The sequence below is a fragment of the Nocardia sp. NPDC060259 genome, assembly GCF_042728775.1.
Taxonomy (GTDB): domain Bacteria; phylum Actinomycetota; class Actinomycetes; order Mycobacteriales; family Mycobacteriaceae; genus Nocardia.
The window spans coordinates 1-56278 of record NZ_JBHXAY010000024.1 but is presented as its reverse complement, the minus strand read 5'-3'; the positions used below and the strand labels follow the sequence as shown (position 1 = coordinate 56278).

Sequence of the window (56278 nt, the reverse complement as noted above, 5' to 3'; positions counted from 1 at the left end):
CTTGATTGTCGTCACCTGTCGATCTCCTACCGAAGTTGGTTATGTTATCTTCGACGGTAAACATTTCCTGAATATTTCAGTCAGTGCCGGAAGTGTAAATCTCGCATCGAGATCGAGAAGTGGAAATGAACGACCGGATTCAGATCGATGACCCGACGCCCGCCGGGATCGCCGGGGCCATCGCCCGCCTGATCACCAGCGGAGAGCTGCGTCCGGGTGATCGGCTGCCGACGGTGCGGGAGCTGTCAAGCCGTCTGGGCGTGAGTCCGGCGACCGTCAGCCACGGCTGGCGGGCACTGGCCCAGGCCGGGCTCGTCGTTTCCCGGGGGCGCAGCGGCACCTTCGTCGCCGAGGGCGGACACCGCCCACGGCCCACCTCCCGCACCGACGGTATGACCAAGGGCGCCACCTCGGCGCGGCTCGACCTCTCGCTGGGCACCCCCGACCCGCTGCTGCTCCCCGAGATCGGCACGATCCTGTCCCGGCTGGCCACCGGTGCCGAGACCACCGACTACCACCAGGCGCCGGTGGTACCGGAGCTCGGCCGGCTACTGCAGGCCGACTGGCCGACCAAGTCCGGAGCGCTCACCGTGGTCGACGGGGCCATGGACGCCGTCGCCCGCAGTCTGCAGGCGGTCGTCCGCTTCGGCGACCGGGTGATCGTGGAGGACCCCACCTTCCCGTACATCCTCGACTACCTCGACTCCATCGGCGCCGAGACCGTCCCGGTCGGCATGGACGAACAGGGGCTGCTACCCACCGAATTCGCCCGCGCACTGGCTACCGGGGCCACCGCGGCAGTCCTGCAACCGCGTGCGCAGAACCCGACCGGCGCGTCGATGAGCGCCGACCGCGCCGCGGAACTGGCCGACATCCTGCGTCGCGGCGAACACCGGTGCATGGTCATCGAGGACGACCACTCAGGTCCGGTGGTGCCCGCTCCCGATGTCAGTCTCGGGCGCTGGCTGCCCGACCAGGTGCTGCACGTGCGCAGCTACTCCAAATCGCACGGGCCGGATCTGCGGATCGCGGCACTGTCGGGCCCGGCGGAGGTCATCGACCGGATCGTCGCCACCCGGGTACTCGGCCCCGGCTGGACACCGCGCATCCTGCAGCGACTCCTGCACGAGATGCTGCGCGACGAGACCGTCACCCGCACCGTCGAATTCGCTCGCGACCAGTACCAGGCCCGGCGCCGGGCCCTGGTCACCGCGCTCGGCGCCCACGGTGTGCGGGTCGCGGACGGCCAGGGCCTCAACGCGTGGCTACCCGTCGCCGACGAGCGCAGCGCCCTGGTCCACCTGGCGGCCAACGGCATTCGGGTCGCACCGGGCGGACCGTTCTTCGCCGCCGATCGCGGACACCCCGAGGCGGTGCGTGTCACCATCGCACCGCTGACCGACGCCGTCGACGAGGTGGCCGCCGTCCTCGCCATGGCCGCGCGCCCCCGCCAGGCCGAGTACTTCTCGCTCGGCGACAGCACACACTGAGCGCGAACGACGGAAGCCCGCCACCGAATCCGGTGACGGGCTTCCTTACCGGCCGAAACCGGGAACTACCGACTTACTTGCGCAGGGAGGCCGGGACCTCGAAGCGCGAGCCGAACTTCTTCGCCAGCTCGTCGGCGCGGGCCACGAAGGCCTCCTGGCCACCGGGGTAGCCCACGATGAACTGGTGCGAGCCGCCCGACCAGGCCGGGAAGCCGATGCCGAAGATCGAGCCGATGTTCGCGTCGGCGGTGCTGGTGAGCACGCCTTCGTCGAAGCACTTCTGGGTCTCGATGGCCTCGGCGAACATCATGCGGTCCTTGAGGTCCTGGAAGGTGACACCCTCCGGGAGCTCACGCTGCGAGTTGTAGATCGAGCGCAGCTCGTCCCACAGGCCCGTGGCCTTGCCGTCGACGTAGTCGTAGAAGCCAGCGCCACCCAGCTTGCCGGTGCGGCCCTGCTCGTCGACCATCTTGTTGATGACCTCGGCGGTCTTCGCGGACGCGGCGTTGAGCTCGCCACCGGCAGCAAGGATGGCCTCGGAGGTCTCCTTGTAGATCTTCTGCATGGTGGTGAAGTTCAGCTCGTCCGACAGCTTCAGCGGCGCGGCCGGGTAGCCGGCCTGCAGGCCCGCCTGCTCGATGGTGGCCGGGTCGACACCCTCGGCGACCATGGAGATGGCCTCGTTGATGAAGGTGCCGATCACGCGCGAGGTGAAGAAGCCACGGCTGTCGTTGACGACGATCGGGGTCTTCTTGATGGCGAGGGTGTAGTCGTACACCCGGGCCAGCGCCTCGTCGGAGGTGTTCTTGCCCTTGATGATCTCCACCAGCGGCATCTTGTCCACGGGGGAGAAGAAGTGGATACCGATGAAGTCCTCGGAGCGCTTGACGCCCTCCGAGAGCAGGGTGATCGGCAGGGTCGAGGTGTTCGAGCCGAGCAGGGCATCGGCGTCGACGATGTCCTCGATCTCCTGGAAGACCTTGTTCTTGAGCTCGGGGTTCTCGAACACGGCCTCGATCACGAAGTCGACGCCCTTGAAGTCGGCGGCGTCCGCGGTCGGGGTGATGCGAGCCAGCAGCGCGTCGGACTTCTCCTGGGTGGTCTTGCCACGCGAGAGCGCCTTGGCCTCGATGGCCTCCGCGTAGCCCTTGCCCTTGACGGCGGCCTCGATCTTGACGTCCTTGAGGACGACCTCGTAGCCGGCCTTGGCCGAGACGTAGGCGATGCCGGCGCCCATCATGCCGGCGCCGATGACACCGATCTTCTTGATCTCACGCTTGGGCACATCCGCGACGGACGGACGCGAGCCGCCACCGTTGATGTGGTTCAGGTCGAAGAAGAACGCCTGGATCATGTTCTTCGCGACCGGGCCGGTCAGCAGGTGCGTGAAGTAGCGACCCTCGATGGTCAGCGCGTTGTCGATGTCGACCTGCGCGCCCTCGACCGCCGCGGCCATGATGGCGCGCGGGGCGGGCATGTTGGTGCCCTTGATCTGCTTGCGCAGGTTGGCCGGGAACGCGGGCAGGTTCGCCGCGAAGGCCGGGGTGGACGGGGTGCCGCCGGGGATCCGGTAGCCCTTCTTGTCCCACGGCTGCGCAGCCTCGGGGTTGGCCGCGATCCACGCCTTGGCGGCGGGCAGCAGCTCCTCGACGGAGGAAACGACCTCGTCGATCAGGCCGATTTCCTTGGCCTTGGTGACGCGGTGACGCTGGCCCTGCAGCAGCACCTGCATCAGCGCGTTCTGCAGGCCGATCATGCGCACGACGCGGGTCACGCCGCCGCCACCGGGCAGCAGGCCGAGGGAGACCTCGGGCAGGCCGATGGCCGAACCCTTGACGTCGGCCGCGACGCGGTAGTGGGTCGCCAGCGCGATCTCCAGGCCACCGCCGAGGGCGGCGCCGTTGATGGCGGCGACGACCGGCTTGCCGAGCTGCTCCAGGCGGCGCAGCGGGGCCTTGACGCCGTCGAGCATCGCCACGACCTCGGCCGCGTTGTCCGGGCCGACCTGCATCATGTTCTTCAGGTCGCCGCCGGCGAAGAAGGTCTTCTTGCCGGAGGTGATGACGACACCGGTGATGTCGTCCTTCTCCGCCTCGAGGCGGTCGACGGTCGCGGCCATCGAGGTGATGTACGCGTCGTTCATGGTGTTGGCGCCCTGGCTGGGGTCGTCGATGGTGAGGACGACCACGCCGTCGGCGTCCTTCTCCCAGCCGATGATGTTGTCAGTCATAGTTTTTCGTTCTCTCCTATGAGAAGTTTCGGCCGGGAATCAGACGCGCTCGATGATGGTGGCGACGCCCATGCCGCCGCCGATGCACAGGGTGATCAGGCCGTAGCGCGCGTTGCGACGCTCCAGCTCGTCGAGCACCGTGCCGGTGATCATCGCGCCGGTGGCACCCAGCGGGTGGCCCATCGCGATCGCGCCGCCGTTGACGTTCAGCTTCTCGTCCGGGACGTTGAGGTCCTTCTGGAACTTCAGCACCACGGAGGCGAACGCCTCGTTGATCTCGACGAGGTCCATGTCCTCGATCGTCAGGCCGGCCTTGGCCAGTGCCTTCTTCGCGGCCGGGGTCGGGCCGGTCAGCATGATGGTGGAGTCGGCGCCGGAGGTGGCGGTCGCGACGACGCGGGCGCGCGGGGTCAGACCCGAGGCCTTGCCTGCCTCCTCGTTGCCGATCAGCAGCAGGGCGGCGCCGTCGACGATGCCCGAGCTGTTGCCACCGTGGTGGACGTGGTTGATCTTCTCGATGTAGGTGAACTTCTGCAGCGCGACGGCGTCGAAGCCACCCATCTCACCGATGCCGGCGAAGGAGGGGTTCAGCTTGCCCAGGTCGGCGGCGGTGGTGCCGGGACGCATGTGCTCGTCGTTGTCGAGCACGACGAGGCCGTTCTGGTCCTTGACCGGAACGATCGACTTGGCGAAGTAGCCGCCGGTGGTCGCCGCGGCGGCCAGCTCCTGCGAGCGCACGGCGTAGGCGTCGACGTCATCGCGGGAGAAGCCCTCGATGGTGGCGATCAGGTCGGCCGAGATGCCCTGCGGCACGAAGTAGCCGTCGTAGTTGGTGGCCGGGTCCAGCGCCCAGGGGCCGCCGTCGGAGCCCATCGGCACGCGCGACATCGACTCGACGCCACCGGCGATGACGAGGTCGTCGAAGCCGGAGCGAACCTTCTGCGCAGCCAGGTTCACAGCCTCGAGGCCGGAGGCACAGAAGCGGTTGAGCTGGAAGCCACCGACGGTGTCGGGCAGACCCGCGATGGTGACCGCGGTGCGGGCGATGTCCATGCCCTGGTCACCGACGGGGGTGACGACACCGAGGATGAGGTCCGAGATCTGGTCCTCGTCGAGGTTGGGGAAGCGGCCACGCAGCTCCTGGATCAGACCAACAGTCAGATCGATCGGCTTGACCGAGTGCAGCGAGCCGTTCTTCTTGCCGCGGCCGCGCGGAGTGCGGATGGCCTCGTAGATGTAGGCCTCTGTGGTCATATCGGAGTGTTTCCTTCCTTGGGGTGCGGTGGCCGCACGAACGCCACGACCATCCGTCCTGACGCCGTACAAATCCCGGCAAGCACCAGCGGAGCATAGAACCATGCCCATCCGGCGTTCCCGGCCACCCGTTCATACTACCGTGGTGTGCGAACTCCGGTTAACTTAACGTGGTCCGGCGGGTGGCTGTCAACCATCCAGACTCTTCGCTCCGAGCTCGTTGCGCAGCAACGCCAGAGCGACCTCGTCCGGGTCCTGCCGATCACCGGGCGCCACCGGCACCGCCGCGGCGGCCAGCATCTCCTGCTCCTCTTCCGGCGTCGGCGGCGCCAGCACCGCGTCACCCGGCCTGCCACCGCGCCCGGAATCACCACCGGACCGGCCCGAATCCGACCCGTACCCCTCCTCCGGACCCGGGTCGTCGGGTAGATCGGGGAAGTCGGGCGGCGGGATGTCGTCGTCGGACACCGGCTTGGCCTGCCCCGACGCACCCGCCTGATTCCCGTTGGCCTGACTCGGCCGGGAGAACTTCGGCCGCCCGGCCGGCTTGGCCTCACCCCGCGCCGGCGCGCTCGCCACCTTCGCCGCCGGACGCGGCGCGGGCGCCCCCGTCTCCCAGCGCACATCCAGCTCGCGCCCGAGCACCGCGCGCACCGCCGACCGCACCGCCTCGATATTGCGCGGATCGGACAACCGCTGCGCCAACGGCGGACTCTGATGCGCGAACACGATCACATCACCCTCGGCCCGCGACACCGCCGCCCCCGACAACAGAGCCTGCAACGTCGGCCCGAACTCCCGCACCTTCCCCTTGATCTCCGCCCACGCCCCGTCGACCAGCGCGACGAGATCTTCCACCGGGGCGGCGGGCGCCTGCGGGGTCACAGCCGCCTGCTGGGCGGCGGGTGCCTGCGGGGCTCCTGCCACCTGCGAGGCCGAAGCTACCTGGGAAGCCCCTGCCATCCCCGAAGCTGCAGCTGCCTGCGAAGCCGAAGCCGCCTGCGAAGTGGCAGCCGCTTCCGAAGCCGCCGTGGCCCCGACCGCCTGCGAGCCGGCAGCTCCCTGGGGAGCCGCGGGTGCCTGCGTGGCGGCGGGCGCCGGTCGGCCAGCGGATGGAGACGGAGCCTGCGGGGGCGAATCAACTTGCAGTGCTGGGTTTTCCGAGCCATCGGCGTACGTTTCGCCAGATGGCTGGGTGCCCAGATCGGCAACTCGCGACGCGGGCACGGCCGTGTCGCCTGTCGCCGACCCGGCGTCCGGGCTAGCCGGGGCGGCGGCATCGGCCAGCTGCTCCTGGATGTCGATCGACCGCCCGGCAGACGACCCCGTGTCACCCGCAGGACCGACTCCGACTCCGGCTTCTGCCGAAGATGCCTGAGAGACAGAGTTTTCCGACGCCACGCCGTCGACAGGCTGTGCGGCAGTCCCGCGCACGGGCTGAGCCGTCGGCGGATTCTGTTGCGCGCCCGGCGGATTCTGCTGCGTGGCAGCCGAGCTCTGCTGCCCGACAGGCGGGCCCTGCTGCTCGACAGACGAGCCCTGCTGCGAACCCGGCAGGTTCTGCTGGGCACCCGGCTGGTTCGGCTGCGCGAACGGCGCGCCCTGCTGCGAACCCAGCACGTTCTGCTGCGCGGGCGGCACGTTCTGCTGCGCAGGCGGGGTCGCCGGAGCCTGCGCAGCAGGCTCGACTGCGGCAGCGGGGGTGCCTGCCACAGCCGCAGGTTGTTGACGGGTCGGCGCGGGCGATCCCGGTCCGCCTGCGGCCGCTTCCTTTTCGGCGCGGGCAGCAGCGAGAAGTTCCGCGCCGCGGCGGCGAGTCTCCCCACCTGCGGCGGGTGCGACCGGACGCTCAGCCGGTGCGGACGCACGCTCGGCGGGCGGTGCACCGGCGGCGGGGCCGGGGCGCGCGGGAGCGGCGGGGATGGCACCGCCCGCGAATCCGCGCTCCAGGCGTTCCAGGCGCTGCAACGTCGCGGACTCGGTGTCGGAGACCGAGGGCAGGAGCATGCGGGCGCAGATGACCTCGAGCAGGAGGCGGGGGGCTGTCGCGCCGCGCATTTCGCCGAGGCCCTCGTGCAGAAGTTCGGCGTAGCGGGTGAGGGTGGCGGGGCCGAGGCGTTCGGCCTGCTCGCGCATGCGGTCAAGGACGTCGCCGGGGCCGGAGACCAGGCCGCGCTCGACGGCGTCGGGGACCGCGCGCAGCAGGATCAGGTCGCGCAGGCGCTCGAGCAGGTCGACGGCGAAGCGGCGCGGGTCGTGGCCTGCTTCCATGACGCTGTCGATCGTGCGGAACAGCGCGGCGCCGTCGTCGGCGGCCAGCGCGTCGATCGCGTCGTCGATCAATGCCACGTCGGTGACGCCGAGCAGCGAGACCGCGCGCGGGTAGGTGACACCATCGGGCCCGGCACCGGCGAGCAGCTGGTCGAGCACGCTCAGGCTGTCTCGCGGCGACCCCCCACCGGCCCGGATGACCAGCGGATACACCGCCTCCTCCACCGGCACGTGCTCCTGCTCGCAGATCTTGCCGAGCAGGCCGCGCATGGTGGCCGGCGGCAGCAGCCGGAACGGATAGTGGTGGGTGCGCGAACGAATGGTCGGGAGCACCTTGTCCGGCTCGGTGGTGGCGAAGATGAAGATCAGGTGGGCGGGCGGCTCCTCGACGATCTTGAGCAGCGCGTTGAAGCCGGCCGTGGTGACCATGTGCGCCTCGTCGACGATGAACACGCGATAGCGCGACTCGGCGGGCGCGTAGAACGCGCGATCGCGCAGCTCACGGGTGTCGTCGACGCCACCGTGGCTGGCCGCGTCGAGCTCGATGACGTCGAGATTGCCCGCACCGCCGGGGCCGAGCGCCACGCAGGAGGCGCAGACCCCGCACGGCGTCGAGGTCGGGCCCTCGACACAGTTGAGCGAGCGCGCGAGGATACGCGCGGAGGAGGTCTTACCGCAGCCGCGCGGACCGGAGAACAGATACGCATGGCTGATCCGTCCGGTATCCAGCGCCGTACTCAGCGGGTCGGTGACATGCTCCTGACCCACTACCTCAGCGAACGTCGCCGGTCGATACTTCCGGTACAGAGCCACGGCCCACAGGCTACCGCCGCCCACCGACAGGCGGATGAGCGGCCGACGCGTCGCCACGTCTCCCGGAACTCGTCGCGAAACTGTGACACAAATCACAGTTCAAGTACAGGTTTGGACAAGGCGGGCAAACCCGGTCGGCCGGGCGCAACAGCTAAGCAATCGACTGCCCGCCACGCGGCGAATCCAGCCTGGATCGGCGATCGATCCTGGTTACGACGAGAATGCGTACTCCATCCCCGATTGACCAGGACTTTCTGGATGTAACGAAACAATCAATGGTCGTGACACCAGCGCAAGCCGCTGGCTACCGTGGACCTCGGCAACTTCGGTGGCCAAACCTTCATCAGGTTGGTGGCCCCGGCCGGTCCCTCATCCCGGCCGGGGCACAACCTTCGCGCACCGTATCGCTCCCCCACCGCCGACCGGAGGAACGTTTCACCGTGCTGTCGTGTGATGACATCGCAACCGCCTGGCTCGCCCACACCGACTTCGCGGGCGACCACGCCGCTGTCGGCCTGCTGAGCAGGGCGATCAGCCCCCAGGACTTCGACATAAAGCGCGATTCGCTGCCCGTCGCCGCCGCGGCGGACCCGGCGACCGCCGCGGCCATCCTGCAACTGCTCGAACGCGGGCAGGTGCCGACGATGGCGGCGATCCGCACCCTCACCGCGCAGAACGAGATGCGCCGCGAGGCCGAGCGGATCGAACGCCTCGGCAGGCGCGCGCAGCGCAGCATCGACGAGTTCGGCCGCATCCTGGCCAGACTCGCCGCCGCGCACTGGTCCGCGCACGATATCGGCCCGACCAGGCGCGACATCCTCGCCGACGCCGAGGTCACCGAGCTCATCGCCGAGCGGGTCGGCGAGATCGCGCCGTCGGCGGTCAAGCATCTGTGGCTGATCGAGCGGGCGCAGCGCGCGGGCTGGATCGCCTCCAACGCGAGTCCCGGTTCGCTGTGCCCGGCCCGCCGCTGGCACACGACCAAGTACGGCAATCGGGTGTCGCAGAAACCGGTCAACATGATCGGGAAGCTGGTCGCGGGTTTCGTCGTCGAGCACACCGCCGAGCGAGGCAGGCCACCGAGCTGGGCCGCGCTCGCCCGTGATTTGCGCGACGACCGCGGCAGGCGGGTCTTCTTCGACGTGGCCGACGCGCACGCCCAGCGGCGCTGGCTGATCACCGCCGAATGGCTCGCCGACGGCGATGACCAGCCCGTTCCCGGTAAGCGCGGCACGAGGGCACTGGCGAAGGAGAACCGGAGCTAGAACCCGGCCGACACCAGCGCACGCGGTGAGCATTCGGTAATTTCCACGCAACGCAATCACGCGTGGAAGGAGTTACCGTGCCCGCAACGATCGATCCCGCGGCCACCGCCTGGCTACTCGCGGCTACCGCCATGGTGCTGTTGATGACGCCGGCGCTGGCCGTTTTCTACGGCGGGATGGTGCGCTCCACCGGCGTGCTGAACATGCTGATGATGAGCTTCATCGCGATCCCGCTGGTCACCGTCGTGTGGCTGGTCGCCGGGTACAGCCTGGCCTTCGGTGACGATGCGGGCGGCGGCCTCATCGGCAACCTCGAGCACGCGGGCCTGGCCGGAATCAATCCCGGCTCCGTGCGCGGCACGATCCCGGAACTGCTGTTCGTCACCTTCCAGCTGACCTTCGCGATCCTCACCGCCGCCCTGGTCTCCGGCGCGATCGCCGACCGCGCCAAGTTCGCGGGCTGGATGGTCTTCGTTCCGCTGTGGACGCTGGCGGTGTACGCGCCGATCGCGCACTGGGTGTGGGGACCCGACGGCTGGCTGTTCGATTTCGGCGCGCTCGATTACGCGGGCGGCCTGGTGGTGGAGATCGCCTCCGGCGCTTCGGCCCTGGCACTTGCCCTGGTGCTCGGCCCGCGCATCGGCTTCAACATCGACGCGATGCGCCCGCACAATCTGCCGTTCGTGCTGCTCGGCGCCGGTCTGCTGTGGTTCGGCTGGTTCGGTTTCAACGCCGGTTCGGCACTCGGCGCCACCGGCACCGCGGCCGCGGTCTTCCTCAACACCCTCGTTGCGGGCAGCCTCGGCATGCTCGGCTGGCTGATCGTCGAACAGATCCGCGACGGCAGGCCGACCACCTTCGGCGCGGCCTCCGGCGCGGTCGCCGGTCTGGTCGCGATCACCCCGTCCTGCGGCGTGGTCAACACCCTCGGTGCGGTGATCGTCGGCCTGGCCGCCGGCATCGTATGTTCGTTCGCGGTCGGCTGGAAACACAAGGCAGGCTATGACGATTCGCTCGACGTGGTCGGCGTGCACTTCGTCGGCGGCATCGTCGGCACGATCCTGATCGGCCTGCTCGCCACCGAGGTGATGACCGGCGGTGTGAACGGCCTGCTCTACGGCGGCGGCTTCACCCAGCTCGGCAAGCAGCTCGTCGCGGTCCTTGTGGTCGCGGCGTACGCGTTCGCGGTGTCGTTCGTGATCGGCAAGGGCATCGACAAGGTCATCGGCTTCCGGGTCAGCAAGGAAGACGAAACCGCGGGCATCGACTTCGCCCTGCACGCCGAGACCGCGTATGCCGAAGGCGTGCACGGCAGTTCCCCCCGCCGGTTCGGCGAGGGCTGATCCGCCTCTCCGCGTACTCAGGCCAGACTCGCGCATCCACACCAGCAACGTCGGCGGCCGACTGTCCAGCGCGGGGTGAGTCAGCCCGTGCCCGGCGAGTTACCCATGTGCTCGGGAAATATCGCGGGACTCGTCAGCTCACTTCGCTTGCGCCGGCCGTGAAGGTGTTGCATTTGGGGGTGAGATTCTGGTCGAGGCCTGCCTCGAACCACTGACCACCGTGCTCGGAGGTGCCGTGATCGCGCATGTCACCCGGCCCGTCACCGCGGCCGTAGGAATCCTTGGTGGCGACGGTGACCTGCGCGGCCGACAGCGAACCGCCGCCCTTCGACGAGGCGATGAACATGCCGTCGAAGCAGTTGGCCTGCAACTCGACTCGGCGCGAGAGCTCGAGGCCCTTGGGTGAGCGGGCGCCCGCGTCGACGCGTTCGCTGTTGGCCTTGCGCAGGATGCCCGACTGGGCCTGCACGTGGTGGCCGTACTCGTGCGCGAACACCGACAGGTACACGACCCAGTTGTCGCGGAACTGGTCGGTCTGCAGCTGGCTGATCGGCATGTAGATGGTCTTGTTCGCGGCGCAGTAGAAGGCGGCGAAGTTGCTCGTCGAGCCGGTGCACGGGGTGGTGATGCCCGCGGTGGTCGCGGTGACGCTCAGCGTCGGCGACTCGAACGGCAGATTGTTCTCGGCCAGCAGCGGTTTCCACGCCGATTCCAGGCAGCGGGCAGCCGATTCGAAGAACGCGCGCGCCTTGTCGACCTGGGTGCTCCACGGCGCGTAGTCGCAGGACGCCGGAACCAGGGTGCCGTCGGCGTCGGTGAGCAACGGGTTGTCGCTGGTCGCCGCCGGTGCGGTGCCGGGCTGCGGCTCGTAGGTGGTGCTCGGCTTCGGGCCGATCGCGCCGATCCCGACGTCGATTCCGGTGTTGACGGCGAACTTCACCAGGCCGCCGACCACCAGGAAGACGATCACGAGGAACAGCGAGGTCAGGCCGCCGCGGCGCTTACGCGGCGGCGGGGTCGGGCGGCCGGGCGGGCCGTAGGGCATCGGCGGCGGACGGTAGCCCGACGGCGGACCGTAGCCCTGCCGCGGTCCATAACCCTGTGGATAACCCTGGGGCTGTTGATAACCGGGCGGGCCGTAGCCGGGCTGTGGTCGATAGCCCGGCGGCTGGCCATAGCCAGGGGGCGGCGGAACAGGTCGTCCACCTGGGCCGACCGGGCCATAACCGTACGGTGGTTGGGTCACGTCCCCCGTACCCCCTCGTCTAGTTCGTCGCCGACAGCCGCTGACGCAGGATAGCAAGCTGTCTAGAGTAAGCAGCCATGCTGACTTTTCGGGGGGGCGCCGCAGGCGCGCTGCTGCTCGCCGCGGCGGGTGTACTCGCGGCCCTGCCGGTAGCCAACACGGAGCCCGCGCCGATCGGCGTCACGATCACCGCCGACCTCACGCTGACCGAAGCCGGTGTGCTCGAGGTCACCGAGACGGTCGGTGTGCCCGCCGACGGAAATTTCACGATGGCACTTCCCTTGCGCCTCAAGGTCGGTGACGACGTCGAACGCGTTTTCAAGGTCACCGACGTCACCGCGAGCGGCGCCGGCACCGCGACCACGGTCGACGATCAGTTCGTCGTCGAAGCGAAGCCGGGTGAATCCAAGTTCACCTACTCGGTGCACAACACCGTCTCCGACGTACCTGGCACCCAGGTGTTCCACTGGCTCGGCGTGGTCGGCGCCGATATCGCCGCGCTCGATGTCTCGGTGATCAGCCCCAGCTATCAAATGGGCATCGTCGACTGCAAACTCGGACCGGCGGGCAATGCCAAGCCGTGCGCCGATGTGCACACCGAACCCGACGGCGTGCTGTACCTGAGCCAGCGCGATCTGCGTAAGGGCGACGCGATCGATCTCACTCTGCAGCTGCCGCCCGGCACCGTGCCGGCCAACGCCGATGTGCGCGGCGGCGATTCGAACGGGTTCTTCGCCTTCACCGCGCCCGTGTTCGCCGCCTTCGGCGCGCTGCTGCTCGCCCTGGCGGGCATGATCGCCTACGTGCTGCTGGCCAGGAAGCGGGCCGCCGCGGCGCTCGCGGGCAGCGACGCGTTCGAACCCCTTGTCCAGCAGGGCGGCCGGGTCGACTTCACCTCGCCCGACGGCGTGCTGCCCGGCGAGGCGGGACTGCTGCTCGACGAGCACGTCGACCCGGTCGACATCGCCGCGACCGTCGTCGATCTCGCCGTCCGGCGCTACCTGTGGATCACGCCGGTGAACGCCCGCGGCGAGGACGACTGGCGGATCAGCCGGGTCAACGCGCCCGACGACCAGCTGCGCGACTACGAGCGCGTCGTCTACGACATGCTGCTACCCGAGGGCACCGACACCGTCGCCGTCCGCGAACTCCGCGCGCCCGGCCGCATGCAGCTCGAGCCGGTCCGCGCCGCCATGCGCGCCGACGCGGTCGCCACCGGCGCCTTCGCCGACCCCAAGCAGCGCGCGCTCCCCCGCTGGATCGGCGTCGCCCTGATCGCGCTCGGCGTGATCGCCACGGTCACCCTCGCGCTGACCTCCGGGCACGCGCTGGTCGGCGTCGCCATCGCCCTGGCCGGTGTCGCGGCGGTCCTGCTGCCCAACTACCTGCCGACCAGGACAACCCTCGGCGACACCGTCGCCGGGCGTGTCAGGGCCATGCAGCGCGGGCTGGATGCCGTTGCCCGCGAGCAGATCCCGCCGATCGATCAGGAAACGGTCTTCTCCCGCGCCCTGCCGTACACGGTGATCAGCGGCCGGGCCGACAACTGGATCCGCGCCTTCCGCGACATGGACCCGTCGGCCGACTCCCAGCCCGGCCTGTACTGGTTCGCCGGCTACGACCGCGACCGCAACCTGCACCGCTTCGCCGGCCAATTCCCGTTCTTCATCACAGCGTTGGAAGGTGCGTTCAACCCCCGCTGAGCGGACGGTTCGCGGCCCTCTCGAGGGCTCGCGAACCGCCTGCTAGATCCTGCGGATGGCCGCCAGCGGGTCCGCGTAGAGCGCGCTGAGCGAGGTGACCACCGCGGCGAATTCCTGTACCTTGCCGCCGAATCCGCTGATCCGGATGTCGGTGGGCGGCAGCTGGGTGCTCTGTGTGAACGCCCTCGCCACGTGCGGCAGCGCGGGCCGGTAGCCGGTGAAGGCCTGGCCGCCGAGCACGACCCGGTCGGGGTTGAGCATGTCGCGGACCAGGGCGACGGTCTGGCCGAGCATCGTCGCCCGCTCCGCGAGCAGCTCGCGCGCGCCCTCTGACCCGGATTCCGCTGCGCGGTAGAGGTCGGCGATGGTCGTGCCCGCGGTTCCGTTGTGCGCCGGGATGATTCCGCGGCCGACCGCACGGGCCTGCAGGGCCCGGTCGCCGACGGTCACTTCCAAGCAGCCACGTCGCCCGCAGGTGCACTGCACGTCGGAGCCGGTAGGCAGGTGCGCGATGGAACCGGGACCGTTGTTCGGGGTGTGCACCCGGCCGTCGAGAGTGACGGCGATGCCCGCGGTCTCGCGGACATAGAAGTAGAGGCTGCTGCCGTGCTGGGTGGCCGGCAGTTCGGTGTCGGGTTCCGGCCTGCGCGCGTCGAAGGTCGGCAGCAGCAGTTCCGAGGCGGCCATCGCCTCGACGTGCGGGGCCACCGAAACCGGCAGTTCCAGCACATCGCCGAGGACCTGCCCGATCGGCGCGCCCTTCCAGTCCAGCTTGGGATGGTCGACCACGCCGGTGTGCGGATCGACGCGCCCGCCGATGGCAACGCCGGCCCACAGCGGTGTGCGCCGATGCCAGCGCTGCAGGAACGCCTTGGCGCTGCGGGCGACGGTGGTGACCGCGAACTCCTGGCCGGTCTGCGGGGTCGCGATGGCGAGACCACCGAGAATGCGTCCGCGCAGGTCGGCCGCGACGATCTTGGTCGCGGCGGCGCCGACGTGGATACCCAGCGTCAGATAGGCCTCGTGGTCGATCTCGAACGGCACCCGGGGCCGCCCGACCGCGCCGGCGGCGGTCAGATCGGGACGCTCCCGCAGCAGACCCGCCGAAAGCAGCGACGCCACTTGCCGATTCACGGTGGCGATGCTCAAACCCGTGGCCCGCGCTGCGTTGTCGCGCGAGACCGGCCCGGAGGCGGCGGTCCGCAGCACGGCGGCGGCGGGGTTGTCGCTGCGGCGCAGCTCAGGGGCGACCACGGGACGCGAAACCCGGGGACGACCGGCGGCCGCCCGGCTGACGGGGCGATCGATGATGGGAGTAGACATATGAAGTTCCTTGCTGAAATCCCGTTGTCCCAACGGAATTGCCGACACGTATGGCGTGGCAGCTCGCGAGCCGGAGACGGCCCAGCTGCAGCATCAGGAACGACAAAGTTCACGCGTCAACGGCAACCGCAGACCCAGCGCGGCGGTCACGTAGGTGACCCGCTTGGCGGTGAGATGGTTGCCGGACATAACAATCAAGTTAACACCGAATCCGGACCCATCCAAGCCGAACCGGCGGATTGTGCCGCGCGGCACACCATTTCCCCAGGTCAACACCCCTGTCGTGGGAGCGCAAAAGCGCCCCATCCGGCGGACCGGATGGGGCGCTCGCGCGTTGCTCGGCTACTTGGCCGGTGCGGTGAAGGGTGCGTTGATGGTGGTGAAGTACTGGATCGCCGCACCGATCGCCACCGGAGCAGTGACGAAGATCTGACCGGCCAGGGTGCCGAGGGCGCCGACGGCGATGATGCCACCGATGCAGCCGACCACGGCGGCGGGCAGGAACGGGCCGAACAGACCGATGATGGTGGCCGCGGCGACGGTGGTGCCGACGATGCCGCCTAGGACGCAGCCCACCGTGGCGCCACCGAGGCCGCCGACGAGGGTGCCGACCGCGGCGCCGAGCGAGATGGTGGAGGTCAGTCGCGACCAGGCCGCGACCTCACGGTCGTATTCTGACTTGAACGGCGCCTTGTCCTCGAACGGCAGGGCGACCGGCTTGTAGACCGCCTTGGCCGGGTCGAGCTGCGGGGTCAGGGTCGCGGTGTTGCCGGCGATCTCGGCCGCGATCGGCAACTCGAAGTCGTCGAGCCGGAACGACAGCGGAGTGGCCGCGACGGTCGTGCCGTCGGCGGCCTTCACCTTGAACGCGCCTTCCTCGACGACCAGCGAACCCGCGTCGGTGGTGATGACTGACGTGCCGTTCACTTCCTGGGCGGTGAAGCCGACGGGAGCATCGGCCTGCGGGGCCGGCGCCGCGACCGAGGTGCCCGTGGCAACACCGGTTGCCATGGTCAGGAGCGCCGCAACCACGGCGAGCTTCCTCATCTTCATAAAACTGCCAATCCCTCATCTGTCGTGGAGCTGTTCGAGAAGCAAGCTTCGAGCAAACCCACGCTGGTGACGAGGGAAAAACGCAGGCAGATCGTAACTAGGAATTCATACCGGCGGACTTCGCGGCCGCTTTCGCCTGTTTCTTGAATTCCCTTACTTCGGCGAGTGTTTCGGCATCGACCACATCGGCGACCGAGCGGCGCGACCCTTCGTCGCCATAGGATCCGGCCGCTGCGCGCCAGCCGTCGGGATGCACGTCACGCTGCTTACCGAGCAGCGCGAGGAAGATCTTCGCCTTCTGCGCGCCGAATCCGGGCAGGTCCTGCAACCGGCGCAGCACCTCTTTGCCGTCTGGATCGCCCTCGGTCCAGATGTTGGCGGGCACGCCGTCGTAGTGCTCGATCACGTACTGGGCCAGCGCCTGCGCGCGCCGCGCCATCGACCGCCCGTAGCGATGGATGGCGGGCGGCGTCGCGGCGAGTTCCTCGAATTCGGCCGGATCGGCGCCGGCGATCCGGCGCAGATCGAATCCGTCCATGCGCTCCGCGAGTTTGCGCGGACCCCGAAACGCGTGCTCCATCGGATACTGCTGATCGAGCAGCATTCCCAGCAGCAACGCGAAATCATCGGTGCTCAGGAGTTCGTCGGCCTCAGGGTCCTGCGCGAGACACAGCGTACGAGTCATACATTCATCGTGACACAATTCACCTATAGCCTCTGAGTCCATGCTCACCAGGACCGAGGTTCCCACGATGGCGGTAAGTATGACCGACTACACCCCACGCCCTGACCGCTTCGATCAAGCGGGCAAGAACCAACTGATCGACGCTCATGACCTGGAGGTCACCCAGCCCGGGATGCGCAGGCTACGGGCCTGGAGCCACCATGCGCTCGGCTTGCGGCCGGGTGAGAGTGCCCTCGACATCGGATCCGGTACCGGCTCGGAGGTGTTCGTCTTCGCCGACGCCGTCGGGCCGACCGGCACCGCTGTCGGCGTCGAACCCGATCCGAACCTGATCGCCTCGGCCGAGCGCAGGGCCGAGGAACATGGCTCGGCCGCGACCTTCGCCACCGGTGACGCCTACGGCCTGCCGTTCGGCAACGACACCTTCGACGCGGTGCTCTGCGAACGGGTGTTCCAGCATCTGACCGCGCCTGCGCGCGCCGCGGCCGAGATCGCCAGGGTGCTGCGGCCAGGTGGCCGCGCGGTGGTGGTCGACAGCGACTGGAAGACGGCGATCGTGCATCCGGGCGACCACCGGGTGGTCGGCGCCGTGATCGACACCCTGATCTCCTCGACAACGAACCCGCTGTCCGGGCGCAGGCTGGCCGGTCTGCTCAGCGATGCCGGCCTGGTCGTCGACGAGATCGGTTCGCACGCGCTGGTGCAGGACCGCAGTGTGGGCGCGGGCGCGCTGGTCAGCCGGATCGCCGAGCTGGCCGTGCTGCGCGGGACGATCACCGCCGCCGAGCGGGATCAGCTCGTCGCCGACCTGCAGGCGGGCGCCGATCGCGGGGATGTCCACATCTCGGTCACCATGTTCGGCGTGCTGGTGCACAAGCCTTCCTGAGCCGAAGCCGGGCGCGCGGGTGTGCGCGCCCGGCTCGTAGAACTCAGTGCTGGGCGAGCAGTTTTTCTGTCGCTGCGAGCAGCACACAGGTAGCCAGGCCGTCCATCGCCTTCTCCAGTTCCGGCAGCTGCGGGAAGGAGGGGGCGATGCGGATGTTCTTGTCCTCGGGGTCGTTGCCGTACGGGAACGCCGAGCCGGCGGCGGTGAGGGCGATGCCCGCGTCCTTGGCCAGCGCGATCACCCTGGCCGCCGTGCCCTCGAGCACGTCGAGGCTGATGAAGTAGCCGCCCTTGGGCTCGGTCCACGACGCGACCTTGGAGGCGCCGAGGCGATCCTCCAGAATGCGGCGGACCAGCGCGAACTTCGGCTCGAGCAGCCTGCGGTGCTTCTGCATGTGCTCGCGCACGCCCTCGGCGTCGGTGAAGAAGCGCAGGTGCCGCAGCTGGTTGAGCTTGTCGGGGCCGATGCTCTTCTTCGCCGCGTGCGACAGGTACCAGTCCAGGTTCGCCTTGGACGCGCCGAAGAAGCTCACGCCCGCACCGGCGAAGGTGATCTTGGAGGTGGAGGCGAACACCAGCGGCCGGTTCGGGTTACCCGCCGCCGCGGCCATGCCGAGGACGTCGAGCACCGGCGCCGCGGTATCGGTCAGCGGGTGCACCGCGTAGGCGTTGTCCCAGAACAGCCGGAAGTCCGGCGCGGCGGCAGGCATCGTAACCAGCTCGCGGACAACCTCTTCGGAGAAGACGGCGCCGGTCGGGTTGGCGTAGTTCGGCACCGCCCACAGGCCCTTGATCTGCGGGTCGTTTGCCAGCAGCGTCGCGATGGCCCTGGTGTCAGGGCCGTCGTTGTTCATCGGGATGGTGATCATCTCGATGCCGAGCGCCTCGGTGATCGCGAAGTGCCGGTCGTAGCCGGGGGCCGGGCACAGCCACTTGATCGTCTCCTCCGCCGCCCAGCGGCGCGGCGAATCCGGGGCGCCGTAGAGCATGGCGAAGACGATGTTGTCGTGCATGAGCTCGAGGCTGGCGTTGTTGCCCGCGATCAGCTGCTCGACCGGGATGCCGAGCAGCTCACCGAAGATGGCGCGCAGTTCGGGCAGGCCGTTGAGACCGCCGTAGTTACGGCAGTCGGTGCCGGACCCGTCGCGGAAATCGCCGTCACCGGGTAACGCCAGTAGGGACGCGGACAAGTCGAGTTGTTCCGGCGATGGCTTACCTCGGGTGAGATCCAGCGTGAGCTTCTCGGTCTCGAGCTTCGCGTAATTCGCGGTCTGGGACTCGTGCTCGGACACGAGTTCCGCGTGGCTCATCAAACCGATCTGCGTTTGCCGGGGCATCCTGGGCAGCCTTTCGAAGCAGCAAGGTGGGGGTGCACGCTGCGCGTGCCGACACCCGCAACGTTACCCGGCGGTTGCTCGGAATCGGTGGGGTATCCGGGGCCGGATGAGGCTCGCACACTGCGAAGGTGCGTAGGCCGATCGATCAGGCGGGGATCCCCAGAAAATAAAGGGGACCCCGCGCACCCGGCAGAGCCCGTTGACCCTTGCTGCCTTCCGGCCCTGGGGGAGTTCACAGGATGCGCGCCGCGCGGGATCCGTCGGCCAGTGTAGCGGTTATCGGGCCGACTAGCGATCGGGGGGATCGAACAGCAGGTCGGCGGCGCGGGCCATGACCTGAACGCGGGTGCGGCCCTCGTGGTCGGCGGCGAGGAAGTGGCCGCCGATCACCGCGCAGAAGGCGAGCAGGCTGCGGGCTTCCACTTCGTCGGGATCATCGCAGAATTCACCGATCGTCTCGCGCAGCAGCGCCATTCGACGATTGTCGACCCGGCGCAGGCGCTCGGCGACGTCGTCGTCGCGGCGGGCCCAGTCGCGGATGGCGAGATCGATCGGCAGCAGCCGGTTGCTGGAGAAGGTGAGCACGCCCGCCAGCCGCGCCTTGGTCTTCGGGTCGACCCCCGCGTGCTCGACCTGCTCGATCACCTGGTCGACGGCCTCGCTCTCCCACGCCTCGAGCATGGCGACCAGCAGCGCGTCGCGATCGGCGAAATAGCCGTAGAACCCGCCCTTGGTGACGCCGATCCGCTTGGCCAATGCCTCCACCCTGACCGCGTCGACACCCGAGGAGGCCAGGACTTGCAGGCCTTCCTCGACCCATCTCGACCGGGGAGTTCGCGCGACGCCCACGACGTGTTCCACCTCATATCGCTCGGCTTCGACCGCCACCCGAGCGGCCCGAGCCCCCAGTGTACGTATCCGTATAGTCCATGGATCCGCCCTGACCGACCCGACCCGTTTTTACACCGGGGCACCAGGACCGCTATGCTGCTCCACGGAGGATTCGCCTAGTGGCCTATGGCGCTCGCCTGGAACGCGGGTTGGGTTAACGCCCTCAGGGGTTCAAATCCCCTATCCTCCGCCACAGCAGGGCCCTGATCGGTTCGCCGGTCGGGGCCCTGTTCGTTTAATCGGTGGATCTGTCGGTGGGCTTCCGTAGAGTGAGCCCCGACAGTGCGGGAGACCCCCACCACACCCACCGCCGGTGTCGCCGCCACGGTCACAGATGTGTGCGTGCCGACACAGTGGAGTGGGTACCCAACCCCAGTGCCCGTCCGTAAACGGACGGCGTGTGCCGGTCGATGTTTACCCGACGGCGCCCCTCGAGACTTCAGAAAGACATCATTCGTAGTGAATACAGCACCTGAAACGAGCATCGGTCGCGACGCGACCGGGCCGATCCGGCTGATGCTGCGTGACCGCCATGCCGCCACCGGCCCGATCGACGGCGCCTGGTGGCCGCGCACCGATCAGCCGATGACCGAGCTGCACCAGCTGGTGCACGCGGTATCGCCGCGCATCGGCAAGCTCGCCCGCCTCGGATTCGACTGGAACGCCGTCGATTCCGCTGACGACGCCAAGGGCGAGCAGGCCTCGCGCATCATGCACGTGGTCGGCAGCAATGGCGCCGCGCTGGCGCTGCTCGTCATCCCGGCGGCGACCGAGGCGCCCGCCGCCCGCAGCCAGATGCGCTGGGCGGCAGGCAAACCGCGCATCCAGGATCCCGCGCCCGCCGAATCCGCGGCCGACGGGCCGCGCACCCTCGTCCAGACTTAGTTCATCGGTCGCTGGTGTAGGTCGGGTCGAAGTCGCGCGGCGCACCGCGGCGGCTCAGCAATCGGTCGAACCACTCACCGAGAACGACGCCCGCCGCCAGCGCGCAGCCCACACCGAACGCGCCGAGAATCTGCCCGAAACCGAGCAGCGTTTCGTCCTCGAGCAGGGCGTACAGCCCGCGATACACCTTCAGGCCCGGCAGCAGCGGCGTGATGCCGGCGACCGCGACGACCAGCGGCGGCGTCAGCGCCCGGCGCGCCATCAGACCACCGGCCAGACCGACCAGGGTGGCCGCCATACCGGAGGCGACGACCGGTCCGAACCCGATGTCCTGCGTGCCGAGGAAGGCCATGGTGCCCGCCGCACCGCTGAGCCCGGCCGCGAACAGGGCACGACGCTCGGCATAGCAGGCCAACGCGAAGGCGATCGCCGCCACCGCACCGGCGCTCAGCTTGATCGCCAGAAATTCGGTGTCCTGGCCCGCGCCGGCCGCGATCTCCGGCACCGCGATCCCCAGCATCGTCGAAATCCGCAGCGCCAGACCGATACCAGCGACGATGCCGCCGGTCATCATCACCACCTCGAGCATGCGGGCCGCCGCGGTGATCGGCGCGCCGGTGATGGCGTCCTGCACCGAACCGACCAGCTGCTGCCCACTGAGCAGCACGGTGATGCCCGCCGCGACGATCAGCGCGGCGTCGGCTCGCCAGTGATCACTGAACGCGGCCAGCGCGATGGCGGGCGCGGCGGCGATGACACCACCGATCATGTGCTGGAAGAAGATCGGCAGGCCGAGTTGATGCAGCGCCCGGTTGACCACATCGATCAGCGCGGTCGTCGCGAAGCTGATGGCGGCGAGCAGAACGCCGCCGCCGAGCAGCACCGCGATCGCGGCCGCCAGCAGCGACCAGCCCGCCGTGGACACCCATCGTGGATACGGGTGCCGCGACGAGACGATCTCGTCGAGCGCCGCGTGCGCCTGGTCGACTGGCACGACCTGGCTGCGGATCCGGCGGGTCAGGCGGTCGACCGCGGCCAGCCGGGTGAAGTCGAGCGAGCGGTACTTCACGATCCGCATATCGCTGGCAGGCGGTAGCCGGGGACCGCGGTCGGCCCAGATGCGGATCGCGTCGAAGGTGACGTCGATATCGCATTTGTCCAAGCCGTAGGTGGAGGCGATGAAGCGCACCTGCGCCGAGGTGTCCACGACACCGGTACCCGCCGACAGCACCACCTCACCCACCCGCACCGCCAGGTCGAGCACCTGCGACACCTCGGCGTCGTCGGTGAGATCGATCGGCTGCAGCGGGGTCGGCGCTGCGGTGATGTTGTCGGCGGTGGCGCGCTGCGAGGGCAGGACGAACGGCCTGCGCAACCGCCACCGCTGGCGCAGACCTGGGCGTTCGGTGATCGTGCCGCCGTCGCCTTCCGCCGCTGGGTCCGCACTCATACCATCGACGGTAACGGCGTTCGCGGCACGTTCGTCATCTCGCAACGAGTTCGTCAACGTGTCGCGTTGTCACGGCGCGGTCAGCTCAGATGTCCTCGATCAGGCCGGTGCTGTAGGCCGTGGCCGCCAGGTGCTGCAGGCAGCGCGGACCACACCCGTCGTGCTGAGTCAGCACGAAACGGGCCTGCTGGAGCGAAGAGATGGGAGAATCGGCCACGCAGTCGGCATGTGCGCCGCGCCAGTGGTCTTCGCGACCCCTGGCGGCGGCACGCGATGACGGCGGGTCTGGTGCGGATGTGTCCAGCAGGGTGTGACGGTAGGGGCCGGCGATGGAGGCGATGACTGTATGAACACCGGGACGGGGAAGGTGATCCAGGAGCGGCGGCGGTTGCTCGGGCTGTCGCAGCCCGCGCTCGCCACCGCGATCGGGGTGAGCTCGCGGCAGATCACCCGGTACGAATCCGAGGAACAGTCGCCGACGCTGCCCGTCGCGATCCGGCTGGCCGATGCGCTGCAGATCTCGCTCGCCGAATTGGCAGGCATCGTCGACAACCGGATCGACCTGGCGGGCCGGTGGTGGGCAGCCTGGCAGAAAGCGGCGAACCACGGCGACGAGGTCGAGGTAACGCCGGTGACCATCCGGCACGAGGGCGACCACCTGCTGATCGACTCGGCCGCCGAAACGCCTGCGGCGCAGGACGACCCGGCCACGCAGATGCGGGGCGAGATGCGGGTGTGGGACGGTGACGCGCTCACCGGCTGGGTTCGCGGCATGGACGTCGGGTGGCCGATCGGCACCATCTACTACTCGCTGCATCCCCAGGGCGCTCATGCCGTCGGCTCGTGGACGACGAAGTCCCGCGCGGACGGTGTCGTCCGCGGCTGGAGCGCCCTGGCCAGGGAGAAGTCCGACGCCGAGAAGCTCCTGTCGGAACTGGTCCGCACCGACGGCACGGTGGAGTCGTGGCCGGGGAGTTCGCGCTCGGACTGAAGCCGTCGCCGGATGTCGTGCACGCTCGGCCGTCCGTGGTCCGCGGGCGGCAGGAGTAGCAGGTAGCGGGTCAGCGCTCCGAATACGAACAGTCCCACAGCGATCCACAGGTAGATGTCCATCTGTCCCCTCCGAACCAGTCGGTGCTGCACGGGTGACGCGGTATGGTGGCGTCGAAGCCACCGCAGCAAAGTATGGTCGCCGTCAAGACCTTTTGGACAGCAAAAAGCGTCTACAAACGTCTACAGTTCTCTACGATGGGTCCATGTCCAGTCGGGGCGAGCAGGGGAACGGCGAGACCACCGTCGTCGGGGCACGGTTGCGACAACTCCGCGAAGAGGCCGGCCTATCCCTGGCCGCACTGGCGACCCGCGTCCCCTACTCCCGGGCGGCGCTCGGTCACTACGAAACCGGAACGCGCGCAGTGCCGTCCGAGGTGATCGACTGGTACGAACGGGTGCACGCGCAATCGGCGCCCGCCCTCCCCGCGACCCGTCGACGCGACCCACGCGCCGCCGACGCCGCCCTCGCCGACGCGATCGCCGCCGAACTCGGCGCCACCCGCCCGCTCATCGAGATCGGCAGGCCACACCAGACCGGCACCGGCTACTTCTGCCCGTTCCGCATCGACGGCCTGATCGAAGGCGAGGCAACGGGCACCGATCCCGCGACCGCACTGCATTCGGCCCTGCGCGCCATCGGCATCGAATTGCGCCGCACACGCGACTAATGTGCCGCGACGACCGCGGCCAGCGACTCGCCGAGCAGGGTCAGATAGCGATCCGGATCGGCCAGGAGCTCGGCATCGAAATGTACTGACAGCGTGATGGTTTCGCCGATGCCGTGGACCCCGTGGGTGAGGTGCATGACGGTACCGATGGCGGGGAAACCACCGGTGAACAGGACGGGAGCGCCCGCGAAGGCGAGATCGGCCGCGCCGCGGTAGACGCTGGAGACCACGGTGTTGCCGTCGAGGGCGTCCGGGACGCTGTTCAGGTCGGCGCGCGCTACGTCACGTGCGGCCAGCATCGCCGGGACCGTCTCGCCGACCCGGTCCTGTACGGCGAGCAGTGGATTCAGTGCGCGCTCGCGGCGGGTGGCGAGGTCGGCGGCGATCAGGTCAGCGCGGACGGCGAGGTCGGGTTCGCCGATGTGCAGGTCGATGGACAGGCCGCGGTAGTTGTTGCGCGCCGTGCCCGACGCCGGCACCGCCATCGGCAGGGCGGTTCCGAGACGTTCGGGCCGGTCACCGTGTTCGGCGAGGTACGCCGACAGCGCTTGCGATATGGCTGTCAGGGCAACGACTGTGACGGTTCGGCCGGGCACCCGCACAGCCGCGGCGTCGACGACCAGTAGCCGCACCCGGTGATCGAGCGCGGCTACCGGCCTCGCCGGGTTGACCCGGCACGGCGCGAACCCGATTGTGGCCGCTGGCACCTCGCCCGCGGCCGTACGCTCCGCCAATTCCCGCTGCGCCTGGTAGGCGGCGTAGCCGCGCCGGACCGTGGTGACCAGTTGCCGGGGAAAGCGCAGCACGCCAGACACTCTCGAACCGGCCGCCCATGCACAGATCTGTCCACAGTAATCCACAGGCTGTGCAGGAGTTTTCACAGGTCCGACCGGGCGATTTGCCGAGTTATCCACAGGTTCACCGGGAGAGCTGGGGACAACTTCACCGGCCGCCGCCTGCGCGAAGAGTGATCGCGCGACGGCGGCGGCGCGGGTGCCGTCGGCCAGGGCGTGCGAGAGCTGCAGCACCACGACCAGCGCGGGCCCGGCCGCGACCGGCGCATCACGCACGGCACGGAAAACATGGACGCGCCAAGGGAATTCGGTAGCGTCAAGGCCGGTGCCCAGAAGTTCGCCGAGGCGGTCGAGCAGGAAAGGCCAGCGCAGACCGTCCGGCCGATGGGTCACGAATTGCTGGGACGTGAATTCGGCGGGCTCCCACCGGGGATAGTCGAGATTGCCCGGTATCTCCCGCAGCCGGATCCGCAGATCCGGAATGGACGCGGCGCGCGCGGCGACGAAAGCGCCGAGTTCGGCTGTGGTGGCGTCGGTTTCGGCGAAGCAGTAGAGCAGAAACACATCATTGACGGTCCGCCGCGACAGCCAGAACATCGTCGCGTCACGTGGCGCCATCGTGGTCATCCGGCCACGATAGGCCACCACAGAGAAGGCCCCGAGTCCTACCGACCCGGGGCCCGTGCTGCCTTCTCGAGGCGCATGGCGCGGATCAGCCGCGCGCGAACTCTCCCGAGGTGACGTCGGCTAGGAACGCTCGCCACTCTCCCGGTCCGAAGGCCAGCACGGGACCGCGACCGCGATCCTTGGTGTCGCGGACCGCGACATCGCCGCCGGCGAGAAAGGCCACTTCCACGCAGTTCCCATCGGGTCCGCTGTAGGTGCTCTTCCGCCACACAGCGTCCGTCACATCAACCTCCACGGCACTTACTCCTTTGCATGATCGAGAACGGGATTACTCCAGGAATCGTTGCAACATTCCGATATCCGGCGCGACCGACGAGTTACTTCGTGGCACACAGGGCACTGCCACACGGCGCGCGCAACCGATCGGCACGAACCAGCGCATCGAGGCGTTTCTGCCTCCGGGGGCTGCCCCCGCGGAAGAAACACTAGCAGGTCTTCCGCAAGTTTGCGGATGAGAATTTGCTTTCTCATATGGGTTTGCCAAGCTTGCGAAGCTTCACGTTTGCGGGAGCATTGCCGGACCGTCATACCCATTCCGTATCCGGCTGACACATCAACTATTACTTCCATGTGATTAGTCCGTGATACGTCAATTTCTCAGCAGCTCCACCAGTCCCGTGCGCACCATCGGCGGCAGGCGTGGATCATGGGGGAATGATCTCCCGTGACCGCGATGCCGCAGGTCGTGCCCGTAACGACCGCCCCAGGGACCGGCTCGGCAGGCCGCTGCCACCCGGCAGTGCCGGAGTCGCCCGAATTCCGGACGACCTCGAGCTCGGGCCCCAGCAAACTCTCACCTTCGCTCAGCAACTGCTGGACGACGGTTTGGCATTCAATGCCCACGAGGTATTGGAGGCGGCGTGGAAGAACGGACCGGTAGCCGAGCGGATGCTCTGGCAGGGCCTCGCGCAGTACGCCGTCGGCATCACCCACATCCAGCGTGGAAACGCCAAGGGCGCGGGTACTCTCCTGCGCCGCGCGAGCGAGCGGCTCGGCTCCTACCCGGCGAATGCCCAGCAGCACGAGGTGGACCGTGCCGGGCTGATCGCCCACGCGGCCGAGCTGCTCGCCGCGCTCGACGCGGGGACCGCCATCCCCGAACAGGAGCTGCGACCGCGGCTGTGTCACGAGCGCGCCTGATCGGCGCAGCGGTCCCAGCCCTAGGCAGACCGGCGCACGGCCGGAGCGGAGGTGGAGGTACGCCTAAGCTTGCTTGGTGCCAACCAGCCTTTCCACCGGCGCAGGCCGGTACGCCCCGAGCCCGTCGGGTGAACTACACCTGGGCAATCTGCGCACCGCGATCCTGGCCTGGCTGTTCGCCCGCACCACCGGACGCGCGTTCCTGCTCCGCGTCGACGATCTCGACCGGGTCCGACCCGGCGCCGCCGAACGCCAGCTCGACGATCTCGCCGCCATCGGCATCGACTGGGACGGCCCCGTGGTGCGCCAGTCCGAGCGGCTGCCGATCTACGACGCGGCGATCGCCGAACTCACCGCGGCGGGACGCACCTATGAATGTTTCTGCACCAGGCGCGAAATCCAGAAGGCCGCCTCGGCGCCGCACGGGCCGATGGGTGCCTACCCTGGCACCTGCCGTCACCTCAGCGGCGCGCAACGCGCGGCCCGGCGCGCCGAAGGACGGCCCGCCGCACTGCGATTGCGCGCCGACGTCGACGATTTCGAGATCACCGATCTGCTGCACGGCCGATATCACGGCGCCGTCGACGATTTGGTGCTGCGCCGCGGCGACGGTATCCCCGCCTACAACCTGGCTGTCGTCTTCGACGATGCGGCCCAAGGCGTCGACCAGGTGGTCCGCGGCGACGACCTGCTGCCGTCGACACCGCGCCAGGCCTATCTCGCCGAGCTGCTCGGTCTGGCCGCGCCCACCTACGCGCACGTGCCGCTGGTGCTCAATCAGGAGGGCAAGCGGCTGGCCAAACGCGACGGCGCCGTGAGCCTTTCGGACCAACGCGCGCTGGGCAACACGCCCGAGGACGTGGTGGCGGCGATCGCGGATTCACTCGGCTACACCGCACGGACAACAGCAGAGCTCCGCGAAGTTTTTAACGCAAGGCGCGTACCGAAAAAACCATGGATACTCGAGTCCATCGGGTTGTTCCGACCAGAGGGATGTCCGTAACGTACGCAGCGACCGATCTACTGATCACGACGAGGACGAATTATGACCAGCGGTGGTTACGACCCCAACCAGTACCCGCAGGGCGGTCAGCCCGGCGGCTACGGCCAGGACCCTTACGGCCAGCAGCAGCCGGGTTACGGCCAGCAGCCGGGATACGGGCAGCAGCAGCCCTATGGGCAGCCCCAGCCCGGCTACAACCAGGACCCGTACGGCCAGCAGCAGCCCGCCTACCCGCAGGGCCAGTACGGCCAGCAGCCCGGCTACGGCCAGGATCCGTACGGCCAGCAGGCTTATGGCGGCACGCAGGCCGCCGACCTCGGCGTCCGGATCGGCGCGCGCATCATCGACAACCTGATCATCGGCATCCCCCTGTCGATCGTGCTCGGGCTCGTCGTCGGTGGCGGCACGGGTGGCCAGATCATCACCTCCGCGATCCTGTCGCTGGCGGTGTACGGCTACTTCGTCGGCATGGAGGTCAGCCAGGGCACGACGCTGGGCAAGAAGATGCTCGGCCTGCGCGTGGTCGCGCCCGGTGGTGCGCCGAAGCTGACCCCCGAGCAGTCCCTCAAGCGCAACCTGTTCACCGGTGCCAGCGCGATCCCCTGCATCGGTTCGCTGATCGGGCTCGGCCTGACCATCTACATCATGGTCACCATCTCGCAGGACCCGAACAAGCAGGGCTGGCACGACAAGTTCGCCGGCGGCACGCAGGTCGTCAAGGGCTGATCTTCAGCTGACGAAAACGTCAGGGGCGCTTCCGAGTACGGAAGCGCCCCTGTTCGTTTGCCGGATCAGTATGTGGACGTCGACGAATCGAAAGCGCCCGACATGCCCAAGATGAACACGAACACGAAGTAGAGAATGCCGAGCACGATCGTGATCGCGCCGATCCAGATGCCTGCCAGCGCCATGCCACGGCCTTCACCGCCGCGCTCCTTGATCTGGTTGAGCGCCATGATGCCGAGCACGATGCCGACGATCGAACCGATGCAGGTGCACAACCCGACCAGCGAGGAGACCAGCGCGCCGATCGCCAGGCCGTTGGTGCCCTGCGGCGGCGGGAATCCGCCGTACGGCTGGTATCCGCCCCCGGCCGGGTAGGCGCCCCCGTAGGCCGGCGGCTGCTGCGGCTGCGGGTACTGCGGCGCGGAGGGCTGCTGGTAGTTGGGGTACTGCGGCTGCGACGGCTGCTGCGGGTACTGCGGCGCCGAACCCGGCTGGGCGGGCTGCTGCGGATACTGCGGCGTAGACGGGTAGTTCGAAGGCTGCGACGGCTGCTGCTGCGGGTACTGCGGCACCGAACCCGGCGCGCCGGACTCCGGCGACACGCCGGAGCCGCCGTACTGCTTCCACCATTCGTCGGAATCGCCGGGATTCGTCATTGGTACAGCCTATTCCACAACCCGCGCCCGTGAGGCACCCCGACCTTGGTTGGATAGGAGCCGTGACTGATGCAAACACGCTCGACCAACCTGCCGAATCTGGGCGCCCCGCGCCGGACCACGCGGCGTTCGCCCAGGTTGCGCGGGGGTTCTACCCGGTAATTGTCGCCCTGTTCACGGCGACGCTGATCATCTCCAACATCTGCGCCACCAAGGGCGTCGAGTTCTTCGCCGACAAGTCGGTGATGCTCGGCCCGCTACAGATCCTGCCGATCGCGACCGACGGCGCCTTCTTCCTCTTCCCGCTCGCCTACATCCTCGGTGACGTGCTCAGCGAGGTGTACGGCTTCCGTGCCACCCGCCACGCCATCTACACCGGTTTCGCCGCGCTGCTGCTGACCGTCGGCGCCTTCGCGATCGCGATCCGGCTCCCCGCCGCGGGCTTCTACGAGAACCAGGAGGCGTTCCGCACGGTCATCGGCACCACGCCGCAGCTGGTGCTCGCTGGCCTGGCCGGCTACTTCGTCGGGCAGTTGCTGAACTCGGCCACCCTGGTGCTGATCAAGGAACGCACCAAGGAGAAGCACCTGTGGGCCCGGTTGCTCGGGTCCACCGTGGTCGGCGAGTTCGCCGACACGCTGATCTTCTGCTCGATCGCCGCCACCGCCATCGGTATCGACAGCTGGCAGTCGTTCGTCAACTACGTGATCGTCGGCTTCCTGTGGAAGACGCTGGTCGAGATCATCGTCATGCCGATCACCTACCGCGTGATCGCGTTCCTCAAGAAGACCGAACCGACCTACGCCCCGGCGAAGGTCGACGCATTGCACGATTGAGTTCCGCAGTGGGCGGCGGGCCGGATTCCGGTCCGCCGCTTCGCGTATCTAGGCGCCCGGGGCCTTGACCCGGCCCTTCCACTGACCAAGGAACTCGGCCTTGAATTCGTCGAAGTAGCCGCCATCGATGCTCTCGCGGATCCGGTCGACCAGCCGCACGGTGAACCGCTCGTTGTGGATCGTGCAGAGGGTGGCCGAGAGCATCTCCTTGGCCTTGAACAGGTGATGCAGGTACGCGCGGGTGTAGTGCGCGCAGGTATAGCAGTCGCAGTTCTCGTCGATGGGGGTGAAATCGCGGCGGAAGCGGCTGGTGTTGATGTTGAACCGGCCCTCGTCGACGTAGATCGCCGCATTGCGCGCCACCCGGGACGGGTTGACGCAGTCGAAGGTGTCGGCGCCGTTCTCGATGGCGACGAACATGTCCTCGGGTTCGCTGATGCCGAGCATGTGGCGCGGCTTGTGCTCGGGCAGTTCGTCACAGCACCAGCCGACGATGGCGCCGAGGTTGTGCTTCTCCAGCGCGCCGCCGATGCCGTAGCCGTCGAATTCCGTTCCGCCGGAACCGCGGATCTCCTCGAGCTCGCGACAAGCCTTGCGCCGCAGGTCCTCGTACTGCGCGCCCTGGATCACCGCGAACAGCGCCTGGTAGGGCCGGTGGCCGCGGTCACCGGTGAGCTTTTCGTGTTCATCGATGCAGCGCTGCGCCCATTCGTGCGTGCGCTGGAGCGATTTCTCCTGGTAGCCACGGGTATTCAGCAGCGTGGTCAGCTCGTCGAAGGCGAACATGATGTCGGCGCCGAGCTGATGCTGGATGCCCATCGACACCTCGGGCGTGAAGCGATGCTTCGAACCGTCCAGGTGCGAGCGGAAGGTGACGCCGTCGTCGTCGACGGTGGCAAGGCGTTCCTTGCCCTCGGCGATCACCTCGTCGGAGCGGATGTCGACGGCCTCCATGGCCAGGACCTTCTTGAATCCGACGCCGAGCGACATCACCTGGAAGCCGCCGCTGTCGGTGAAGGTGGGGCCGGACCAGTTCATGAACTTGCCGAGGCCACCGGCGTCGTCGACGATGTCGGCGCCCGGCTGCAGGTACAGGTGGTAGGCGTTGGCCAGCAGCGCCTGGGCGCCGAGGTCCTTCATCGTCTCCGGTAGCACCGCCTTCACCGACGCCTTGGTGCCGACCGGGATGAAGGCGGGCGTGGCGATCTCCCCGTGCGGGGTACCGATGACGCCGGTACGGCCGTGCCGCCCGCCGTCGAGACGGGTGCCTACGGTGAAGGAGAACTCGCTGGGATCGGCCACCCGCCCATCGTGCCAGGGCTGCCCGGCGTGGCACCGGACACCCTGTTCCTACAGCTCCGCCGCCGCGAACTGCGCGTTGTAGAGGCGGAAGTACGCGCCCCGTTCCTCGAGCAGCCGCTCGTGCGTGCCGTGTTCGACGATGCGGCCCTTCTCCATCACCACGATCAGGTCGGCGTCGCGGATGGTGGAGAGGCGGTGGGCGATCACGAAGCTGGTGCGGTCGCGGCGCAGGGCCGCGGTCGCGTGCTGGACCAGCAGTTCGGTGCGGGTGTCGACCGAGCTGGTCGCCTCGTCCAGGATCAGGATCGACGGCTTGGCCAGGAACGCGCGGGCGATGGTGATCAGCTGCTTCTCCCCCGCGCTGACTCCGCCGCCCTCCTCGTCGATCACCGTGTCGTAGCCGTGCGGCAGCGAGTGCACGAACCGGTCGACGTAGGCGGCGCGGGCCGCGGCGAGGATGTCGTGTTCGGAGGCGTTGGGATTGCCGTAGGCGATGTTCTCCCTGATCGTGCCCTTGAACAGCCAGGTGTCCTGCAGCACCATGCCGATCCGGGACCGGAGGTGGTCGCGGGTGATGGTGGTGACGTCGACGTCGTCGATCGCGATGGTGCCCGCGTCGAGTTCGTAGAAGCGCATCAGCAGGTTGACCAGCGTGGTCTTGCCCGCCCCGGTCGGGCCGACGATGGCGACCACGTGCCCTGGATCGGCGACCAGCGACAGCCGCTCGATGACCGGCACCCCGGGCTCGTAACCGAACGACACCGCCTCGAACTCGACCCGGCCGCGATCGACCGGACGCGGGTTCTCCACCAGTGGGTCGGGGCTCTGCTCCTCGGCGTCGAGGATCTCGAAGATCCGCTCGGCCGAGGCGACGCCGGACTGCAGCAGGTTGGCCATCGCGCCGATCTGGGTGAGCGGCTGGCTGAACTGGCGCGAGTACTGGATGAAGGCCTGCACCTCACCGAGCGACAGGTTGCCCGTCGCCACTCGCAGGCCGCCGACCAGCGCGATGAACACGAAGTTCACGTTCCCGAGGAACATGATGGCCGGCATGATCAGGCCGGAGATGAACTGTGCCTTGAAGCTCGCGTCGTAGAGCTTCTGGTTGCGCTCGTCGAACTCCTTGCCGACCTCGCGGCCGCGGCCGAACGCGGTGATGATCTCGTGGCCGGTGTAGGCCTCCTCGACCGAGGCGTTCACCGCGCCGGTGTATTTCCACTGGTCGACGAAGTGCGGCTTGGATCGCTTGGCGATCTGCGCGGTGACCACGATCGCTGCGGGCACGGTGAGCAGGGCGATCAGCGCGAGCAGCGGGGAGATCCAGAACATCATGATCAGGATGCCGATCACGGTGAACAGCGAGACCAGCAGCTGGCTCATCGTCTGCTGCAGGCTCTGCGAGACATTGTCGACGTCGTTGGTGACGCGGCTGAGCACGTCACCGCGCGGCGAGGTGTCGAAGTAGCGCAGCGGCAGGCGGTGCAGTTTGTTCTCCACCTCGTCGCGCAGCCGCTTCACCGTCCGGTTGATGACGATGTTGAGCAGGTAGCCCTGTAGCCAGCCGAACACCGAGGCCGCCACGTACAGCGCGAGCACGATCATCAGCACCCGGGCGACGGCGTCGAAATCGATGCCGGTACCGGGGATGACGTTTATCGCCGAGAGCATGTCGGCCCGGGTGTTCTCGCCCCGGTCGCGCAGCATCTCGATGGTCTGTTCCTTGGTGAACCGCGGATCGAGTTGCTTGCCGACGAAGCCGTCGAAGACCAGATTGGTTGCCTTGCCGAGCAGGTAGGGGCCCAGCGTGTTGAGCACCACCGAGGTGATCACCAGGCCGATGATCGTGCCGACGGCGCCGCGTTCCGGCGCGAGCCTGCGCAGCAGGCGCTTCAGCGACGGGCCGAACGATTTGGCCTTCGTGCCCGGGGCGCCGGGTACGGGTCCGCCTGGCCTCATCGAGCCTCCTCCACACTCAGCTGGGACTCGACGATCTCGCGGTACTCGGGGCACCGCTGCATCAGGTGTTCATGGGTGCCTATGCCTGCCATCGCGCCGTCCTCGAGGACGACGATCTGGTCGGCGTCGCGAATGGTCGCGATCCGCTGGGCGACGATGATCACCGACGCGTCGGCGGTCTCGGGCTTCAGCGCGGCGCGCAGCCTGGCGTCGGTGGCGACGTCGAGCGCGGAGAAGGAATCGTCGAACAGGTAGACGCGCGGCTTGCGCACCAGCGCCCGGGCGATGCACAGGCGCTGTCGCTGGCCACCGGAGACCGTGGTGCCGCCCTGGGCGACCGGCGTCTCGAGCCCCTGCGGCATCTCGCGTACGAAATCGGCCGCCTGGGCGACCTCGAGCGCGTGCCAGAGTTCGTCGTCGGTGGCGCCGGGATGGCCGTAGCGCAGGTTGCTCGCGATGGTGCCGGAGAACAGGTACGCCTTCTGCGGCACCAATCCGATCCCGCCGCGCAGGCTTTCGAGGTCGAGGTGGCGAACATCGGTGCCACCGACGTAGACCGCGCCGTCGGTGACGTCGATCAGTCGCGGGATCAGGTTGATCAGGGTGGTCTTGCCCGAGCCGGTGGAGCCGACGATCGCGGTGGTGGTGCCGGGAGCAACCTGGAAGCGGATGCCGCGCAGCACCGGCTTCTCCGCGCCGGGGAAGGCGAATTCGGCGAACCGCAGGTCGACCGTGGCCGGGTCACCGGCGAAGGGCTGCGGCAGCCGCGGCGGGCGGACCGAGGACTCGGTCTCGAGCACCGCGCCGATCCGGTCGGCCGAGACGGCGGCGCGCGGCGCCATCATGGCCAGGAACGAGGCCATCATGACGGCCATCAGGATCTGCATGATGTAGGACAGCAGCGCGGTGAGCGAGCCGATCTGCATGGTGCCGTTGTCGACATGGTGGCCGCCGAACCAGATCACCGCGACGGCGGTGAGGTTGCTGATCAGCATGACCGTCGGGAACATCAGCGCCATCAGCTTGCCCACGCGCAACGAGGCGTCGGTGAGCGCGGTGTTGGCCATCCCGAAGCGCCAGATCTCCTGCCGTTCCCGCACGAACGCCCGCACCACGCGGATACCGGTGATCTGCTCGCGCAGCACCCGGTTCACATCGTCGATGCGCGCCTGCATCTGCCGGAAGCCGGGCACCATCCGCGCCACGATCGTGCCCATCGCCAGCGCCAGCGCGGGGACCGCGATGAGCAGCAGCCAGGACAGCCCGAGGTCTTCGCGCAGCGCCATGACGATGCCGCCGATGCACATGATCGGAGCCATCACCAGAATCGTCACCGACATGACGATGAGCAGCTGCACCTGCTGGATGTCGTTGGTCGAGCGGGTGATCAGCGACGGCGCGCCGAACATGCCGACCTCCCTGGCCGAGAATGTCTCGACCCTGTGCAGCACGCCACCGCGCATGTCCCTGCCCGCGCCCATGGCCGCCTGCGCACCGAAGTACACCGACGCCGAGGACGCCACGATCTGCACACAGCTGACCGCGAGCATCCACAGGCCGGTGGTCCAGATGTAGCCGATATCACCCTGGGTGACACCGTTGTCGATCAGGTCGGCATTGAGGCTTGGCAGGTAGAGCATCGCGATGACCGAGATCAGCTGGAGGGCGATAACCCCCGCCAGCTGGGCGCGGTACGGGGCCAGATAGGTCCGCAGCAGGGTGATCAACATGATGATCGCAGGCTACCGCGTGCGGGTAATCGGTGACGCGATGTTTTCACAGGGCTGTGGATAAGTTCCCGGCCTGTGGACAACTCACGGCGCGGCGGGTGTCCGCGGCTCGCGACGCGCCCACGCGCCCGGATCCGCGACGAGTTCACCGATGAAACCGGGCAGTCGGTCGGCCGCGATATCGGCGATCGAGACGTTCTCCAGCACGGCCCTGATATTGACCCGCAGCGCGATCCACACCTGCTGCAACGGTTCGGCGGCGCCGGGATAGCGCACGTCCTCGGGACGCTGTCCGCGCACCGAGGCCAGCGGCGACTCCACGGCCCGGATGACATCGGCCACCGAGATCTCCGGCGCGGGCCTGGCGAGGCGATAGCCACCGTCGGGTCCGCGCCTGCTCAACACGAGCTCGGCACGGCGCAGCTCGGACAGGACGGTCTCGAGCACCTTCGGTGGGATCTGCGCTGCGGCGGCGATGGCCTCGGCCTTGACGACTCCGTCGGCCGCGGCGAGCTCGAGCAACGTTCGCACCGCGTAATCGACCCTGGCGGTGATATGCACGTCTCGAACTTACGCGGTCCCGCACGCGGTCAGTACGCAGGTCGCCGCGTCGAGCAGGGTCTTCTCCACCACGGTGTCGGTAACGCCTGGCGCCAGTTCGGTCGACAGCAGTGCCACGCCGAGCACCTCTATCGCGGCGGCGGCGCGCAGCAGGGACTCCGTCGTCGGGTCGGGACCGGCCAGCCACAACCGCAGTTCCCTGGTGGGTTCCATCAGGTCGGGGTAGCGATCGGCGATCGCGTTGACGATCGCGGCGGTGTCGCGCACGCAGAGCGCGCCGGCGTCGCGGTGCCGGATCATCCCGCGCAGGTAGGTGCGCAGGACCGCGCGGATGCCCTCGTCGTTGTAAGGGACGGCGTCGATGTCTTCGACGATGTCGCGCATGTGGTCGATGATCGGGTCGATGATCGCGATGAGCAGATCGAGCTTGGACGGGTAGTGGTAGTAGAGCGAGGCCTTTGTGATTCCCACCATATCGGCGACCTCGCGCAGGCTCGCCTGCTCGAATCCCTTGGCCGCGAACAGCTCTACCGCGGCGTCGCGGATCGCCTCTTTGGTGCTTCTACCTGCGGTAACGGTATCGGCGACTTCTCGGGCAGCCATCGGCCAATCCTCCCATGATTCGGTGCGACCTCTGCGGCACCCCCAAAAATTGAGGTTGCCCCTCCACTTACCGTATCGGTATTCTACCTACCGCACGGTAGGCAGAAAACGACGATGTGGAGGCGGGTCCACAGGGGACGACCCGCGAGTGCTGTCTACGAGCCTGATCCCACCCGAGTTCTTCGCGCTAGGAGCACACCCTCGTGTCCGTATACCTGTACAGATGGGGAAAGTTCGCTTTCCGCCGCAAGTGGATCGTGTTGCCGGTCTGGCTACTGCTGTTCGTCCTGCTCGGCGGCCTGGGCGCGACGCTCAGCAAGCCGATGACCAACGACTTCAGCATGCCCTCGCTGCCCTCGGCGCGTGCCAACGAGATCCTCGACAAGCACTTCCCCGGCATGTCCGAACAGTTCAAGTTCGACGCCGTCTCCGGCACCTACGTGATCGGCGCGCCGGAGGGTCAGCAGCTGACCGACCCGGCCAACCGCGCCGCGATCGACGCCTTCATCACCAAGCTCGGTGAGCTGCCGATCGTCGATCACGAGAAGCCGCTCATGAGCCCGATCGAGCTGACCGACAAGATGGGCTGCCTGAGCAACCCCGACCCGTCGCAGTGCTCGGGCGCGCCGCTCAACGTGCTCAGCTCGACCGCGCCGAACACCGTCGCGGTGCTGAACGTGCCGTTCACCATCAAGGCCGTCACCGATGTGACCGACGCCGAGCGTGACGCCGCCTACGACGTCGCCGCCGAGGCCCGCAACGCGGGCCTGACCGTCGAGCTCAGCGGTTCCGTCGCGATGAAGCAGGAGCAGCCGAGCGGCAAGTCCGAGTTGATCGGCATGGGTGTCGCGCTGATCGTGATGGTGGTCGCCTTCGGCGCCCTCGTCGCCGCGGTCGTGCCGATCGTGACCGCCATCGTCGGCCTCGGCGCCGCGACCTCGCTGATCATGCTCGGTACCTCGGTGATGGAGGTCCCAAGCTTCACCACCTTCCTGGCCTCGATGATCGGTATCGCGCTCTCGATCGACTACGCGCTGTTCATCGTCTCGCGCTACAAGCACGAACTGGCCGTGCGTGATTCGGCCGAGGAAGCCGCCGGTACCGCGCTCGGCACCGCCGGTTCGGCCGTCGTGTTCGCCGGTCTGACCGTCATCATCGCGCTCGGCGCGCTCGGCATCGTCGGCGTGCAGTTCCTGACCTTCATGGGTCTCGGTGGCGCCATCGCCGCCGGTTTCGCGGTGCTCACCGCGATCACCCTGATGCCCGCGCTGATGGGCGCCTTCGGCAAGTCGCTGTTCAAGCCGAAGCTGCCGCTGGTCGCCCAGCACGACCCCGAGGACGAGCGCTCGGTCACCAACGGCCAGCGTTTCGCCCGCCTGATCGGCAAGGCACCGTGGGTCGCGCTGATCCTGTCGGTGGTCGTGCTCGGCGCGCTCGCCGCCCCGGCGGCCGGCCTGAACCTCGGTCTGCCCGGCGAGGACTCGATGCCGAAGACCTCCACCGTCCGCAAGGCCTACGAGCTGCGCACCGACGGCTTCGGCGAGGGCAGCAACGGCGTGCTGATGGTCGTCACCGACCTGAGCGCGGTGCCCGAGGACCAGCGGGAAGCCGCGGTCGGCGCGCTGCGCGACCGGCTCGCCTCCTACGAGGGCATGGACTACGTCACCGAGCCGCAGTGGAGCGAGAACAAGCAGGGCGCCATGCTCAACGGCGTGCCGAAGTCGGGCCCGAACAACCAGGCAACCAAGGACCTGGTCGCCGAGGCGCGCGGCGCCGAAGGCGAGCTCAAGGCCCAGTACGGCATGGAGTACGGCATCACCGGCACCACCGCCATCTACGCCGATGTCGACCACGTGCTGCTCAGCAAGATCGTGCCGTACCTGGCGATCGTGGCGGGCGCGGCGTTCGTCCTGCTGATCCTGGTGTTCCGCTCGATCCTGGTTCCGCTCACCGCGGCCCTCGGGTTCCTGCTCTCCATGGGCGCCACCTTCGGTGCGACCGTGCTGATCTTCCAGCAGGGCAAGCTCGGCCTGATCGAGGATCCGCAGCCGCTGGTCAGCTTCCTGCCGATCATGTTGATCGGCTTGGTGTTCGGCCTGGCGATGGACTACCAGGTGTTCCTGGTGACCCGCATGCGCGAGGAATTCGTGCACGGTAAGTCGCCCAAGGACGCGATGGTCTCCGGCTACCACCACGGCGCCCGCGTCGTGACCTCGGCGGCGATCATCATGATCTCGGTGTTCGGCTCGTTCATCCTGGAAACCGATGTCACCGCGAAGTCCTTCGGTTTCGCGCTGGCCGCCGGTGTGGCGATCGACGCCTTCATCGTCCGCATGGTCGTCGTGCCCGCGCTGCTGGTCATCATGGGCAAGTGGTCGTGGTGGATTCCGAAGTGGCTCGACCGCATCCTGCCCGATATCGACGTCGAGGGTTCCAAGCTCGAGCAGCTGCGTAACCAGGGCGCCGAGACGGTGAAGCACCCGGTTCCGGTCGCCTGACCTGTCTCCACCACACGACCCCGCAATCCACTCCAGGATTGCGGGGTCGTCGTGCTTTTCGCCCCACCACGGCTGGCAGGTTGCTTGATATCGCGATGACCTGGCACCAGACTCGGACTAGTTCGACCCGGCTGTATCTCCCGATCCGCGCTCCGCACCGATCACCACGAGGAGAAAACCGTGTCCGTCTATCTGTACCGGTGGGGCAAGCTGGCCTTTCGCCGCAAATGGATCGTGCTACCAGTCTGGTTACTGTTCTTCCTCGTGCTCGGCGGCCTCGGCGCCCAGCTGCAGAAACCGATGACCGACGACTTCAGCATGCCCAACCTGCCGTCGGAGCGGGCCACCGAGATCCTGGACAAACACTTCCCCGGCATGTCCGAGGCCTTCGCCTTCGACGCCGTGACCGGCACCTATGTCATCGGCGCACCGGCCGGGCAGAAGCTCACCGATCCGGCCAACCGGCAGGCGCTGGACACGATGATCGCCCAGCTCGAACAGCTCGACATCGTCGATCACAGCAAGCCGATCCCGAATCCGGTCGCGATGACCGAGGAGATGGGCTGCCTCGGCGCCGAGCGCGATCCGTCGATTTGTAGCGGCGCACCGCTGAACGTGCTGAACAAGACCGAACCCGACACCGTCGCGTACGTGAGCGTCCCGTTCACCATCAAAGAATTCGCCGACATCACCGCCGCCGACCGCGAGGCCGCCTACAACGCCGGCGACACCGCCCGCGCCGCCGGGCTGACGGTCGAGATCAGCGGCACGATCGCGATGGAACAGGAGATGCCGAGCGGCAAGTCGGAGATGATCGGTATGGCGGTGGCCCTGGTGGTCATGGTCGTGGCGTTCGGCGCGATCGTCGCCGCGTTCGTACCGATCATCACCGCGATCGTCGGCCTCGGCGCGGCCACCTCGCTGATCTTCCTGTCCACCTCGGTGCTGTCGATCCCCAGTTTCACCACGTTCCTGGCCTCGATGATCGGCATCGCGCTCTCGATCGACTACGCGCTGTTCATCGTGTCCAGGTACAAACACGAACTGGCGGTGCAGGATTCGCCCGAGGAAGCCGCCGGTAGCGCGCTGGGTACGGCAGGCTCGGCGGTCGTGTTCGCCGGGTTGACCGTCATCATCGCGCTGGTCGGCCTGAGCATCGTCGGCGTGCGGTTCCTGACCTTCATGGGTCTGGGCGGCGCGGTCGCGGCGGCCTTCGCGGTGCTCACGGCGATCACACTGATGCCGGCCCTGCTCGGGGCTTTCGGCAAGCACCTGTTCACACCGAAGCTGCCGGTGATCGCCCAGCACGATCCGGAAGACGACACCATCGTCACCAACGGCACCCGCGTCGCCCGGATGATCGCCAAGTGGCCCGCGGTGACGATGGTCCTGGCGATCGTCGCTCTCGGCCTGCTGGCCGCACCCGCGATCAACCTGAATCTCGGCCTGCCCGGCGAGGACAGCCTGCCCAAGTCGACCACCGTCCGTAAGGCCTACGATCTGCGCACCGAGGGCTTCGGCGAGGGCAGCAACGGCGTCCTGCAGATCGCGGTCGATCTCAGCGACACCCCCGCCGACCAGCGCCAGGCCGCCCTCCTCGCGTTGCGCGAGAAGCTCCAGTCCTACCCCGATATGGAGCTGGTCACCGAACCACAGCTCAGCCAGGACGGAGCGGGCGCGCTGATCAACGGCATTCCGAAGGCTGGCCCCAACGCGCAGTCGACCAAGGATCTGGTGCAGTCGGCCCGTGACGCCGAACCGGCCCTGCACGACCAGTACAAGATGTCGTACGGCATCACCGGCACCACGGCCATCTACGCCGACATCGACCACGTGCTGCTCAGCAAGATCGTCCCCTACATGGCGATCGTGGCGGGCGCGGCGTTCATCCTGCTGATCCTGGTGTTCCGCTCGATCCTGGTCCCGCTCACGGCCGCGCTCGGCTTCCTGCTGTCGATGGCGGCCACCTTCGGCGCGACCGTGCTGATCTTCCAGGAGGGCGAGCTCGGCCTCATCCAGGACCCGCATCCGCTGGTCAGCTTCCTGCCGATCATGTTGATCGGCTTGGTCTTCGGCCTGGCGATGGACTACCAGGTGTTCCTGGTGACCCGCATGCGCGAGGAATACGTGCACGGCGCCGACCCCACCGACGCCGTGATCAACGGCTATCACCACGGCGCGCGCGTGGTCACCTCGGCGGCGATCATCATGATCTCGGTGTTCGGCTCGTTCCTGCTCGAGTCCGACGTCACCGCCAAGTCCATGGGCTTCGCGCTCGCGGCCGGTGTCGCCCTCGACGCGTTCGTCGTCCGCATGGTGCTCATCCCCGCACTGCTGGTGCTGCTCGGCAAATGGGCATGGTGGCTGCCGAAGTGGCTGGACAAGATCGTCCCCGACATCGACGTCGAGGGCGCTCGCCTGCGCGAACTACAGCAGCAGGAGAAGACCCCGGTACCCGCGGCTATGTGACCGGGCTACTGGCTCGGTTGGGGCACCTCGCACTCGCTGACCCGTGGGTTCAGGCCGACATAGTTGGCCGGACCCGCGGCGGCGGTGACCGCGATCGTGGCCCAGTCGGAGCATTCCTTGGGTAGGTGCGCGAAGTAATGTCGCTGGCCCGCAGCGAGCAGCCCGACGGCTACCCAGCCGAGAACGACGAGAACCATAAGCTTCCCCCCGAGCCCCATTCCGGACTTCGCGGGTGGCGGCTGTCGCCCGCGCATAAGACATCGTTCCTTCCCGGATTTCGGTACTACCAGTGTATTACGTCCGGTTAAAAAAAGAGCCCCTCACCTGGCATATCAGGTGAGGGGCTCTGTGGCGGTGGCGGAGGGATTTGAACCCTCGGACGGGGGTTACCCGTCACACGCTTTCGAGGCGTGCTCCTTAGGCCGCTCGGACACGCCACCGCCGACTACGATACCGGAGGGGGTGGCTGATCGTTAAATCGGCTGGTCAGCGCTGGGTTCGGAAGAAATCGTCGAGGAGGGCGGCGCACTCGGGTTCGAGGATGCCGCCGCGGACCTGCGGCCGGTGGTTGAGCCTGCGATCGCGCACGACGTCCCAGAGCGAGCCGACGGCGCCGGTCTTGGGTTCCCAGGCACCGAAGACGACCTTGCCGACCCTGGCCAGCACGAGCGCGCCCGCGCACATGGTGCACGGCTCCAGGGTGACGGCCAGCGTCGCGCCTTCGAGCCGCCAGCCGTCACCGTGGACGGCCGCGGCGGCGCGCAGCGCGAGGATCTCGGCGTGCGCGGTGGGATCGCCGAGGGCTTCCCTGGCGTTCGTCGCACGCGCGAGTTCACGGCCGTCGGCATCGAAGACGACGGCGCCGACCGGCACATCGCGCGGGTCGGCGCCCGCGGCGGCCGCGATCGCGGCGCGCACCATGTCTTCGTCGGACACAGCTTCGTCGGACACCGTCACCGAGGCAGTTTGTCCAGGACCGCCGCGAATTCGGTGGCGAAGCCGAGCCGCTGGGCGATCATGCCGAGCTGCTCGTCGGGGTAGAGGTCGGTCTCGGCGAGTATCACGGCGAGCACCGGTTCCGGCAGGCCGAGGTCGGCCAGGACGCCGAGGTCGCCCTCTTCCCACGGTTCGATGTCGTCGAGTTCGTCGGGGTCGATGTCGGGGATCTCGACGTTGAGCGCGTCGAGGACATCGGCGGCGATGTCGTAGTCGATCGCGGCGGTCGCGTCCGAGACGAGCAGGCGGGTGCCGCTCGGCGCGGGCCGCAACACGATGAAGAACTCGTCATCGACGTCTAGCAGCCCGAATACCGCGCCCGAGCTGCGCAATGCCTTCAATTCGGTCTCGGCGGCCGACAGATCCACGAGAGCGTCCTGGCTCAGTGGACTGCATCGCCACGTGCCTTCTTCGCGGACCACCGCCATGGCGAACCCTTCGACGTCGAAGTCGTCATCCGACGTCGCCCTGTTCGAGCCCGAGCGCTGTGCTGCCATGGACCAAACGGTAGTCTGTCCCGCCCGTAATGATGAACTCGTGTGCCAATCTGTTCCGATGACCCTCGTCCAGCGTGCCCCTGTCTGCGTCCTCGGAACCGGCTTGATCGGCGGCTCGCTGCTGCGCGCCGCGGTCGCGGCGGGGTACGAGGCGTTCGGTTACAACCGGTCGGATTCGGGTGTGGAGGCGGCGCGACGCGACGGATTCGACGTCTCCGGCGAGCTGTCCGCGGTGCTGCGCCGGGCCGCGGGCACCGACGCGCTGCTGGTGCTCGCGGTACCGATGCCCGCGGTCGACAACATCCTCACCGAGATCGCGGCCATCGCGCCGCGGTGCCCGCTGACCGATGTGGTGAGCATCAAGGGCCCGGTCGCCGACGCGGTGCGCAAGCACGGCGTCGAGGCGAACTACGTCGGCGGGCATCCGATGGCGGGGACGGCCGAATCGGGCTGGGCGGCAACCGATCCAGAGCTGTTCCGCGGCGCGGTGTGGGCGGTCGGTGTCGACGAGGGCACCCAGGTCGAGCCGTGGACGCGGGTGGTGCGGCTGGCGCTGGACTGCGGTTCGGTCGTGGTTCCGGTGGTCGCCGACGAGCACGATCAGGCGGTCGCGCGGATCTCGCATCTGCCGCATGTGCTGGCCGAAGCGCTGGCGGCGGCGGGCGCGGCCGGTGGCGCGCTGTCGCTCGGCCTGGCCGCGGGATCCTTCCGCGACGGCACGCGGGTGGCGGGGACGGCGCCCGATCTGGTGCGCGCCATCTGTGAACCGAACGCCGCCGCTCTCGGGCAGGTGCTCGACGAGACGATCGCGGCGCTGATCACCGCGCGGGACACCCTGCGGACGGACGGCAGCCTCGGCGATGTTGTCGAGGCGGGTTACCGCGGTCGCACCGCCTACGACGAGCACACGCGCTGGGAGATCACCGGCATCGTTCCCGGTGTTGGCGACTGGCTCGGCGAACTGCACCGGGCCGGTCAGCGCGGTGGGGTGCTCCGCGCATTGTGAATCTCGTTCGATGTCAGGCCCGTTCGGCGAGTCCCGGGTAGTCGAGCACGAAACCTTCCGGATCGACGGTCAGGGTGGCGCTCGAGACCGGAGACAGCACGTTGATGCCGTCGGAGGCGCTCGAGTAGGTGAGTTCGGCCTCCTGCACCAGCAGATCCGGCAGGCGCACGTAGACGACCGGGACCTGGAAGTCGCCGACCGCGTTCTGCAGGCCGAACCGGCGAATCGGCAGCGTGTTGAAGAACGGGCTCAGCACCACGTCCACATCGAGCGCGCCCGCGAACGTGGAGCGCACATGGCTGCCGCCCGCGTCGACGAGCCAGTAGTTCTCCTCGTCGCGGGAGATCGAGGCGTGCCGTTCACCCGCGGCCGTGGTGGTGCGCAACGACAACCGCCGGGTCGCGCCCGCCTCGTCGGTGACCAGGTCGTAGGACGCGCTGAACGCCGGGTGCTCGTCGCAGGCACTGCCGATCATCCGGCCCGCTGCCCTGATCCGATTGCCGTTGAGCGTCACCCGGACCGATTCCATCCGGGTGTTGTCGTGGGCGCGCCAGGTGAGTACCGCCGGCCACCGGGAGGCCGGTCTGATCTCGGTGGGGCCGTCGGCTTGGCCCGGGGCTGGGGTCGTCACCTCTCTACGGTAAGCGACACCAGCCCCGTGGCTGTACAACACGGTGGCATCAGACCAGCGAATCCCGCCAGGCAGCGTGCAGACCCGCGAAGCGGCCCTGTCCGGCGATCAACTCGGCGGGCGAACCGTCCTCCACGATCCGGCCCGCGTCGAGCACCAGCACCCGATCGGCAATGGCCACAGTCGAGAGCCGGTGCGCGATGATCACCGCGGTGCGCTCGCGCAACAGCGTTTCCAGCGCGTGCTGAACCAGCCGCTCGCCGGGGATGTCGAGACTCGACGTCGCCTCGTCGAGCACGATCACCGCGGGGTCGGCCAGGAACACCCTGGCGAACGCGACCAGCTGACGCTGGCCCGCCGAGAGCCTGCCGCCGCGAGTGCGGACATCGGTCGCGTACCCGTCGGGCAGCGACATGACGAACGCGTCGAGCCCGACCGCCCGCGCCGCCGCCGCGACCTCGGCATCGGTCGCGTCCGGCCTGCCGAGCCGGATGTTGTCGGCGATGGTGCCGGAGAACAGGTACGCCTCCTGGGTGACCATCACGACGTGCCTGCGCAACTCGGCGTCGGTCAGCCTGCGCAGGTCGACACCGTCGAGGGTGATCGTGCCGCCGCTCGGGTCGTAGAACCGGGTGAGCAGCTTGGCCAGCGTCGACTTGCCCGCGCCGGTGGCGCCGACCAGCGCCACCACCTGCCCGGCCGGGATGACCAGGTCGAACTCGGGCAGCACCGGGGAATCGGCGTGGTAGCCGAACCAGACCTCGTCCATCCGCACCAGGCCCGTCGCCCGCTCGACGGCGATCGGGTCGCCGGGTTCGGCGACCGCGGGCTCTTCTTCGAGCATGCCCGAGATCTTCTCCAGCGCCGCCGCGGCGGACTGGTAGGAGTTGAACACCTGCGCGAGTTCGTCGAGTGGGCCGTAGAACTGGTCGAGGTAGAGCAGGTAGGCGGCGAGCACGCCGATCGCGAGGTTGCCCTCCATCACCTGCCACGCGCCGACCAGCAGCACGATCACCGTGGTCACCTTGCCGATGAAGTTCGACAGGCCGACATAGTCGCCCATGCCGCGGATCGCGGTAGTGGTCGCCTTCTGATACTCGCTGTCCTCGACGCCGAGCACCTCTTGGTTGCGGTCTTCCCGGCGGAACGCCTGCACCGCGCGCATGCCGCTCATCGACTCGACGAACTGCACGACGACGCGCGCGATCGCGCCGCGCGTGCGCCGGTAGCCCGCCCGCTGGCGCCGCTGTGCCCATCGGGTCACCAGCACCAGCGGCACGAATCCGAGCAGCACGATCGAGGCCAGCGCCGGATCCAGCCAGACCAGCAGCACCGCGATGGTGACGACCGACAGAATCGCGCTGAAGGCCTGGTTGAGCGCGCCTTCGAGCAGTTCCTGCAGGGTTTCGATATCGCTGGTGAGCCGGGTGACGACCTTGCCCGAGGTGTACTTCTCGTGGAACGAAACGCTCAGCCGCTGCGTGTGCCGGAACGCGCGCACCCGCAGGTCGAACAGCACCCGCTGACTCAGCGAACCGGACGCACGCAGGAAGAAGTACGTGGTCAGGCCCGCCAGCACGGTGACGGCGAGGAACCCGGCGACGGCCGCCACCAGCGGCGTCCAATTGCCCTGCCGCCCTTGGCTGATGCCGTGGTCGACGCCGTAGGCGATGAACAGCGGCATCGACACCTTGGCCGCGTTGTCGAGCAGGATCAGCGCGAAGGTGAGCACCGCCTGCTTGCGGTAGGGCCGCACCAGGTCGAGCAGCAGCCGCCGGGATCTCCCGGCCAGCAACAGGTTTCCGGTGCCGGTGACGGTGTCGTCCTCCTTGGCGATGCCGCGCCAGTCCGACGCCCGATCGGTCTGATCGGGCGCGGTGGCGTCGATGTCGGTGTCGGTGGTCATCATTCACCTCCCATCAGTTCGCGGTAGCGGCTGTTGGTGCGCAGCAATTTCTCGTGGGTGCCCTCGGCGACGATGCGCCCGTCGGCGAGCAACGCCACGCGATCGGCCAGCGCCGCCGTCGACGGCCGGTGCGCGACCAACAACGTGGTGGCGCCGGAGAGCACCGTGCGCAGCCGATCCTGCACGCGCTCTTCGGTTTCCACGTCCAGCGCCGAGAGCGGATCGTCGAGGACCATGATCCGGCCGTGCTCGGCGGCCTCGCCGGTGAGCACCGCCCTGGCCAGGGCGAGCCGCTGACGCTGCCCACCGGACAGGCTCATGCCCTGCTCGCCGATCCTGGTGTCGAGACCCCAGGGCAGCGCGTCGACGAACTCGCTCGCCTGGGCGATGTCGAGCGCCTGGCGCACATCGGCATCGGTGGCGCGTGGATCGCCCAGTGCCACGTTCTCGCGCACGCTGGCCGAGAACAGCACCGGCTCCTCGAACGCCACCGTCACCACCCGGCGCAGGTCGGCCAGGCGCAGGGTGGCGATGTCGATGCCGTCGATGGTGATGCTGCCGTCGTCCACGTCGTAGAGCCGGGGAATCAGTTCCAGCAGCGCGGTCTTGCCGCTGCCGGTCGCACCGACCAGCGCGACCGTCTCGCCCGGCCGGATCCGCAGCGAGATGTCTTCCAGCACCGCCTTTTCCGACCGCTCCTCGCCGGTCGGGTAAGCGAACCGAACATGGTCGATCACCAGTTCACCGCGCACACTCGCGGGCAGGATCACCGGATGCGGCGGGTCGGTGATGTCGAGCGGGGTGTCCATGATCTCCCAGAACCGGTCGGCGGCGGTGCGCGCCTCGAACAGTTCCGAGAGCAGGAAGCCCGTCCAGATGATCGGCCACTGCAGGAATGTCGCCAGCGTGATGCTCGCGACCAGCGTGCCGATCGTCATCGACCCCTGCACCACCGAGTAGCCGCCGACGCCGAGCGACACCGCGATCGAGACCGTCGGCAGAGTCACCAGCGCAGCCCACAGCGTGGCGTCAAGGCGCACCTTCTCCAGCTCGGTCTTCTGCAGTTCGCGCGACAGCGCGGTGAAGCGCGAGCCGAAGAAACCGCCGCGTCCGAGCGCCTTGAGCACACGCACGCCCTGCGCCGACTCCTGGGCGATGGTCGCCAGGTCGCCGGACTGATCCTGCGAACGCCGCGAGGCCACCTCGAACCGGTTCACGAAGCGCACGCACATCAGCATCAGCGGCAGCGAGAGCACCGTGAAGATCAGTCCCACTTGCCAGTTCATGGCGAACAGGGCGATCAGGCCGGTGGGCAGAACGATGCAGTGGACGATCAGGAACGGTCCGGTGAACGCGACGAACCGCCGCAGCTCGGCCAGATCGTCGATCGCGCGCGAGAGCAGCTGACCCGACTGCCAACCGTCGTGCCGACCGATCGAGAGCGCCTGGAGCCGGCCGAAAAGCTTGGCCCGCATCCGGATTTCGAACAGTGTCGACGGCTTGGACACCAGCCATCGCCGACCCCACATGCCGAAGGAGTCCAGCGCGCCGAGAAAGAAGATCAGCGCTACCGGCGCCAGCAGACCCGCGAAGTCCCGCCGCGCGATCGGCCCGTCGATCACCCGGGCGATGACCAGCGGGATCGCGATGGCGGTACAGACCATGAGGACGGCGAGCACATTCGCCGCGATCAGCGGCACCCGGTAGGGCCGGACGTAGGGCAGAAACCGCCGCAGCGATCGCAATCTCCCGCTCGGCAACGGCGAAGGCCGCCCCGATCTGTCGGCCTCCGATTCGGTGGCCGACAGCTCCAAAGTGACAGACAAGACTCCCCCTTGATGTCCGGTGGATGGTTTGTTTCCGGAACGGACGCCCGATGATGTTCGCACCGGGGTCCGACAAGTCGGCCCGTCAAGAGTCCCACCGGACCACCACCGGGAGCCACTGATTTTCCTCGATACAATGCGCGGCAGGCGCGAGCAGCGGGGCGCTCCAACCAGTACAGGAGGGTCGTTGACGCGGATGGTCGGGCTGTTCGCCGGGATCGGCGGGCTCGAACTCGGCCTCGGCAGGAACGGCTGGTCGACCGAGTTGCTGTGCGAGATCGACCCCGGTGCGCAGGGTGTCCTCGCGGCCCACTTCCCGGAGACTCCGCTGCACGGCGACATCACCCGTCTGCGTTCCCTGCCCGCGGGCACCGAGCTGGTCGCCGCCGGTTTCCCCTGCCAGGACCTCTCCCAGGCCGGGCGGACCGCCGGCATCACCGGACGTCGTTCCGGCCTGGTCGACGAGGTGTTCCGGCTGGTCCGCCGCCGGCGTGGGCCGCGATGGTTGCTGATCGAGAACGTCCCGTTCATGCTGCAGCTCGGTCGCGGCGCGGCCATGCGGCACATCACGGGCGCGCTGGAGGAACTCGGTTATACGTGGGCCTATCGCGTAGTCGACGGCCGGGCGTTCGGGTTACCGCAGCGGCGGCAGCGGGTGCTGATGCTGGCCTCGCGCACCGAGGATCCGCGCGAGGTGCTCTTCGGCGACGACGCGGGCCCGCGCGAGTACGGCGACGCGGACCGCGATCCGTGCGGCTTCTATTGGACCGAGGGTGTGCGTGGTCTCGGCTGGGCGGTGAACGCGGTGCCGACGCTGAAGGGCGGATCGGGTCTCGGCATCGCCAGTCCGCCCGCGGTCCGGCTGCCCGCCGGCGAGATCGTCACGCCGGGCATCGTCGACGGTGAGCGTCTGCAGGGCTTCGAGGCCGAGTGGACCGCACCCGCGCTCGATGTGCCCGGTGTCCGGCAGGGGCACCGGTGGAAGCTGGTCGGCAATGCGGTCAGCGTGCGGATGGCGAACTGGGTCGGCGAGCGGTTGGCCGCGCCGTCCACGCCGTTGACGGTGGGGGAACCGCTGCGACCAGGATCACCCTGGCCGACCGCGGCCTGGGGACGCGCCGGTGTGGTGCATCGGGTGCCGTTGTCGACCTGGCCGGTGCACGAGCCGTACGAGGATCTGAAGAACTTCCTCACCGAGCCGCGTCTGCTCTCGCCGCGCGCCACCGCGGGGTTCCTGCGCCGCACCGAGATGGGCAATCTGCGTTTCCCGCCCGGCTTCCTCGACGACGTGCGCGACCATCTCGACCGCATGGGCGGTTGGGCGGCATGAACGCGCGGCGGGTTTCGGACGGGGATCGGTCGCCGTCGGTTTCCAAACCCGTCACCGATGCGGCGACCAGTGCGCGCATGTCTCGCCAGAAGCGCGCCAATACCAACCCTGAGCTGGCATTACGCCGCGAACTCCATCGCGCGGGCCTGCGCTATTTCGTCGACCGCGCGCCCATCAAAGGCCTGCGGCGGCGCGCCGACGTGGTCTTCCCCCGGCTGCACATCGCCGTCTATGTGGACGGCTGCTTCTGGCATCGGTGCCCGGAACACGCGACCGATCCGAAGAACAATGCCCAGTGGTGGGCGGAGAAACTGGCAGGCAATGTCGCACGGGACCGGGCCACCGATGCCGCGCTCATCGAGGCGGGCTGGCAGGTCGTGCGGGTGTGGGAACACGAGGATCCCCAGGTGGCGGCCGAACATATCCGTGCGCTGGTGCGCGAGCGCGCACCCGGTCGGGACCAGGGTCCGACCGGCTGACGTGCGTCAGCGACGACCCGGGTTGCTCCGCACTCGGACGCGCACCAGCGACCGTGGCGCGTTGGCCGCGGTGTAGCCGGAGACCGCCATCGCCAGGAACATGGCGAAACCGGCCAGTGCGATCACGTAGCTCATCGAAGACCTCCCGATTGGTGACGCCACCACCCTGCCCTGCGAACCTGACAACAACCTGTGCGCGCTGAGATGAAACCACGTGCGCACCGTGCGGCGCGCCCGATCCGTGCGAAAGGCCGGGTGGTCTCCGTCGGGCAGCACAATGGTCGATGTGCCCGCATCCACCCGGATACCCCGTGGCTATCCCCTGCTGATCGCCATCGCGATCGCGGTCGCCGGCCTCTGCTATTCGTCCTGGGTGCTGGAGTTCGTCCTGCCGATCCACACCGATCCGGTGAACTCCTTCCTCAGCGAACTCGACGCGGAGGGCAAGCCCTACCGGGAGGTGTTCGCCACCGCCGACAAGCTGGTCGGCCTGCTGCTGATCCCGGCCGCGATCGGCGGGCTGCTGGTGTTCCGCCGTCGCCGGTTGACCACCGTCGGCTGGGTGGCCCTGGCGTGTTTCGGCGCGTCGACCATCGCCGACGCGATGCTTCCCCTGCGCGACTGCGACCCTGCGGTCAGCGCGTGCGGCGGCGGGTTGTTCCCGCAACTGCATCAACCGCACGCGCTGACCAGCACGCTGGCCGTCACCTCGATCGCGGTGGCGGCGTTCGCGTTCAGCGCCGCCGCCTATCGCTATCACCGCTGGTGGATCCTGCGCGAGTTCGGTGTGGTCGTGCTCGTCGTCGGGTCGGCGGCGACCATCTGGATGCTGGTCGCCGACAACCTGTCCGGCTCGTACGCCCTCGGCATCGCCCAACGCATCCAGGTCGGCTCGATGTCGCTGTGGTTGCTCGCGCTGGCCGCCGCGGTGCTCGTCGAGGCCGGGGAGTGGACTACTTGACGGTGATCCGCACCGTGTAGCCGTCGAGCTTCGCGGGCAGCTTGGTGGTGTCGACCGCCAGTACCTCGCCACTGTCCTGGACGCCGTTGGGCAGCGTCTTGGGCTTCAGGCCGAACGGCGGCTGCTCGCCCTGGCCGGCGGCCAGGCCGAAATCGCTGTCGTTGGCGATGTAGATGGTCTTGCCACCGTCGGTGGTGGCGATGCCTTCGATCTTGTCGTGGCCGAAGAACCGGCCCTTCTCGTCGAGAGCGACGACCAGCGCGGACAGGTCGAGGTTGCTCTTCTTGGCGACCGGGGTGATTCCCGCCTTGGTCAGCGCGGCGACCGCGTCCGCGGTCGGGGTGACACCGACGAAGGTTTCCAGCGGCTTGCCGTCGATCTGCAAACCACCCTTCTCGGCGTCATAGGACGCGCCGGGGACGGCCGACTGCGGGCCGACATCGGTCGCGCCTGCGATGTCGATGGTCCAGATCTTCTTGTCCGACTTGGGCGCGAGATTGCCGTCGCGCTCGTCGACAAGGAAGGTGGTCGCGCTGAGCGCGGTGATCTCCGAGACGGCGACCTTGTTCTGTTTCGGGTTCTCCAGCGGATACAGGAATTCCTTCTGCGCCTTGGTCTTCAGATCGACGGTGACGATGCGCGCGAACGGCACCTCCTTCGCCGAGCCGGTCAAGCCGGGGGTGTTGAGCGCGCTCTGCACCACGCCGACCAGCGTGCTGCCGTCGGGCGTGACGGTCAGGCCTTCCATGCCCTGGTTCGGGGTGCGCAGCCCGATCTCCTTCGGCAGGCCGTTACCGGGTGAGAGGCGCTCGATCTCGGTGCCGTTGGCGTCGAAATGCACCAGGAACGGGCCGTATTCGTCGGACACCCAGAAGGTGCCGTCGGGCAGGGCGACGAGACCCTCGGGGTCGAGGCCGTGATCGGTGGGCGGCAGCACGGTGCCCTGCAGGTCCCTGATCGTCTCCCCTGTACTGGCCGCGGTGTCGACCTGGCCGTTGAACGGCACGCCCGACTTGGTGCGCAGCTCGATGCTCGACCGCAACACCGCCTTGTTGTCGACCAGCTTGAACCGGCCGATCTTGGGCACGAAGCTCGGTGTGGGCGAGAGCTTTTCGTTCTTCGCGGGGCCGTCCACATTGGGGCCGCGGTCGGTGAGGCCGTAGAACTCGTCCGTGCTGCCCGGCACCGCGGTCCATGCCGAACCGAAGCCGCTACCCTGCACCGTCGTTCCGCCGTACTCGCCGAGCACCGGAATGTCGGTGGTGTACAGCCGAACCGCGTCGGTGGTGGTGACCTTGAACTGGTCGAGACCGGTGTAGCCGGCGATCGGCGTGTAGACGTAGGAGCCGTCCGTGCGCCGGGTCAGATTGCCGTGCTCGGGCTCCAGGCTCACTCCGAGAACCGCGCTGTTGCCCGCCTTGGCGACCAGGTCGTCGAGGGAGATGACCAGTGGCTGGTCCTTGCTCACGGTGAAGTCGGCGTCGGAGCCGGGCGTCGAGCAGCCCGCGGCGACAGCGGCAGCGCACAGCGCCGCGGTGAGCGGGAGGAGACGGAAACCTGGACGTGCGTTCATCTGCCATGAGTAGCGCGCCGAACCGACCAGCAGCCGACCGGCAAATGAATTGTCATCCACCAGTCGGTGCACCATTCTGGCTGCCATGACCACAACTCGGGTGAACATTTCCTCTGCCTCCGATTTCGAAGATGTCGTCGGGTATTCGCGGGCGGTGCGGGTCGGTGATCACGTCATGGTCAGTGGGACGACGGCTGCCGTCCCCGGCGGTGGCGCGGTCGGCGGCGACGACATCGGCGCGCAGGCCACCGAGGTGCTCGCCCGGATCGCCACCGCGCTCGAGCAAGCGGGCGCGAGCCTGCGGGATGTGGTGCGCACCCGCATGTTCGTCACCGATATCTCCCGCTGGCCCGAGGTCGCCGCCGCGCATGCCGCGGTGTTCGGCGCGATCCGCCCCGCTGCCGCCATGTACGAGGTGACCGCGCTGATCGCTCCCGAACTGCTGATCGAGATCGAGGCCGACGCGATCGTCGCCGGCTGAATCGTCACACGCGGCCGGTCCCCGACCCCGGCGTCAGACGCGAAAATTCCCCAGTTATCCACAGGTTCACGGTTATCCACAGACCTGCGCAGACACCGTCGTGAACGCCGGTGCCGACCGGGCCGGGCAACTACGCTCGGACCTGTGACCAGCGCAACGACTACTCCCACCGACCTGCTCGCCCAGGTCGCCGCGTCCACCGCCCGTTTCGACGCGGCGATCGGCGCGCTCACCGACGCCGAGCTGAGCGAGCCGTCCCTGCTGCCAGGCTGGACTCGCGGGCACGTCGTCGCGCACATGTCGCGCAACGCCGACAGCCTGCTGAACCTGCTGCTGTGGGCGCGCACCGGCATCGAGATTCCCCAGTACGCCGGCGCCGCCATCCGCGACGCCGACATCGAGGCGGGCGCGCCGCGGCATCTCGACGTCCAGCACGCCGACTTCACCGCTTCGGCCCACCGCTGGCAGGCCGTGGCCATCACGATGCCCACCGCGGACTGGCAGGCGGTGGTCCGCAACCGGCAGGGCGGTTCGCTCACCGCCGACCAGATCCCGTGGATGCGCCTGCGCGAGACCGAGATCCACCACGTCGACCTCGGCGTCGGCTACACCCCCGCCGACTGGCCCACCGCCTTCGTCGCCCGCCTGCTCCCGGAAGCCATCGCCGACCTCTCGTCGAAGATGATCCCGGACGCCACCCCGACCTTCGACATCCAGGCCACCGACACCGACTTCATCGCCACCGTCGGTCCCGGCCGCCCGCACCACACGGTCCTCGGCCCATCCTCCGCCTTGCTCGCCTGGCTCCTCGGACGGTCCACCGGCGCCGACCTCACCGGCCCGCTGCCACCACTGCCCGCCTGGAAGTAGCGCAGGTCAGTACCTGAATCACCCTCTCGGCCCGTCTCTTTCGGACAGGCCGCGCTTGCGGGATCTCAAGTCGGAACAATGTTCCCTCTTGCGCACACTGTTCGGTTGTGCGTACAGTGTTCGTACAGCGCGAACAGCGTACGGAACGAAAGAGAGATCACCATGAACGCCACCTCCCTCGACCTGCACCGCACCGTCGTCCTGCCCGTCCGCGCGGTACGCGCCGGACTCGGCGCCGCCGCCGACGAGGACCCCGCCGTCGTCGCCCGCCGGACCGCGAAGGTCGCCCCCGCACTGGCGGCCGCGGCCGAGCGGGTCGCCGAGATCCGCGACACGGTGGCCGGATCCGAGCGCGACTGGGGCAGCGCGGCGGCCGATCGGCATGCCCGAAAGGCCATGGCCGACACCGTGGCTCGACTGGACGGCTACCACGGCGAGCTGGCGAGCGCTGCCGCCGCGCTGACCCGCTGACCCGACCCGATTCGACGAGAGAGACACGCGATCATGAGCACTTCGGACAAGGACCTGGCCGCCTTCGTCACCGCGACGGCCGCCGAGTACGGCATCCCGGGCGCCGCGGTGGGCATCACCATCGACGGCGCCGAGTTCACCGCCTGCCACGGGGTGACCAGCATCGACAATCCGCTGCCGGTCGACGAGAACACCGTCTTCCAGCTGGGCTCGGTGTCCAAGAGCTACACGGCGACCGCGCTGCTGCGCCTGGTCGCCGACGGCCGCGTCGCGCTCGACGCCCCGGTACGGCGGTACCTGCCGGAGCTCACCCTCGCCGACGAGCAGCTCGCCGCCGAGGTCACCGTCGGCCACCTGCTCAACCACACCGCGGGCCTGGACTGGAAACTGGATGCCGAGACCGGTGACGGTGACGACGCGCTGGCCCGCTTCGTCGACCGCCTGCCCGAGCTGCCCGTGATCGCGCCGCTGGGCGCTCGCGCGTCCTACAGCCAGTCCGGCTACAGCCTGGCGGGCCGGGTGATCGAGAAGGTCACCGGGCTCACCTTCGAACAAGCGATCCGCACCCTGCTGTTCGACCCGATCGGCCTGCGGCACAGCTTCTTCACCGCCGCCGAGGTGCTGCCCCACCGGTTCGCCGTCGGCCATACGGCCGACGACAACGGCGAGCTGTCGGTACTGCGGCAGTGGGGCGACAACCGCGCCAACAATCCGGGCGCGGGGGTGGCCTCCTCGGTGGCCGACCAGTTGCGCTGGGCCCGTTTCCATCTCGGCGACGGCCACACCGCCGACGGCGAATCCCTGCTGCCCACCGCCCTGCTGCACAGCATGCGGGAGCAAACGGCGCCACTGCGTGCCAGTTCCCTCGGCGACGGTTTCGGCATCTGCTGGTTCCTGCGCGACGTCGACGGTGTGCGCACGGTCGGTCACGGCGGTTCGGGCTATGGCCAGTTCGCCGAACTACTGACAGTGCCCGATCGCCGTTTCGCCGTCGTCGCCCTGTCGAACGCGGGCCCCGACGCCGGGTTGGCCTTCAACCAGGCCGTCCTGCGCTGGGCACTCGAGCACTACCTCGGCCTCGTCGAGCGCGACCCGGAGCCCCTCCCCTACGACGCCACCCGCGCCGCCGAGATCGCAGGCGTCTACGAAAACGACATGATGCGGCTCACGATCGCCGACTCCGGCACCGCCGTGTCCATCGACGCCAAGATCAAGCCCGAAATCCGCGCGGCCTCCGACACCGAACTCCCCGACGACCTACCCTTCGCCGACCTCGGCCTGCGCCCCGACGATGAATACTTCGTCACCGAAGGCGGCCTCACCGGCCAGCGCGGCTACTTCAGCCGCGACACCACCGGCACGATCACCGGCGTAGACCTCGCGGGCCGCCTCTTCTCCCGCATCCCCTGATCGCGGCCGACGCGGCGGAACAGGTCGCCGCAAACGAAATCCGCCTCCTACCGGTTTGCACCGATAGGAGGCGGAGGTCTTTATTCAGCGTGAAGGGCGTTCACTGATCATCGAGTCCGGGCAAAGGCGTCGAAATTTCAGCGACAGGGAAAGTCTCTAGCGGCCGGGGTGCGCGCCGCGCCCGAGCAGAGCTCCCTCTGCGGTCGGCAGGAGCCTTGCGCGATCGGATCGGCACCAGAAAGATCACGGCGACCGCAGCGGCTCCGGTTCCAAAAATTGTCCAGATGACCGCTCGGTCGCGCGCGGAGTTCTGTTCTCGCTGGACCAACTGGTCGTAGCTCAGTACACCTTCCCCGCTGGTCAAACAAGTACCACGCTCGGCCAGGCGCTGGCCGTTGCACTTGATCATGGACGGGCTGGGTGGATGCTGAATCTTCGGGACGTTGTTGAACAGTAGAAACGCTGCAACGATCGCAAGTATCAACGCCCAAACTCTGATCTCGACGAACCCCAAAGCCCAACGCAACACCAGCTCCGCCTCTCTATCAAGCTCGTGGAGGCTAGCATCCGAACTCGCTCGAACCTGATGAGCGACATAGTGATCGGGAAGTATGCCGGGCCGAACGAGGTGCTGTCGTTGCGCTGGTCGGATGTCGATCTGCTGGCCGATCCGCCGACGTTCACCGTCTCCGGGACTGTTGTCGACCACGGCCGCGCCTACGGTGTGTCGCTGCATCGCCAGGATGAGCGCAAGGGCGATGCCCCGGATCACGCCGTCGTGTTGCCCAAGCTGGCGGTGGAAGCGCTCACGACGTTGTTCGGTGCGGCGTCGGACCCGGACGGTCCGGTGTTCGGCAATCGCGACGGCGGGTGGATGAGCCTCGGAAATCTGCGTCGGTCATTGCGTGCGGCACTGCCCGAAGAACTCGCGTGGGTGACTCCGTACAGCTTCCGCCGGAGGGTGACGACGGTGGTCCGCAACGACCTCGGCGCGACGCAGGCTGAGGCCCAGCTGTCCCATGCTCAGCTGGCGAC

51 protein-coding genes, 2 tRNA genes, 1 other RNA gene and 1 pseudogene (1 of these 55 cut by a window edge) are annotated in these 56278 nt (G+C 68.3%); 24 read left to right on the top strand and 31 right to left on the bottom strand.

The genetic code is table 11. The features are described from left to right. A protein-coding gene (locus ACFWF2_RS12720; protein ID WP_379307498.1) for a nitrilase-related carbon-nitrogen hydrolase crosses the window boundary here: on the bottom strand, positions 1-15 show its 5' end (the start). It extends 834 nt beyond the left edge of the window; 15 of the gene's 849 nt are visible here — the first part of the coding sequence; the start codon lies at positions 13-15; its stop codon lies beyond the left edge, outside the window. 110 nt (positions 16-125) lie between these two features. On the opposite strand from ACFWF2_RS12720, the gene ACFWF2_RS12715 reads away from it, so the two are divergent. After that, entirely contained in the window at positions 126-1490 is a 1365-nt protein-coding gene (locus ACFWF2_RS12715; protein WP_379307496.1) for a PLP-dependent aminotransferase family protein, read from the top strand. A 73-nt stretch (positions 1491-1563) separates the two neighbouring features. Here ACFWF2_RS12715 and ACFWF2_RS12710 read toward each other — a convergent pair whose 3' ends face one another. The 3 genes from ACFWF2_RS12710 to ACFWF2_RS12700 form a co-directional block, all read right to left on the bottom strand. Beyond that, a complete protein-coding gene (locus ACFWF2_RS12710; RefSeq protein WP_379307494.1) occupies positions 1564-3720 on the bottom strand; it encodes a 3-hydroxyacyl-CoA dehydrogenase NAD-binding domain-containing protein in 2157 nt (718 codons plus the stop codon). Positions 3721-3759: 39 nt separating this feature from the next. Next, positions 3760-4974: an acetyl-CoA C-acetyltransferase gene (locus ACFWF2_RS12705; RefSeq protein WP_379084394.1), complete on the bottom strand. Its 1215-nt coding sequence runs from the start codon at positions 4972-4974 to the stop codon at positions 3760-3762. Positions 4975-5163: 189 nt separating this feature from the next. Further along, the gene (locus ACFWF2_RS12700; protein ID WP_379307492.1) at positions 5164-8058 is read right to left on the bottom strand and encodes a DNA polymerase III subunit gamma and tau; all 2895 of its coding nucleotides are present in this window, start codon (positions 8056-8058) and stop codon (positions 5164-5166) included. A 440-nt stretch (positions 8059-8498) separates the two neighbouring features. On the opposite strand from ACFWF2_RS12700, the gene ACFWF2_RS12695 reads away from it, so the two are divergent. Together ACFWF2_RS12695 and ACFWF2_RS12690 are read left to right on the top strand one after the other, a co-directional pair. Beyond that, positions 8499-9323, top strand: a complete 825-nt coding sequence (locus ACFWF2_RS12695) for a hypothetical protein (RefSeq protein WP_379307490.1) — start codon at positions 8499-8501, stop codon at positions 9321-9323. A gap of 77 nt (positions 9324-9400) precedes the next feature. Continuing rightward, positions 9401-10666, top strand: coding sequence for an ammonium transporter (locus tag ACFWF2_RS12690; protein WP_379307488.1), 1266 nt, complete (start codon positions 9401-9403; stop codon positions 10664-10666). Positions 10667-10799: 133 nt separating this feature from the next. Here the strand turns inward: ACFWF2_RS12690 and ACFWF2_RS12685 are convergent, their stop codons facing one another. Beyond that, a complete protein-coding gene (locus ACFWF2_RS12685) occupies positions 10800-11711 on the bottom strand; it encodes a neutral zinc metallopeptidase (RefSeq protein WP_379084406.1) in 912 nt (303 codons plus the stop codon). 278 nt (positions 11712-11989) lie between these two features. On the opposite strand from ACFWF2_RS12685, the gene ACFWF2_RS12680 reads away from it, so the two are divergent. After that, entirely contained in the window at positions 11990-13615 is a 1626-nt protein-coding gene (locus ACFWF2_RS12680) for a DUF2207 family protein (protein ID WP_379307485.1), read from the top strand. Positions 13616-13657: 42 nt separating this feature from the next. Here ACFWF2_RS12680 and ACFWF2_RS12675 read toward each other — a convergent pair whose 3' ends face one another. The 3 genes from ACFWF2_RS12675 to ACFWF2_RS12665 form a co-directional block, all read right to left on the bottom strand. Next, the gene (locus tag ACFWF2_RS12675; protein ID WP_379307483.1) at positions 13658-14938 is read right to left on the bottom strand and encodes an ROK family protein; all 1281 of its coding nucleotides are present in this window, start codon (positions 14936-14938) and stop codon (positions 13658-13660) included. Between the two features lie 342 nt (positions 14939-15280). Then, positions 15281-15991, bottom strand: a complete 711-nt coding sequence (locus tag ACFWF2_RS12670; RefSeq protein WP_379307481.1) for a hypothetical protein — start codon at positions 15989-15991, stop codon at positions 15281-15283. Between the two features lie 97 nt (positions 15992-16088). Then, entirely contained in the window at positions 16089-16676 is a 588-nt protein-coding gene (locus tag ACFWF2_RS12665) for an HhH-GPD-type base excision DNA repair protein (protein ID WP_379307479.1), read from the bottom strand. 79 nt (positions 16677-16755) lie between these two features. On the opposite strand from ACFWF2_RS12665, the gene ACFWF2_RS12660 reads away from it, so the two are divergent. Next, the gene (locus tag ACFWF2_RS12660; RefSeq protein ID WP_379307531.1) at positions 16756-17562 is read left to right on the top strand and encodes a methyltransferase domain-containing protein; all 807 of its coding nucleotides are present in this window, start codon (positions 16756-16758) and stop codon (positions 17560-17562) included. Positions 17563-17605: 43 nt separating this feature from the next. Here the strand turns inward: ACFWF2_RS12660 and ACFWF2_RS12655 are convergent, their stop codons facing one another. The 3 genes from ACFWF2_RS12655 to ACFWF2_RS12645 all read right to left on the bottom strand — a co-directional run bounded on the left by ACFWF2_RS12655 (position 17606) and on the right by ACFWF2_RS12645 (position 19759). Then, positions 17606-18898 carry an aminotransferase class I/II-fold pyridoxal phosphate-dependent enzyme gene (locus ACFWF2_RS12655; RefSeq protein ID WP_379307477.1) on the bottom strand — a complete coding sequence of 431 codons (1293 nt, stop codon included), beginning with the start codon at positions 18896-18898 and terminating at the stop codon, positions 17606-17608. Positions 18899-19065: 167 nt separating this feature from the next. Continuing rightward, an RNA gene (ffs, locus tag ACFWF2_RS12650) (signal recognition particle sRNA small type) lies at positions 19066-19160 on the bottom strand. A gap of 26 nt (positions 19161-19186) precedes the next feature. Further along, positions 19187-19759: a TetR/AcrR family transcriptional regulator gene (locus ACFWF2_RS12645; protein ID WP_379307475.1), complete on the bottom strand. Its 573-nt coding sequence runs from the start codon at positions 19757-19759 to the stop codon at positions 19187-19189. Positions 19760-19894: 135 nt separating this feature from the next. On the opposite strand from ACFWF2_RS12645, the gene ACFWF2_RS12640 reads away from it, so the two are divergent. Together ACFWF2_RS12640 and ACFWF2_RS12635 are read left to right on the top strand one after the other, a co-directional pair. After that, positions 19895-19982, top strand: a tRNA-Ser gene (locus ACFWF2_RS12640). A gap of 266 nt (positions 19983-20248) precedes the next feature. Continuing rightward, the gene (locus ACFWF2_RS12635; protein WP_379307473.1) at positions 20249-20674 is read left to right on the top strand and encodes a DUF5994 family protein; all 426 of its coding nucleotides are present in this window, start codon (positions 20249-20251) and stop codon (positions 20672-20674) included. A 1-nt stretch (position 20675) separates the two neighbouring features. On the opposite strand, the gene ACFWF2_RS12630 is transcribed toward ACFWF2_RS12635, so the two are convergent. Both ACFWF2_RS12630 and ACFWF2_RS12625 read right to left on the bottom strand, forming a co-directional pair. Continuing rightward, entirely contained in the window at positions 20676-22124 is a 1449-nt protein-coding gene (locus ACFWF2_RS12630) for a threonine/serine exporter ThrE family protein (RefSeq protein ID WP_379307471.1), read from the bottom strand. An 85-nt stretch (positions 22125-22209) separates the two neighbouring features. After that, a complete protein-coding gene (locus tag ACFWF2_RS12625) occupies positions 22210-22341 on the bottom strand; it encodes a hypothetical protein (RefSeq protein WP_268241490.1) in 132 nt (43 codons plus the stop codon). Positions 22342-22470: 129 nt separating this feature from the next. Here ACFWF2_RS12625 and ACFWF2_RS12620 point away from each other — a divergent pair, with 129 nt between their 5' ends. Together ACFWF2_RS12620 and ACFWF2_RS12615 are read left to right on the top strand one after the other, a co-directional pair. After that, positions 22471-23115 (top strand): helix-turn-helix domain-containing protein, encoded by a 645-nt coding sequence (locus ACFWF2_RS12620; RefSeq protein WP_379307469.1) that lies wholly within the window; start codon positions 22471-22473, stop codon positions 23113-23115. 265 nt (positions 23116-23380) lie between these two features. Continuing rightward, positions 23381-23845, top strand: a complete 465-nt coding sequence (locus tag ACFWF2_RS12615) for a helix-turn-helix domain-containing protein (protein ID WP_379307467.1) — start codon at positions 23381-23383, stop codon at positions 23843-23845. Here the strand turns inward: ACFWF2_RS12615 and ACFWF2_RS12610 are convergent. Both ACFWF2_RS12610 and ACFWF2_RS12605 read right to left on the bottom strand, forming a co-directional pair. After that, positions 23842-25266 carry a wax ester/triacylglycerol synthase domain-containing protein gene (locus ACFWF2_RS12610; RefSeq protein WP_379307465.1) on the bottom strand — a complete coding sequence of 475 codons (1425 nt, stop codon included), beginning with the start codon at positions 25264-25266 and terminating at the stop codon, positions 23842-23844. The genes ACFWF2_RS12615 and ACFWF2_RS12610 overlap by 4 nt on opposite strands. 85 nt (positions 25267-25351) lie before the next feature. Continuing rightward, positions 25352-25549: a DUF397 domain-containing protein gene (locus ACFWF2_RS12605; protein WP_379307463.1), complete on the bottom strand. Its 198-nt coding sequence runs from the start codon at positions 25547-25549 to the stop codon at positions 25352-25354. Positions 25550-25980: 431 nt separating this feature from the next. Here ACFWF2_RS12605 and ACFWF2_RS12600 point away from each other — a divergent pair, with 431 nt between their 5' ends. From ACFWF2_RS12600 to ACFWF2_RS12590, 3 genes are all read left to right on the top strand, one after another. Next, positions 25981-26466, top strand: coding sequence for a DUF309 domain-containing protein (locus ACFWF2_RS12600; protein WP_379307461.1), 486 nt, complete (start codon positions 25981-25983; stop codon positions 26464-26466). A 76-nt stretch (positions 26467-26542) separates the two neighbouring features. Continuing rightward, on the top strand, positions 26543-27469 hold the full coding sequence (gluQRS, locus tag ACFWF2_RS12595; protein WP_379307459.1) for a tRNA glutamyl-Q(34) synthetase GluQRS: 927 nt from the start codon (positions 26543-26545) through the stop codon (positions 27467-27469). Positions 27470-27511: 42 nt separating this feature from the next. After that, positions 27512-28195 carry an RDD family protein gene (locus ACFWF2_RS12590; protein ID WP_379307457.1) on the top strand — a complete coding sequence of 228 codons (684 nt, stop codon included), beginning with the start codon at positions 27512-27514 and terminating at the stop codon, positions 28193-28195. Positions 28196-28260: 65 nt separating this feature from the next. On the opposite strand, the gene ACFWF2_RS12585 is transcribed toward ACFWF2_RS12590, so the two are convergent. Continuing rightward, positions 28261-28851: a DUF4190 domain-containing protein gene (locus tag ACFWF2_RS12585; RefSeq protein ID WP_379307455.1), complete on the bottom strand. Its 591-nt coding sequence runs from the start codon at positions 28849-28851 to the stop codon at positions 28261-28263. Positions 28852-28913: 62 nt separating this feature from the next. On the opposite strand from ACFWF2_RS12585, the gene ACFWF2_RS12580 reads away from it, so the two are divergent. After that, positions 28914-29687: a queuosine precursor transporter gene (locus ACFWF2_RS12580; RefSeq protein WP_373291753.1), complete on the top strand. Its 774-nt coding sequence runs from the start codon at positions 28914-28916 to the stop codon at positions 29685-29687. 48 nt (positions 29688-29735) lie between these two features. Here the strand turns inward: ACFWF2_RS12580 and tgt are convergent, their stop codons facing one another. The 5 genes from tgt to ACFWF2_RS12555 form a co-directional block, all read right to left on the bottom strand. After that, a complete protein-coding gene (gene tgt / locus ACFWF2_RS12575) occupies positions 29736-30989 on the bottom strand; it encodes a tRNA guanosine(34) transglycosylase Tgt (protein ID WP_379307453.1) in 1254 nt (417 codons plus the stop codon). 48 nt (positions 30990-31037) lie between these two features. After that, complete coding sequence (locus tag ACFWF2_RS12570) at positions 31038-32945, bottom strand: ABC transporter ATP-binding protein (RefSeq protein ID WP_379307451.1); 1908 nt, start codon at positions 32943-32945, stop codon at positions 31038-31040. Further along, complete coding sequence (locus tag ACFWF2_RS12565; protein WP_379307449.1) at positions 32942-34675, bottom strand: ABC transporter ATP-binding protein; 1734 nt, start codon at positions 34673-34675, stop codon at positions 32942-32944. Before ACFWF2_RS12565 ends, ACFWF2_RS12570 begins: the two co-directional genes overlap by 4 nt. Positions 34676-34759: 84 nt before the next feature. Next, the gene (locus ACFWF2_RS12560) at positions 34760-35236 is read right to left on the bottom strand and encodes an Rrf2 family transcriptional regulator (protein ID WP_189032238.1); all 477 of its coding nucleotides are present in this window, start codon (positions 35234-35236) and stop codon (positions 34760-34762) included. 9 nt (positions 35237-35245) lie between these two features. Further along, the gene (locus ACFWF2_RS12555; protein WP_379307446.1) at positions 35246-35839 is read right to left on the bottom strand and encodes a TetR/AcrR family transcriptional regulator; all 594 of its coding nucleotides are present in this window, start codon (positions 35837-35839) and stop codon (positions 35246-35248) included. A gap of 203 nt (positions 35840-36042) precedes the next feature. Here ACFWF2_RS12555 and ACFWF2_RS12550 point away from each other — a divergent pair, with 203 nt between their 5' ends. After that, on the top strand, positions 36043-38337 hold the full coding sequence (locus ACFWF2_RS12550) for an MMPL family transporter (protein WP_379307444.1): 2295 nt from the start codon (positions 36043-36045) through the stop codon (positions 38335-38337). Between the two features lie 180 nt (positions 38338-38517). Then, complete coding sequence (locus ACFWF2_RS12545; protein WP_379307442.1) at positions 38518-40806, top strand: MMPL family transporter; 2289 nt, start codon at positions 38518-38520, stop codon at positions 40804-40806. 5 nt (positions 40807-40811) lie between these two features. Here ACFWF2_RS12545 and ACFWF2_RS12540 read toward each other — a convergent pair whose 3' ends face one another. The 4 genes from ACFWF2_RS12540 to ACFWF2_RS12525 form a co-directional block, all read right to left on the bottom strand. Continuing rightward, a complete protein-coding gene (locus tag ACFWF2_RS12540; RefSeq protein ID WP_019044478.1) occupies positions 40812-41003 on the bottom strand; it encodes a hypothetical protein in 192 nt (63 codons plus the stop codon). 152 nt (positions 41004-41155) lie between these two features. Further along, positions 41156-41246, bottom strand: a tRNA-Ser gene (locus ACFWF2_RS12535). Positions 41247-41292: 46 nt separating this feature from the next. Then, entirely contained in the window at positions 41293-41727 is a 435-nt protein-coding gene (locus ACFWF2_RS12530) for a nucleoside deaminase (protein ID WP_379307529.1), read from the bottom strand. A 32-nt stretch (positions 41728-41759) separates the two neighbouring features. Beyond that, positions 41760-42299, bottom strand: a complete 540-nt coding sequence (locus ACFWF2_RS12525) for a tRNA adenosine deaminase-associated protein (protein ID WP_378854241.1) — start codon at positions 42297-42299, stop codon at positions 41760-41762. 58 nt (positions 42300-42357) lie between these two features. Here ACFWF2_RS12525 and ACFWF2_RS12520 point away from each other — a divergent pair, with 58 nt between their 5' ends. Next, positions 42358-43305, top strand: a complete 948-nt coding sequence (locus tag ACFWF2_RS12520; protein WP_379307439.1) for a prephenate dehydrogenase — start codon at positions 42358-42360, stop codon at positions 43303-43305. Between the two features lie 13 nt (positions 43306-43318). Here the strand turns inward: ACFWF2_RS12520 and ACFWF2_RS12515 are convergent, their stop codons facing one another. From ACFWF2_RS12515 to ACFWF2_RS12505, 3 genes are read right to left on the bottom strand one after another with little or no spacing between them, the layout of a single operon-like run. Next, positions 43319-43936, bottom strand: coding sequence for a putative glycolipid-binding domain-containing protein (locus ACFWF2_RS12515; protein WP_379307437.1), 618 nt, complete (start codon positions 43934-43936; stop codon positions 43319-43321). A 49-nt stretch (positions 43937-43985) separates the two neighbouring features. Then, positions 43986-45842, bottom strand: a complete 1857-nt coding sequence (locus tag ACFWF2_RS12510) for an ABC transporter ATP-binding protein (protein ID WP_379307435.1) — start codon at positions 45840-45842, stop codon at positions 43986-43988. Continuing rightward, positions 45842-47668, bottom strand: coding sequence for an ABC transporter ATP-binding protein (locus ACFWF2_RS12505; RefSeq protein WP_379307433.1), 1827 nt, complete (start codon positions 47666-47668; stop codon positions 45842-45844). The genes ACFWF2_RS12510 and ACFWF2_RS12505 overlap by 1 nt, the downstream gene beginning before the upstream one ends. Positions 47669-47864: 196 nt before the next feature. Between ACFWF2_RS12505 and ACFWF2_RS12500 the strand changes: the two genes are divergently transcribed. Further along, positions 47865-48998, top strand: a complete 1134-nt coding sequence (locus ACFWF2_RS12500; RefSeq protein ID WP_379307527.1) for a DNA cytosine methyltransferase — start codon at positions 47865-47867, stop codon at positions 48996-48998. Then, positions 48995-49477, top strand: a complete 483-nt coding sequence (locus tag ACFWF2_RS12495; protein ID WP_379307431.1) for a very short patch repair endonuclease — start codon at positions 48995-48997, stop codon at positions 49475-49477. The genes ACFWF2_RS12500 and ACFWF2_RS12495 overlap by 4 nt, the downstream gene beginning before the upstream one ends. Before the next feature lie 6 nt (positions 49478-49483). On the opposite strand, the gene ACFWF2_RS12490 is transcribed toward ACFWF2_RS12495, so the two are convergent. Then, positions 49484-49612, bottom strand: a complete 129-nt coding sequence (locus ACFWF2_RS12490) for a hypothetical protein (RefSeq protein ID WP_378847460.1) — start codon at positions 49610-49612, stop codon at positions 49484-49486. 142 nt (positions 49613-49754) lie between these two features. Here ACFWF2_RS12490 and ACFWF2_RS12485 point away from each other — a divergent pair, with 142 nt between their 5' ends. Beyond that, on the top strand, positions 49755-50438 hold the full coding sequence (locus ACFWF2_RS12485; protein WP_379307428.1) for a DUF998 domain-containing protein: 684 nt from the start codon (positions 49755-49757) through the stop codon (positions 50436-50438). On the opposite strand, the gene ACFWF2_RS12480 is transcribed toward ACFWF2_RS12485, so the two are convergent. After that, positions 50431-52011: an esterase-like activity of phytase family protein gene (locus ACFWF2_RS12480; RefSeq protein ID WP_379307426.1), complete on the bottom strand. Its 1581-nt coding sequence runs from the start codon at positions 52009-52011 to the stop codon at positions 50431-50433. The two genes, ACFWF2_RS12485 and ACFWF2_RS12480, sit on opposite strands and share 8 nt — an antisense overlap. An 85-nt stretch (positions 52012-52096) precedes the next feature. Here ACFWF2_RS12480 and ACFWF2_RS12475 point away from each other — a divergent pair, with 85 nt between their 5' ends. The 4 genes from ACFWF2_RS12475 to ACFWF2_RS12460 all read left to right on the top strand — a co-directional run bounded on the left by ACFWF2_RS12475 (position 52097) and on the right by ACFWF2_RS12460 (position 55243). Then, a complete protein-coding gene (locus ACFWF2_RS12475) occupies positions 52097-52492 on the top strand; it encodes a Rid family hydrolase (protein ID WP_379307424.1) in 396 nt (131 codons plus the stop codon). A 144-nt stretch (positions 52493-52636) separates the two neighbouring features. Beyond that, positions 52637-53362 carry a maleylpyruvate isomerase family mycothiol-dependent enzyme gene (locus ACFWF2_RS12470; RefSeq protein ID WP_379307422.1) on the top strand — a complete coding sequence of 242 codons (726 nt, stop codon included), beginning with the start codon at positions 52637-52639 and terminating at the stop codon, positions 53360-53362. A gap of 162 nt (positions 53363-53524) precedes the next feature. Continuing rightward, on the top strand, positions 53525-53833 hold the full coding sequence (locus ACFWF2_RS12465) for a hypothetical protein (protein ID WP_379307420.1): 309 nt from the start codon (positions 53525-53527) through the stop codon (positions 53831-53833). Positions 53834-53866: 33 nt separating this feature from the next. Further along, positions 53867-55243: a serine hydrolase domain-containing protein gene (locus ACFWF2_RS12460; RefSeq protein ID WP_379307419.1), complete on the top strand. Its 1377-nt coding sequence runs from the start codon at positions 53867-53869 to the stop codon at positions 55241-55243. Between the two features lie 100 nt (positions 55244-55343). Here ACFWF2_RS12460 and ACFWF2_RS12455 read toward each other — a convergent pair whose 3' ends face one another. Continuing rightward, positions 55344-55757: a hypothetical protein gene (locus tag ACFWF2_RS12455; protein ID WP_379307417.1), complete on the bottom strand. Its 414-nt coding sequence runs from the start codon at positions 55755-55757 to the stop codon at positions 55344-55346. 102 nt (positions 55758-55859) lie between these two features. Between ACFWF2_RS12455 and ACFWF2_RS12450 the strand changes: the two are divergent. Then, positions 55860-56278 (top strand): annotated as a pseudogene (locus tag ACFWF2_RS12450) (site-specific integrase); the annotation flags it as partial.

Bases quoted from the DNA above. Each gene is read 5' to 3' on its own strand.
- ACFWF2_RS12715 (WP_379307496.1), top strand. From the start codon at position 126: ATGAACGACCGGATTCAGATCGATGACCCGACGCCCGCCGGGATCGCC.
- ACFWF2_RS12710 (WP_379307494.1), bottom strand. From the start codon at position 3,720: ATGACTGACAACATCATCGGCTGGGAGAAGGACGCCGACGGCGTGGTC.
- ACFWF2_RS12705 (WP_379084394.1), bottom strand. From the start codon at position 4,974: ATGACCACAGAGGCCTACATCTACGAGGCCATCCGCACTCCGCGCGGC.
- ACFWF2_RS12685 (WP_379084406.1), bottom strand. From the start codon at position 11,711: ATGCCCTACGGCCCGCCCGGCCGCCCGACCCCGCCGCCGCGTAAGCGC.
- ACFWF2_RS12680 (WP_379307485.1), top strand. From the start codon at position 11,990: ATGCTGACTTTTCGGGGGGGCGCCGCAGGCGCGCTGCTGCTCGCCGCG.
- ACFWF2_RS12675 (WP_379307483.1), bottom strand. From the start codon at position 14,938: ATGTCTACTCCCATCATCGATCGCCCCGTCAGCCGGGCGGCCGCCGGT.
- ACFWF2_RS12670 (WP_379307481.1), bottom strand. From the start codon at position 15,991: ATGAAGATGAGGAAGCTCGCCGTGGTTGCGGCGCTCCTGACCATGGCA.
- ACFWF2_RS12665 (WP_379307479.1), bottom strand. From the start codon at position 16,676: ATGACTCGTACGCTGTGTCTCGCGCAGGACCCTGAGGCCGACGAACTC.
- ACFWF2_RS12660 (WP_379307531.1), top strand. From the start codon at position 16,756: ATGACCGACTACACCCCACGCCCTGACCGCTTCGATCAAGCGGGCAAG.
- ACFWF2_RS12655 (WP_379307477.1), bottom strand. From the start codon at position 18,898: ATGCCCCGGCAAACGCAGATCGGTTTGATGAGCCACGCGGAACTCGTG.
- ACFWF2_RS12630 (WP_379307471.1), bottom strand. From the start codon at position 22,124: ATGAGTGCGGACCCAGCGGCGGAAGGCGACGGCGGCACGATCACCGAA.
- ACFWF2_RS12620 (WP_379307469.1), top strand. From the start codon at position 22,471: ATGAACACCGGGACGGGGAAGGTGATCCAGGAGCGGCGGCGGTTGCTC.
- ACFWF2_RS12615 (WP_379307467.1), top strand. From the start codon at position 23,381: ATGTCCAGTCGGGGCGAGCAGGGGAACGGCGAGACCACCGTCGTCGGG.
- ACFWF2_RS12610 (WP_379307465.1), bottom strand. From the start codon at position 25,266: ATGACCACGATGGCGCCACGTGACGCGACGATGTTCTGGCTGTCGCGG.
- ACFWF2_RS12600 (WP_379307461.1), top strand. From the start codon at position 25,981: ATGATCTCCCGTGACCGCGATGCCGCAGGTCGTGCCCGTAACGACCGC.
- ACFWF2_RS12590 (WP_379307457.1), top strand. From the start codon at position 27,512: ATGACCAGCGGTGGTTACGACCCCAACCAGTACCCGCAGGGCGGTCAG.
- ACFWF2_RS12585 (WP_379307455.1), bottom strand. From the start codon at position 28,851: ATGACGAATCCCGGCGATTCCGACGAATGGTGGAAGCAGTACGGCGGC.
- ACFWF2_RS12570 (WP_379307451.1), bottom strand. From the start codon at position 32,945: ATGAGGCCAGGCGGACCCGTACCCGGCGCCCCGGGCACGAAGGCCAAA.
- ACFWF2_RS12565 (WP_379307449.1), bottom strand. From the start codon at position 34,675: ATGTTGATCACCCTGCTGCGGACCTATCTGGCCCCGTACCGCGCCCAG.
- ACFWF2_RS12555 (WP_379307446.1), bottom strand. From the start codon at position 35,839: ATGGCTGCCCGAGAAGTCGCCGATACCGTTACCGCAGGTAGAAGCACC.
- ACFWF2_RS12540 (WP_019044478.1), bottom strand. From the start codon at position 41,003: ATGGTTCTCGTCGTTCTCGGCTGGGTAGCCGTCGGGCTGCTCGCTGCG.
- ACFWF2_RS12530 (WP_379307529.1), bottom strand. From the start codon at position 41,727: ATGGTGCGCGCCGCGATCGCGGCCGCCGCGGGCGCCGACCCGCGCGAT.
- ACFWF2_RS12525 (WP_378854241.1), bottom strand. From the start codon at position 42,299: ATGGCAGCACAGCGCTCGGGCTCGAACAGGGCGACGTCGGATGACGAC.
- ACFWF2_RS12520 (WP_379307439.1), top strand. From the start codon at position 42,358: ATGACCCTCGTCCAGCGTGCCCCTGTCTGCGTCCTCGGAACCGGCTTG.
- ACFWF2_RS12510 (WP_379307435.1), bottom strand. From the start codon at position 45,842: ATGACCACCGACACCGACATCGACGCCACCGCGCCCGATCAGACCGAT.
- ACFWF2_RS12500 (WP_379307527.1), top strand. From the start codon at position 47,865: ATGGTCGGGCTGTTCGCCGGGATCGGCGGGCTCGAACTCGGCCTCGGC.
- ACFWF2_RS12495 (WP_379307431.1), top strand. From the start codon at position 48,995: ATGAACGCGCGGCGGGTTTCGGACGGGGATCGGTCGCCGTCGGTTTCC.
- ACFWF2_RS12490 (WP_378847460.1), bottom strand. From the start codon at position 49,612: ATGAGCTACGTGATCGCACTGGCCGGTTTCGCCATGTTCCTGGCGATG.
- ACFWF2_RS12485 (WP_379307428.1), top strand. From the start codon at position 49,755: ATGGTCGATGTGCCCGCATCCACCCGGATACCCCGTGGCTATCCCCTG.
- ACFWF2_RS12480 (WP_379307426.1), bottom strand. From the start codon at position 52,011: ATGAACGCACGTCCAGGTTTCCGTCTCCTCCCGCTCACCGCGGCGCTG.
- ACFWF2_RS12475 (WP_379307424.1), top strand. From the start codon at position 52,097: ATGACCACAACTCGGGTGAACATTTCCTCTGCCTCCGATTTCGAAGAT.
- ACFWF2_RS12465 (WP_379307420.1), top strand. From the start codon at position 53,525: ATGAACGCCACCTCCCTCGACCTGCACCGCACCGTCGTCCTGCCCGTC.
- ACFWF2_RS12460 (WP_379307419.1), top strand. From the start codon at position 53,867: ATGAGCACTTCGGACAAGGACCTGGCCGCCTTCGTCACCGCGACGGCC.